Below are 46,321 nucleotides of genomic sequence, written 5' to 3'. Positions count from 1 at the left end.
AAGATTTCTTCAACAACTTCAACCACTTGCGCTTCCGATCTCTCGTTAGCGGGAGGCGAATTCTACAGCGTTACACGCTGCTGTCAACACCTCTTTTTCTCCGCTTTCGACCGAGAAGATCGAAACGCTAATAGAGCCAAACAACACCGCTCTACCAACTCCTTCTGGGCTTGGATGAACTCAAGCAACTCGCTGTCGAATCTCGCATAACTCTTTGTTTACCAAGGAGTTTTCCGTTTCGACTGCGCCGGAAGTGGGGCGAATTATAGACTTCCAGAATCTGCCGTCAACACCTTTTTTCACATTTCTGTCATATCGGTCAAAAAGCCCCCGAAAACACAAAAGCCGGCCCCAGGGGGCCGGCTTTCAATCACCCGTCGTTACAAACTGGGAAAGGCAAACTGCGATGCTTCGTGGCTGGCCCGCTGTGGCCAACGCTGGGTAATCGCCTTGCGCCGGGTATAGAACCGCACCCCATCCGGGCCATAGGCATGCAAGTCGCCAAACAACGAACGCTTCCAGCCGCCGAAGCTGTGGTACGCCACCGGCACCGGCAATGGAACGTTCACCCCCACCATGCCCACTTCAATCTCGTCACAGAACAGCCGCGCCGCTTCACCGTCGCGGGTAAAGATGCAGGTACCGTTGCCATACTCGTGATCGTTGATCAGCTGCATTGCCGCTTCCAGGCTATCCACCCGAACCACGCACAACACCGGCCCGAAGATCTCTTCTTTGTAGATACGCATTTCAGGCGTCACATGATCAAACAGACTGCCCCCCAGGAAGAACCCCTCCTCGTGGCCAGCAACGCTCAGCCCGCGACCATCCACGACCAACTTGGCACCCGAAGAAACACCGTCTTCTATATAGCCACTGACCTTGTCCCGTGCCTGCCCTGTCACCAACGGCCCCATGTCCAGGCCGCAGGACGTGCCTGCACCAATCTTCAGCGCCTTGACCTGCGGCACCAGCTTGGCGATCAATGCGTCCGCCACTTGGTCACCCACGCACACGGCCACCGAGATCGCCATGCAACGCTCACCGCAGGAACCATAAGCCGCGCCCATCAGCGCACTCACCGCGTTATCCAGGTCCGCGTCCGGCATCAGCACCGCATGGTTTTTCGCCCCACCCAGCGCCTGCACACGCTTACCGCGCTTGGTCGCCTCGGAATAGATGTATTCGGCAATCGGCGTTGACCCCACAAAGCTCAGCGCTTTGACCTCCGGCGCTTCGATCAGCGCATCCACCGCACCCTTGTCACCGTGCACCACGCTCAGCACACCTTTAGGCAGACCGGCTTCCTGCAACAGTTGTGCAATCAGCAACGTCGAGCTTGGGTCACGCTCCGAGGGTTTGAGGATGAAACAGTTACCGCAGACGATGGCCAATGGGTACATCCACAGCGGCACCATCGCCGGGAAGTTGAACGGTGTGATACCGGCCACTACACCCAGCGGCTGGAAATCCGACCACGCATCAATGTTCGGTCCTACGTTACGGCTGTACTCGCCCTTCAGAATCTCCGGTGCCGAGCACGCGTATTCCACGTTCTCGATCCCGCGCTTCAATTCGCCAGCGGCGTCTTCCAGCGTCTTGCCGTGTTCCTCGCTGATCAGTTGCGAGATACGCGCCTCGTTCTGCTCCAGCAGTTGCTTGAAACGAAACATCACCTGGGCGCGTTTTGCCGGCGGGGTATTACGCCACGCCGGGAACGCCGCCTTGGCCGCGTCGATTGCCTGTTGAATGGTTTCACGGCTGGCCAACGGCACCTGGTGGATCACCTGGCCGGTGGACGGGTTGTACACGTCGGCACTGCGACCGCTGTCGTTGACCAACTCACCGTTGATCAAATGCTGGATAAGGCTCATGCAGGGCTCCTGAAAAGTTGTTCTATATAGAAGGAGAGAAATCAGTCGATCTTGTTCAGCACTTCGCCGACCGCGTCGAACAGACGATCCAGGTCCTGCGGCTTGCTGTTGAAGGTTGGCCCGAACTGCAGGGTGTCGCCGCCGAAGCGCACGTAGAAACCGGCTTTCCACAAGGCCATGCCGGCCTCGAATGGACGCACGATCGCATCACCATCACGCGGGGCAATCTGGATTGCGCCGGCCAGGCCATAGTTACGGATGTCGATTACGTTCTTGCTGCCCTTCAACCCGTGCAGCGCATTCTCAAAGTGCGGTGCGACTTCGGCTACGCTCTGCACCAGGTTTTCCTTCTGCAACAGGTCCAATGCCGCCAGGCCAGCCGCGCAAGCGACCGGGTGCGCCGAGTAGGTGTAGCCGTGGGGGAATTCCACCGCGTACTCCGGCGTCGCCTGGTTCATGAAGGTCTGGTAGATCTCGCTGCTGGCAATCACCGCGCCCATCGGGATCGCGCCGTTAGTGACTTGCTTGGCAATGCACATCAAGTCCGGGGTCACGCCAAAGCTGTCGGCACCGAACATCGAACCGGTACGGCCGAAACCGGTGATGACTTCGTCGAACACCAACAGAATGTTGTGCTGGTCACAGATCTCGCGCAGGCGCTTGAGGTAACCCTGTGGCGGTACCAGGACGCCGGCCGAACCGGCCATCGGCTCGACGAACACCGCTGCGATGTTCGACGCATCGTGCAACTCGATCAGCTTGAGCAACTCATCGGCCAGGGCGATACCGCCCTGCTCCGGCATGCCACGGGAAAAGGCATTGCTTGCCAGCAGGGTGTGGGGCAAATGGTCAACGTCCATCATTGCCTGGCCGAACATTTTACGGTTGCCATTGACGCCGCCCAGGCTAGTACCGGCGATGTTCACACCGTGGTAGCCACGGGCGCGGCCGATCATCTTGGTCTTGGTGGCCTGGCCTTTCAGGCGCCAGTACGCGCGCACCATCTTCACCGCCGTGTCGGCACACTCGGAACCGGAATCGGTGAAGAACACGTGGTTCAGGTTACCCGGGGTCAGATCGGTGATCTTTTCCGCCAGTTGGAAGGACAACGGATGACCGTATTGGAAGCCCGGGGAGTAGTCCAGGGTGCCCAGTTGCTTGGCGACTGCTTCCTGGATTTCCTTGCGGGTATGCCCGGCGCCGCACGTCCACAGGCCCGACAACGAGTCGTACACCTTGCGCCCCTTGTCATCCGTCAACCAGCTGCCTTCGGCGGCCACGATCAGGCGCGGGTCACGCTGGAAGTTACGGTTGGCGGTGTAGGGCATCCAGTGCGCATCCAACTTGAGTTGGCTGGCCAGGGACGAAGGGGCGTTTTCGGGCATGTTCATCAGCAAAACCTCGCAGGGCAAAAGGCAGCGTCGGGATTGAAAAGCGTTCTTGCAGCTAAATTGCCACGGGGATAAAGTCGGTGAAATTCAACTCTTCTAACCTTCAGTCAGGCCTTCACTAAACTATGAGCAGCCGACGACCCGACCCTCTGGCCCAAGTCAGCGACTTCGATATCCGCCTGTTGCGCATCTTTCGCAGCGTGGTTGAATGCGGCGGCTTCTCGGCGGCGGAAACAGTGCTGGGCATTGGCCGCTCGGCCATCAGCCAGCAGATGAGCGACCTGGAGCAACGCCTCGGTTTAAGACTGTGCCAACGCGGGCGCGCGGGTTTCTCGCTGACCGAAGAAGGTCGCGAGGTCTACCAATCGGCGCTGCAACTATTAAGTGCGCTGGAGAGTTTCCGCACCGAGGTCAACGGCCTGCACCAGCACCTGCGCGGTGAGTTGATCATCGGCCTGACCGACAACCTGGTCACTCTGCCCCACATGCGCATCACCCATGCCTTGGCGCAGTTGAAGGAGCGCGGCCCGGACGTACAGATCCAGATCCGCATGATCGCGCCCAATGAAGTCGAACAAGGCGTGCTCGACGGCCGCCTGCATGTCGGCGTAGTGCCCCAGGCCAGCGCGCTCTCGGGCCTGGAGTACCAGCCGCTGTATAGCGAACGCTCGCTGCTTTATTGCGCGGTGGGCCACCCGCTGTTTTATGCCGACGACAAGCAATTGGGCGACGAACGCATCAACAGCCAGGACGCCATCGCCCCAACGTTCCGCCTGCCCGCCGATATCCAGGCTCATTACCAAGCGCTCAACTGCACTGCCAGTGCCTCGGACCGGGAGGGCATGGCGTTCCTGATCCTGACCGGCCGCTACATCGGCTACCTCCCCGACCACTACGCCAGCCTATGGGTACAACAAGGCCGACTGCGCGCGCTGAAATCAGCTACGCGCTTTTACGATTTAAGCCTCGCATCGGTCACGCGCAAAGGGCGTCGCCCCCATTTGGTGCTGGAAAGCTTTCTGGAAAGTCTGGCGGCAACGCGCTAACTCGGGCCTTGAGCAAAAAGCTGAGCAACTGGACAGCTTTTTGCAAGGGTACAAGGACCTTGAACCGTCCGCCTTGAGTTTGCCCGCCATGCCTCCAGAATCCTCCAGCCCCAGCGACCTGATCTACGGCCTCGACGACCGGCCCAAACCCGTGCCTGCATTACTGGCCGCCTTGCAACATGTACTGGCTGCCTTCGTCGGCATCATCACCCCGCCGCTGATTATCGGCTCCACCCTGGGCCTTACCGCTCACCTGCCCTACCTCATCAGCATGGCGCTGATGGTGTCCGGCGTAGGCACCTTCATCCAGGCGCGCAGGCCGTTCGGCATCGGCGCCGGCATGATCTGCCTGCAAGGCACCAGCTTTGCGTTTCTCGGCGCAGTGTTGTCGGCGGGTTTCCTGGTCAAGCAACGCGGCGGCAGTCCGGAAGACATCCTGGCGATGATTTTCGGCGTGTGTTTTTTCGGTGCAGCAGTGCAAATCGTGCTGAGCCGCTTTATCGGCCAGTTGCGCCGCGTGATCACTCCGCTTGTCACCGGGATTGTGATTACGTTGATAGGCATCAGCCTGATCAAAGTCGGCATCACCGATCTGGGTGGCGGCTTCAATGCACCGGACTTCGGTGCGCCGACCAACCTGGCATTGGGCCTGTTCGTGGTGCTGACGATTATTCTGCTCAACCGTTCGAACACCCCATGGGTTCGCTTATCAGCAATCATCATCGGCCTGGCGGTCGGCAGCCTGGCGGCGTGGTTCAGCGGCAAGCTGGTACCCCAAGCCCTGCCCGATCTGCCGCTGGTGAGCGTGCCGATCCCGTTTCGCTTTGGTTTCAGCTTCGACTGGAGCGCTTTCCTACCGATCGCGCTGATTTATCTGATCAGCAGCATCGAAACCGTGGGCGACCTTACCGCCAACTGCATGATCGCCCGCCAGCCCATCAGCGGCCCTTCTTATATAAGCCGGCTCAAGGGTGGCGTGCTCGGCGATGGCGTCAGTTGCATGATCGCCGCCACGTTCAGCGCCTTCCCCAACACCACCTTTGCGCAGAATAACGGCGTGATCCAACTCACGGGCGTCGCTAGCCGCTATGTGGGCTTGTACATCGGCGTGGTGCTGTTTTGCCTGGGTCTGTTTCCAATGGTCGGCGCAGTGCTGCAGCAAATTCCCAAGCCGGTATTGGGCGGCGCAACGTTGGTGATGTTTGGCAGCGTCGCCGCCGCTGGCGTGCGCATCCTCGCCCAGGCACCGCTGGACCGGCGCAGCATGCTGATAATCGCAACCTCGTTTGGCGTTGGCCTGGGCATCGCCGCCCAACCGAATTTGCTGCATTTGATGCCGACGCTGGTGCAGAACCTCTTCGACTCGGCCATCACCAGCGGCGGGCTCACGGCCATTGTGTTGTGCCTGTTATTGCCGGAGGCCAAAGCGACCTCGGCTGCCGCAAACCGCACGTCGGAAAACGACAGCCTGGAACCGCTTTGACGGTTTTATTGCATCGGGACTTGTCTGGGGCTTGAGGGTGGGTTATCTGTGCACACGTCGCCATCATCGATCTGCACGGAAACCTCCATGAGCCTCGAAGTTCCTGCCCACAGCAACCCCGCCGGTAAACCCGCCAGCCGTATCCGGCAAAAGAACGAACAAGCGATTCTCCAGGCGGCTGAGGATGAGTTCGCGCGCCATGGCTACAAAGGCACCAGCATGAACACCATCGCGGCCAGCGCCGGGTTGCCCAAGGCTAACTTGCACTATTACTTCACCAATAAGCTGGGCCTGTATATCGCGGTGCTCAGCAATATTCTGGAACTGTGGGACAGCACCTTCAACGCCCTGACCGCCGATGACGACCCGGCTGTGGCGCTCACCCGCTATATCCGCACCAAGATGGAATTCTCGCGGCGCCAACCCCAGGCTTCGCGGATCTTCGCGATGGAGATCATCAGCGGCGGCGAATGCCTGACCGAATATTTCAGCCAGGACTACCGCGCCTGGTTCAGCGGCCGGGCCGCCGTGTTCCAGGCCTGGATCGATGCCGGCAAGATGGACCCCGTCGACCCGGTGCACCTGATTTTCCTGCTGTGGGGCAGCACGCAGCACTATGCCGACTTTGCCACCCAGATCTGCCGCGTCACCGGTCGCACCAAGCTGACCAAGCAGGATATGGAAGACGCCGGCACCAACCTGATCCACATCATTCTCAAGGGTTGCGGCATCAAGCCGGCCGACTGAAGACGGGACTTATGCCTTTCACGCTCACCGGTCTTTGCGAGTTTCGCGAAGAAATACGCAAAAGCCGCTTTATCACCCTCGCTGCACCGATCACCAGCCCGCAGGAAGCCCAGGCGTTTTTCGAGCAGCACAGCGACTTGAACGCCACGCACAACTGCTGGGCCTGGAAGCTGGCCGATCAATACCGCAGCAATGACGACGGCGAGCCCGGCGGCACCGCTGGGCGGCCGATCCTTGCGGCCATCGAGGCGCAAGGCTTTGATCAGGTCGCCGTGTTGGTGATTCGCTGGTACGGCGGCATCCAGCTGGGCACCGGCGGGCTCGCCCGCGCGTACGGCGGCGGCGCGAATAAATGCCTGCAAACCGCCGAGCGCATCGAGCTGATCAGCCGCGTGCCCCTGCGCTGCGCCTGTGGGTTTTCCGAATTGAACCTGGTCAAGCTGCGTGTCGCAGAACTCGGCGGGCTGGTGGTCGAAGAGACCTTCACCGCCAACGGCGTCGAGCTGCAGCTCGCCTTGGGCGAGGCCCATATCGACACCCTGCAAACTCAACTCGCCGACCTCAGCCGTGGACGTATCCTGCTACAACGCTGAAACTACCAAGGCTGCACTCCCTGAACCGCGACTCCAAAGGAAGCTTTTCATGTCTACGCCAAAAACCGCACTGATCATCGGCGCCTCGCGCGGGCTGGGCCTCGGCCTGGTCAAGCAACTGCTCAAGGATGGCTGGGACGTGACCGCCACCGTCCGCGACCCAGGCAAGGCCGATGCCCTGAAAGCCGTAGGCCCGGTACAGATCGAGAAGCTCGACATGGACGATCAGCAAGCCGTGATCGCCCTGAACCAGCGCCTCAAGGACCGCACCTTCGACCTGCTGTTCGTCAACGCTGGCGTCAAAGGCCCGGTCAATCAGGAGCCTGGCCACGCCACCCTGGCGGAAGTCGGCCAACTGTTCTTCACCAACGCCGTGGCGCCGATCAACCTGGCCCAGCGCTTTGTCGGGCAGATCCGCAAGGACAACGGCGTACTGGCCTTCATGAGTTCGGTACTGGGCAGCGTGACCATCCCCGACGGCTCGGACCTGGCGCTGTACAAGGCCAGCAAGGCTGCGCTCAACTCGATGACCAACAGTTTTATCACCCAACTCGGCGACCACAAACTCACCGTGCTGTCACTGCACCCGGGCTGGGTGAAAACCGATATGGGCGGTGAAAACGCACACATTGATGTCGAGACCAGCGTGCGTGGCCTGGTGGACCAGGTGAACGCCTACACCGGCAAGGGTGGCCATCACTTTATCGATTACAAGGGCGATACCATCGCCTGGTAAATACTGCGCAGGAACCTGTGGGAGGGGGCTTGCTGCCGATGACGGTGTATCAGTAACAGAGGGTGTGGCTGATACACCGTCATCGGCAGCAAGCCCCCTCCCACACTGATCGCGTCAACTTCCCTACAGTAGACTCGCTCTCGGACTACACGTAATCTAACGCCCTCGCCCTTACCGGCGACCCTGGATCAGCAGACAGGGCAACACTGAGCTGGCAAACCTGAACCCATCATTCAGAGGAGCCGGCCCATGCCTGCGACCCGTATCTGGTTAAAAAACCCCCTCGCGATTTTCACTGCCAACGGCCTCGACGCCCGTGGCGGCCTGGTGCTGCAAGACGGTGTGATCACCCAAGTGCTGGGCTGGGGCAAAGAGCCCGCGGTGCCCTGCGCGCAAGTGTTCGACGCCCGCGAGCATGTGATCCTGCCGGGGTTGATCAACACCCACCACCACTTCTACCAAACCCTGACACGCGCGTGGGCGCCGGTGGTCAATCAGCCGCTGTTCCCGTGGCTGAAAACCCTGTACCCGGTGTGGGCGCGGCTGACCCCAGAGAAACTTGCCCTGGCGTCGAAAGTCGCACTCGCCGAATTGCTGCTGTCGGGCTGCACCACGGCAGCTGACCACCATTATCTGTTCCCCGACGGCCTGGAAAATGCCATCGATGTACAGGTGCAAAGCGTGCGCGAACTCGGCATGCGCGCCATGCTCACACGCGGATCCATGAGCCTCGGCGAAGCCGACGGTGGCCTGCCGCCGCAGCAGACGGTGCAGCAAGGCCAAGTGATCCTCGATGACAGCCAGCGCCTGATCCGCGAATACCATGAGCGCGGCGATGGCGCGCAGATCCAGATTGCCCTGGCGCCCTGCTCACCCTTCTCGGTCACCCCGGAAATCATGCGCGCCAGCGCCGATCTGGCCAATCAACTCGATGTGCGCCTGCACACCCACCTGGCGGAAACCCTCGACGAAGAAGACTTCTGCCTGCAACGCTTCGGCCTGCGTACGGTGGATTACCTCGACAGCGTCGGCTGGCTCGGGCCACGCACCTGGCTGGCCCATGGCATTCACTTCAACCCGGATGAAATAGCGCGCCTGGGCGCGGCCGGCACCGGTATCTGCCATTGCCCCAGCTCGAACATGCGCCTGGCCTCGGGTATCTGCCCGACCCTGGACCTGCTCGCCGCCGGCGCGCCGATTGGCCTGGGTGTGGACGGTTCCGCTTCCAACGATGCGTCGAACATGATCCTCGAAGCGCGCCAGGCCCTGTATATCCAGCGCCTGCGTTACGGGGCCGAGAAGATCACCCCCCAAGGCGTGCTGGGCTGGGCGACCAAAGGTTCGGCGCAGTTGCTGGGGCGTACCGACATTGGTGAATTGGCGGTGGGCAAGCAGGCCGACCTGGCGCTGTTCAAACTCGATGAGCTGCGCTTCTCCGGGAGCCACGATCCGATTTCGGCGCTGCTGTTGTGCGGCGCGGACCGTGCGGATCGAGTGATGATCGGCGGTAAATGGCGAGTCATCGACGGCCAGGTCGAGGGGCTGGATTTGAAAGGCTTGATCGCCGATCACAGCCAAGCGGCCAGGCAGTTGATCGCCGGGACTTGAGTCAAACACAAGTCAACATGTGGGAGGGGGCTCGCTCCCGATAACAGTGGGTCAGCCAGTACCTCTTGACTGACACTCCGCCATCGGGGGCAAGCCCCCTCCCACATTGGCCCTGCGGTGTTGTTGAAGTCGGGTTATAACCCCAGCAGCGACAGCATGATAAAGGTCGCGAACAGCACAAAATGGGTCATGCCTTCGATGGCGTTGGTTTCGCCATCGTTGAGGTTGATCGCACTGACAATCAGCGTGATGAACACCATGACGGTCTGCACCGGGGTCATCGCCATCTGGAAAGGCTGGCCGGTATAGAGCGCCATCGCCTCCATCACCGGCACCGTGAGGATGACGGTCGACAGCGACGCACCCAACGCAATATTCACCACCGACTGCATGCGGTTGGCCAGGGCCGCGCGCAACGCGGTCAGAATCTCCGGCGCCGCCGAAATGGCCGCCACCACAATCGCCGTAATCACCGGCGGTGCGCCCGTGCCTTCCAGGCCCAGGTCGAGGGTCTTGGACATCACCTCGGCCAGCGCGCCAATCACAACCACCCCAAACACCAGTGTGCCGATGGAAAAGGCCAGGTTGACCGGCGGCTCCTGCTGCTCTTCCGGCTGTTTCTTGCGGCGTTTTTCCGGGTAGCTGTAGCTGAAGAAATAGCTGTGCGGCCCCACCTGCATACGCAGGAACAAGGTGTAGAGCACCACCATCGCGCCGATGGTGAAGGCCGAGTAAATTTTCCAGTCGGCCTCGGGGATAAATTCCGGCACCACCATCGACACGCCCATGGCGGTAAGGATCATCACGCTGTAGGTGCGCGCCGAATCATCGTTGTAGGACTGTTCACCGTGCTTGATGCCGCCCATCAGCGCGGCCAGGCCGAGGATGCCGTTGATATCGAGCATCACCGCCGAGTAGATGGTGTCGCGCACCAGGGTCGGCGAGGGCTCATTGCTCATCATGATCGCCAGGATCACCACTTCCACCAGCACGGCGGCGAGGGTCAGGATCATGGTGCCGTAGGGATCGCCGACTTTTTCCGCGAGTTGCTCGGCGTGGTGTGCTACGCGCATCGACGCCACCACAATAAAACCGATCAGCGCTACGCCGGCCAGCAGCGCGACAATTTGCCCACTGTGGAGCATCCAGTGCTCCAACGGGTAGGCCGCGATGGCGGCAATCAGCGCCAGCAGCATGAATTTTTCTTGCTTGAGGGATGTGAGCATTCCGGGCCTTTTAGTACGGCAAATCAGTCATTGATGGGGTACAGACTGCGCCAAGCCGCTAACGTTTCGTTACACCTTAGTTCACGCCGCCCTTGCGCGAATAAAACGAATACTCTCCTGCCGGTCAGGTTTTGCCGATTATTTCAGCCATGACCTGTAGAATGCCGCCATTGCACCTGATGAGAATTTAGATATGTACGATTGGCTCAACGCCCTGCCCAAGGCTGAACTGCACCTGCACCTGGAAGGCTCGCTCGAGCCTGAGCTGCTGTTCGCCCTGGCCGAGCGCAACAAGATTGCGCTGCCATGGAACGACGTCGAAACCCTGCGCAAGGCCTATGCCTTCAACAACCTGCAAGAGTTTCTCGACCTGTATTACAAGGGCGCCGATGTGCTGCGCACCTCCCAGGACTTCTACGACCTGACCTGGGCCTACCTGCTGCGCTGCAAAGAGCAGAACGTGATCCACACCGAGCCCTTCTTCGACCCACAAACCCACACCGACCGTGGTATTCCGTTCGAAGTGGTGCTGAACGGCATCGCCGCTGCGCTGAAAGACGGCGAGCAACAACTGGGCATCACCAGCGGTTTGATCTTGAGCTTCCTGCGTCACCTGAGCGAAGCCGAAGCCGAGAAAACCCTCGACCAGGCCCTGCCATTCCGGGATGCGTTCGTGGCCGTGGGCCTGGACAGTTCGGAAATGGGTCACCCGCCGAGCAAGTTCCAGCGCGTGTTCGACCGTGCCCGCCATGAAGGTTTCCTCACCGTGGCCCACGCCGGCGAAGAAGGCCCGCCCGAGTACATCTGGGAAGCCATCGACCTGCTGAAAATCCAGCGCATCGACCATGGCGTGCGCGCCATCGAAGACGAACGCCTGATGCAACGCATCATCGACGAGCAGATCCCGCTGACCGTGTGCCCGCTGTCCAACACCAAACTGTGCGTGTTCGACGACATGGCCCAGCACAACATCCTCGACATGCTCGAGCGTGGCGTGAAGGTGACAGTGAACTCGGATGACCCGGCGTACTTCGGCGGTTATGTCACCGAAAACTTCCACGCGCTGTACACCTCGCTGGGCATGACCCAGGACCAGGCCAAACGCCTGGCCCAGAACAGCCTGGATGCGCGATTGGTAAAACCATAACCCGCGCTCACTGAATGAACGCAGGCTAACAGTGGGAGCGGGCTTGCTCGCGAAGGCGGTGGACCAGTCGATTGATGCATCGACTGACACACGGCCTTCGCGAGCAAGCCCGCTTCCACATTAGTGCTGGGTTGCCAACATCAGGCTCAGAGCGGTTCGAGTGCGGCCAGCCGCGCAATTTCCAACAACCCGGTGTCGCTGACCCGCAGCGCCCGCGACTCGTTGATCACGCTGATCCAGTTGGACTGTAAAAACAGTCGCAACAACCCCGCCCCCAACGCGCCGCCCAGGTGCGGTTGCTGTTGGCTCCAATCGAAACAGTCGCACGCCAGCGGCGACGCCAATGCCTGAGTGAAAATGCCCCGTTCGGCCAGGCGCTGCGTGCCTTTGAGGGTCACATCGGTACGGTGCTCATGGCGCTCGACCCACCCCGCTTGCACCATGCGTTGATACAACTGCGCGGCCAACTCACCCCCGAGATGCCCATGGCACAGCCGCGCACGGCGCAATAACGCCGGAGCGGCCAGGGTTGCGGGTATTGCATCCGGCGCGCTGCGGGCCGCGCTGGCCATGGTGCTGGTGGCCAAGGCATCGACAGCGTTGCTGACATCGGCAGCCGCTACGCGAAACAGGCGCCTGCCGCGACGCGCCTCCACCCGCAGCAGCCCACTGCCGGCCAGCCGGGCCAGGTGCGCATTTGCGGAGGCCGCTGACAACCCGGTGAGGCTCGCCAGCTCTTGCGACGACTTGGCCGAGCCGTCCATCAGCGCCCAGAGCATGGCGGCGCGTTTAGGCTCGGCAAGCAAGCTGGCGATCTGACTGATGCACGGTGCTGCTTCCATGTATTCACTCCCTGTTTGATCATTTTTCTGCGGCGGTTGGCCCCCAAGTATAGGGGCGCAAAGCGCCGGTTCCGCGGCGTCCCACAGCGCAGACAGGGACAGAATCTGAGGGAAATTTCCGGTATTAATGGAGGCTGTTACGCCGTACCCGAACGTTCCGGTAACTGAGCCGTCAAGGTCGCACAGCGCGACACGAGCATTTCGCGCAGCAGGTTGATCGGTTTACTCAATTGCGCGCGGTGAGCACACAACAGATTCAGCGGCGTTCGCTCGCCGCGCAGCTCCGGCAGAATCAAGCGCAGGCGCCCGGCCAGCACATCGGTGCTCACGTCCAGCCAGGACTTGTAGGCAATGCCCACGCCGGCCACCGCCCAGCGCCGCACCACGTCGGCATCGTCGCTGAAGCGGTCGCCACTGACGGTCAGGCTGACGTCGCGTTTGCCGTCATGGAAACTCCAATGGTCGTGGACCCGGCTGCCGAGCATGTACAGCAGGCAATTGTGCTGGGCCAGTTGCTCCAGGTGCCGGGGTTCACCGTGGCGCGCGAGGTAGTCGGGCGAGGCACATAGCACGCGAACATTATGCGGCGCCACCGGCAGCGCGATCAGGCTGGAGTCCTCGGGCTCGCCATAACGCAGGGCGATATCCACCGGTTGCCGGAACAGGTCGGCAATCCGATCGCCCAATAGCAGGCGCACGGTCAGTTGCGGGTACTCGCGCTGGAACTCATCGAGCCAGGGCAACAGTTGGTTACGGCCAAAATCCGAGGGGGCCGAGAGTTGCAGTACGCCGCTGACGTGGTCCTGGCCGCTGGCCAGTAACCGCCGGCCCTCGTCCAACGAACTCAACGCCGCCCGCGCGTATTCGAGGAAGCCCTCGCCTTCCGCCGTGAGGCGCAGGCTGCGCGTGGAACGGGCCAGCAGGCGTGTGCCGAGTAGCTGCTCGATACGCTTCAACGCGGCACTCGCCACCGCCGGCGACAGGTCCATGACCCGCGCGGCGGCCGACAGGCTGCCCAGGTCCGCCGCACGCACAAACAACTGCAGATCATCGAAACGCAGCATCCGCCCTCCATTATCAAAAAATAATTGAAACAGACTGCTGTTTTAGCGGCTTTTATCTTCGCGGGAAATAGCCAATGATCTGCCCATCCCGTTTGTCACGTGTCTGGAGTTGAATATGCCCACTGCCTTTAACGTCATCGCCACGCTGATCGCCAAACCCGGCCAACAGGCCGTCCTGGAACCGCTGCTGCGCGGCCTGCTGGAACCCACCCGCCTGGAACCCGGTTGCGAGCAATACGACCTGCACCAGGACCTGCAACACCCCGAGACTTTCTACATGCTTGAACGCTGGGCCGATGACGCCGCCCTGGCCGACCACGACCAGAGCGCGCATATCCAGAGTTTCCGCGCCAAGGCCGCCGACGTCCTTGAACACTTCGAACTCAAGCGCCTCAAGTTTCTTGCCTGATCATCGCCCATTTTCCGGAGCCCCCATGAAAGCCATTGCCTACTACGCCTCACTGCCGATCAACGATCCGAAATCCCTGCAAGACATCGAATTGCCCGCCCCCGTCGCTGGCCCGCGCGACCTGCTGGTGGAAGTCAAAGCCATTTCGGTCAACCCGGTGGACACCAAGGTCCGCCAGAACGTCGCCCCGGAAAACGGCGCCGCCAAGGTGCTGGGCTGGGACGTGGCCGGGGTGGTCAAGGCCGTCGGCAGCGACGTCACGCTGTTCAAGGCCGGTGACCAGGTGTTCTACGCCGGTTCCCTGGTACGCCCCGGCGGCAACAGCGAATTGCACACGGTGGACGAGCGCATCGTCGGCCACATGCCCAAGAGCCTGGGTTTTGCCGAAGCCGCCGCCCTGCCGTTGACCGCCATCACGGCCTGGGAGCTGCTGTTCGAGCGCCTGCAAGTGCGCGAGAGCAAAGACGACGAAGGCCAGAGCCTGCTGATCGTCGGCGCCGCCGGCGGCGTGGGTTCGATCCTCACCCAATTGGCCAGCCAGCTCACCGCGCTCAACGTCATCGGCACTGCTTCGCGCCCGGAAACCCAGGCGTGGGCCAAGACACTCGGCGCCGATCTGGTGATCGACCATAGCCAACCCTTGAGTGAAGAACTCAAACGCGCCGGTATCGCTCACGTGACTCATGTCGCCAGCCTGACCCAGACCGACGTGCACCTGGACCAACTGGTGGAAGCGCTGCAGCCCCAGGGCAAATTGGCGCTGATCGATGACCCTAAAGCGCTGGACGTCAGCAAGCTCAAGCGCAAGAGCCTGTCTCTGCATTGGGAGTTCATGTACACGCGCTCGATGTTCGAGACCCCGGACATGATCGAACAGCACCACCTGCTCAACCGCGTGGCCGAGTTGATCGATGCCGGCACCTTGAAAACCACGCTGGGCGAGCACTTTGGCGTGATCAACGCCGAAAACCTGCGCCGCGCCCATGCGCTGCTGGAGAGCGGCAAGGCCAAGGGCAAGATCGTGCTGGAAGGGTTCTGAAACAACGTCTGTCAGCGTCGTCTGTTACTCATGTGAGTGATGGACGACGCCGCTAGTCAGAGAGTTGATCTTTGTCATATTTGTAAGCGTATTCGGGTTTATATTGGCCGCCTTTGCCACGATTCTTTTACGTGAGGAAGTCAGCAATGAAGATCCTGATAAAAGCGTTAGCAAAAGCCCCAGGCAACAAATGGCAGGTTCGTCTCAACGGCGATGCGTTCACCTTCCGCACCGAGGCCGAGGCCCGCGCCTTTGCCGACACCCTGCAGGCCCGTATCCAGGCCCCCCATCGCTTCCCGCTCAGCCAGCAACGTTCCGCCGCTGGCTAAGCTGCCTTTCAGACCTGCGCCTGCGCGGCCCTCGCCCGTTGCAGGCGCTGGGTCGACATCGCAATCGTCACCGCCAACACACCGCACAAACAGATGACCATCGCCATCGGCATTGCCGTGCCATCGTGCAGCACCCCCACCAGCGAAGCTGCGCCTGCGGCTACGCCAAACTGGATGCAGCCCAGCAATGCCGAAGCACTGCCGGCCCGCGCGCCCTGCCCGCTCATGGCGCAGGCTGAGGTGTTGGGCAAAATGCAGCCCAGGCTGGCGATGCAGATAAACAGCGGCACCAGCAGTGGCCACAGGGCATCGGTGCGCAATGCCGCAATGCCGAGCAACGTCAACGCCGCCAGCAGGTAGACCCACACACTGCGCGAGAGTAAAAACGCCGGGCCGCGTTTGGACAGCAACCGCGCATTGACCTGCGCCACCAGGATAAACCCGGCGGCGTTGGAGCCGAACAACCAGCCGTAATGCTCGGCGGGCACGCCGTACAGCTTGATAAATACGAAGGGCGAACCGGCAATGTAGGCAAACATCCCGGCAATCGAGATGCCCCCGGTGAGGGCGTAACCGAGGTAGACCCGGTCTGACAGCAGCGCGCCATAGCGACGCAGCGAGCCGGACAACGGTTGACGCGGCTGATGGGCCGGGAAGGTTTCCGGCAGCCCGACCGCCACGGCAATGGCCGCCATCACGCTGAACAACGACAGCGCCAGGAAGATCGACTGCCAGCCCCACAGCCCCACCATCAACCCGCCGGCCAGCGGTGCAAGGATCGGCGCCAGGCCGGTGACCAGCATCAACTGGGAAAACACTTTGGCCGAGCCCACCGCATCGCATTTGTCGCTGACCACCGCGCGCGAAATCACCATGCCCGCGCAACCGCCGAGGGCCTGCACGAAGCGCGCGCCGATCAGCCATTCCAGGGACGGCGCGAAGGCGCACGCGAACGACGCCAGGGTAAACAGCGTGACACCACTGAGCAGCGGGCCGCGCCGACCAAAGCGGTCGGCCAGTGGGCCGTAGATCAGTTGGCCAATGGCCAGGCCAGCGAAATACACCGCCAGGGTCAGCTGGATATGTTTTTCGTCGGTCGCAAAGGCCGTGGCCATGGCCGGAAAGCCCGGCAGGTAGAAATCGATCGCCAGCGGCGCGAAGGCGCTCAAGGCACCCAGAATCAGGATTATGCGAAGGTTCATCAGGCACCCAAGTGTGTCGGCAGCCCGACAGTCTAGCCGTGCTTGGGTGCATTGAACACGATAGCTCGCTAACTATTTAGGCGGGTCAGGCGAGCTTGGCGCTGTAGCCTTCCTCGGTGATCAGGCTGATCACCTGCTCGGCAGACAAACGGCTCTCGACGCCCACCTCCTTCGCCGCCAGGTCGACCTTCACACTGGCCGCCGGGTCCTGGCTCTGCACCGCCTGGGTCACGGCCCGGACGCAATGGCCGCAGGTCATTCCTTCAACACTGAATACTTGCATGACATAACTCCTTGGATGAGGTTGAAGCCAGTCTCGACCTTGCCACGATGGCAAGGTCAAGTTCCGCGATGATCTGCCGGGCTGGTATTCGGGGGCGACGTCGGCCAAGCTTCACCCATCTTTGATTCAAACCACGGAGCATTCGCCATGCGCTGGTCGTTTTTTGGCCTTGTCGGCCTGATGAGCTTGTCTGCCGTTGCGCCCCAGGCCAGCGCCGCAGAAGACTATGCGGTGCTGATCATTTCCCGCGAACGCCTGGAAGTACCGACCAATTGCGAAATCGGCTTGTACCTCAATGACCAGTTGGCGGGCCGGCTGTTCCAGGAACAGGCCACCTCGTTCAACCTGCCGGCGGGCAATCTGTCCCTGCGCCTCAAGCTGTTGCCGGGCCAATCCCCAGGCTGCTTGCCGGGCCTGCTGGCGCCACCGGCGCAGAACATCACACTCCGGGCCGGTGATGTACGCAAGCTGCGTATCGCCCAAGGCCAGGACGGTATGTACTTGAAACCTGCCGCGCTGGAATATTAAACACGCTTGACCTTACCCACAGGTCAAGGTTGATGCTAGGGGCAACGTCTTCAGGAGGACTGCCCCATGAATGGATCCACCACCTTTGACCTGCCCATCAGCGGCATGACCTGCGCCAGTTGTGCCGGGCGTGTCGAGCGCGCGCTGGGCAAGGTGCCGGGGGTGCACAGCGTCAGTGTCAACCTGGCCAACGAGCGCGCCCACGTAGAAGTGCTCGGCCAGATCGACCCCAGCGTATTGATCGCCGCCGTCGACAAGGCCGGTTACACCGCCACCCTGGCGCAAAGCGAAACCGCCACCCAGGCCGATCAGGCCCAACGCCTGCACCACGAGCGCTGGGCGTTGCTGCTGGCCATCGCGCTGGCCTTGCCGTTGGTGCTGCCGATGCTGGTGGAACCCTTTGGTCTGCACTGGATGCTGCCCGCCTGGGTGCAATTCACCCTGGCCACGCCGGTGCAATTCATCCTCGGTGCACGCTTCTATATTGCCGCCTGGAAAGCCGTGCGCGCCGGTGCTGGCAATATGGACCTGCTGGTGGCTATCGGCACCAGCGCCGGTTACGGCCTGAGTCTTTATGAATGGCTCACCGCCCATGCTGGCATGGCGCCCCATTTGTACTTCGAAGCCTCAGCGGTGGTGATCGCTCTGGTGCTGCTGGGTAAATACCTGGAAAGCCGCGCCAAGCGTCAGACTGCCAGCGCCATCCGCGCCCTTGAAGCGCTGCGGCCCGAACGGGCGATCCGGGTGCTGGAGGGGCGTGAGGAAGACGTCGCCATCGCTGCACTCAAGCTCAATGACCTGGTGCTGGTAAAACCTGGCGAGCGCTTCCCGGTGGACGGTGAAGTGGTGGACGGCCAGAGTCATGCCGACGAAGCCCTGATCAGCGGCGAAAGCCTGCCCGTGCCCAAGCAGCCAGGCGACAAGGTCACCGGCGGCGCCATCAATGGCGAAGGTCGCCTGCTGGTGCGCACCCTCGCCCTCGGCGCCGAAAGCGTGCTGGCGCGGATCATCCGCCTGGTGGAAGAGGCCCAGGCCGCCAAGGCGCCGATCCAGAAACTGGTGGATAAAGTCAGCCAGGTGTTCGTGCCCGCCGTGCTGGTGCTGGCCGTGATCACGCTGCTGGGCTGGTGGCTGTACGGCGCGCCCCTGGAGACTGCGATCATCAATGCGGTGGCCGTGCTGGTGATCGCGTGCCCGTGCGCCCTGGGCTTGGCCACGCCAACCGCGATCATGGCCGGCACCGGCGTCGCTGCGCGCTACGGCATCCTGATCAAGGACGCCGAAGCCCTCGAGCGTGCCCATGCCGTGAGTGCGGTGGTGTTCGACAAAACCGGCACGCTCACCTCCGGCGCCCCCAGGATTGCCCATTTGGTCGCGCTGGATGGCAACGAAGCCTTGCTGCTGGCGCAAGCCGGTGCGTTGCAGCGCGGCAGCGAACACCCCTTGGCCAAGGCCGTGCTGGACGCGTGCATTGAAAAAGGCCTGACAGTGGCCGATGTGACGGCCAGCCAAGCCCTGACCGGGCGCGGCATCGCCGGTACGCTCGCGGGCCAGGCCTTGGCCTTGGGCAATCGTCGCCTGTTGGAGGAAAGCGGTTTGAGCATGGGCGACCTGGCCGCCTCCGCCACGGCCTGGGAAGCCGAAGGTCGCACCCTCTCCTGGCTGATCGAGCAAGGTGCGCAGCCACGCGTACTGGGGCTGTTCGCCTTTGGCGACACGCTCAAGCCCGGCGCGCTGGACGCTGTGCAGCAACTCAAGGCGCAGCACATCAGCAGCCATTTGCTCACCGGCGACAATCGCGGCAGTGCGCGTGTGGTCGCGGCAGCGCTGGGTATCGAGGATGTACACGCCGAAGTGCTGCCGGCCGAAAAAGCCGCTACCGTGGCCGCGCTGAAAAAAACCGCGATGGTGGCGATGGTCGGCGACGGCATCAACGACGCCCCGGCCCTGGCCGCTGCCGATATCGGCATCGCCATGGGCGGCGGCACCGACGTGGCGATGCACGCGGCCGGTATCACCCTGATGCGCGGCGACCCACGCCTGGTGCCCGCCGCGTTGGAGATCAGCCGCAAGACCTACGCAAAAATCCGCCAGAACCTGTTCTGGGCCTTTGTGTATAACTTGATCGGCATTCCCCTGGCGGCCTTTGGCCTGCTCAACCCGGTGTTGGCGGGCGCGGCGATGGCCTTGTCCAGTGTCAGCGTGGTGAGCAATGCCTTACTGTTGAAGACGTGGAAGCCCAAGAACTTGGAGGATCAACGCCCATGAACATCGGCCAGGCCGCCCGCCAGAGCGGGCTCAGCGCCAAGATGATTCGTTATTACGAGTCCACCGGCCTGCTCAAGGCCGCCCACCGCACCGACAGCGGCTATCGCGTTTATGGCCAGGACGACTTGCACACGCTGGCGTTTATCAAGCGGTCGCGGGATCTGGGGTTTTCATTGGAAGAGGTCGGCAAGTTGCTGACCCTGTGGCAGGACCGGCAACGGGCCAGCGCCGACGTGAAGGCGTTGGCGCGCCAGCATATTGATGAGCTGAACCAGAAGATTCTGGAGCTGGGCCAACTGCGCGATACCTTGCAGGACCTGGTGGAGCACTGCCAGGGCGATCATCGGCCCGATTGCCCGATTCTCAAGGAGTTGGCGTCCGGTAGCTGCTGCGCCTGAGCGGGTGTACACAGATCAAATGTGGGAGGGGGCTTGCCCCCGATAGCGGTGGGTCAGTCAGCTTATCTGTAGCTGATCCACTGCAATCGGGGGCAAGCCCCCTCCCACATTTTGATCTCCACTGACTTTAGAGCCTTACTTGCCAGAAGATCACTGCATCCAAGGCGGCGGCGGTTCTTCTGCCGTCTTGGTCGGCGGCGCATCATCCGCCGCGCGAATCGCTTGCTTGCGCTCTTCATCCAGCCGCGCCGCTTCGATCTCGCGGATCACACCGCCCACGTCTGCCAACTCTTCCGGCTCGTCGAACTCGCCGGTCAAGACGCTGGCCGGGTGCAACGTGCCCGCTTCGTACAGCGCCCACATTTCCTTGGCGTACTTGGTCTTCTTCAATTCCGGGGCAAAACGCCCGAAATAGGAAGCCATGTTGCCCACATCCCGCTCCAGCATGCTGAACGCGTGGTTGTTGCCCGCCGCATCCACCGCCTGGGGGAGGTCGATGATCACCGGGCCGGTGGGCGTCAGCAAAACGTTGAACTCGGACAGGTCACCGTGCACCAGGCCGGTACACAGCATCAGCACGATCTGGGAAATCAGGAAGGCGTGGTATTCGCGCGCCTGATCCGGCTCCAGCGTCACGTCGTTCAGACGCGGCGCGGCGTCGCCGTACTCGTCGGCCACCAGCTCCATCAGCAGCACGCCTTCAAGGAAGTCATAGGGCTGGGGCACGCGAACGCCCGCGCCAGCCAGACGGAACAATGCCGCCACTTCGGCGTTCTGCCAGGCATCTTCGGTTTCTTTCTTGCCGAACTTGGAGCCCTTGGCCATGGCCCGGGCCTGCCGGCTGTTACGGACCTTACGGCCTTCCTGGTATTCGGATGCCTGACGAAAACTTCGTTTATTCGCCTCCTTGTAAACCTTGGCGCAACGCAATTCATTGCCGCAGCGCACCACATAAACAGCTGCTTCTTTACCACTCATGAGTGGGCGCAGCACTTCGTCGACCAGACCGTCTTCGATCAGGGGTTCAATGCGTTTAGGAGTCTTCATCAGCTTTTATTGTGGGTCCTTTATTACCAAGTACGCGTATGGCACTCGTTATACGGCAATCGGCTCGCCGGTGGGAGAGGCTACCGACCTCTGACCACTCAAGAATGCATCCAATATGCCAATTTTCAGCACAATCAACGCTCGATGATCGCAGTGACACCTTGCCCACCGGCAGCGCAGATCGAAATCAGCCCGCGCCCCTTGCCCGCCGCATCCAGCAACTTGGCCAGGTTGGCGACGATGCGCCCCCCGGTGGCGGCAAACGGGTGCCCGGCCGCCAGGGAGCTGCCCTTGACGTTGAGGCGGCTGCGGTCGATGGCGCCCAGCGGCGCCTCCAGCCCCAGGCGCGTCTTGCAGTAATCCGCATCCTCCCAGGCCTTGAGCGTGCACAACACTTGGGCGGCGAAAGCTTCGTGGATCTCGTAGTAGTCGAAGTCCTGCAACGTCAGACCATTCCTCGCCAGCAAGCGTGGCACGGCATACACCGGCGCCATCAACAGGCCTTCGGCACCGTTGACGAAATCCACCGCCGCCGCCTCACCGTCGCGCAAATACGCAAGGATCGGCAAGCCACGCTCCTTGGCCCAGGCTTCACTGCCCAGCAGCACCAGCGACGCACCATCGGTGAGCGGCGTGGAGTTGCCGGCGGTGAGCGTGCCCTTTTCGCTGCGCTCGAAGGCGGGCTTGAGCGCGGCGAGTTTTTCCAGGGTCAGGTCGGGGCGCAGGTTGTTGTCGCGGGTCAGGCCCAGAAAAGGCGTCAGCAAATCGTTGTGCCAGCCCTCGGCGTAGGCGGCGGCCATTTTCTGGTGGCTCTCGAGGGCCAACTGGTCCTGCTCGGCGCGGGGGATCTGCCAGGTTTGTGCCATCAACTCGCAATGCTGGCCCATGGACAAGCCGGTGCGGGGTTCACCATTGCGCGGTAATTCGGGTTTGAGGTGCTGCGGACGAAGTTGTAACAGGACTTTTAATTTATCCGCCAGGGTTTTGCTGCGGTTGGCTTGCAGCAGGATTTTGCGCAGCCCTTCGTTCACGCCGATGGGGGCGTCGGAGGTGGTGTCCACCCCGCCGGCGATGCCGCATTCGATCTGGCCCAGGGCAATCTTGTTGGCCACCAGCAGGGCCGCCTCCAACCCGGTACCGCAGGCCTGTTGAATGTCATAGGCCGGAGTTTGCGGCGACAGGCGCGAGCCCAGCACGCATTCGCGGGTGAGGTTGAAGTCGCGGGAATGCTTGAGCACCGCGCCGGCGGCCACCTCACCAATGCGCAGGCCGTGCAGGTGATAGCGCTCGATCAGGCCCTCAAGGGCGGCAGTCAGCATGGCCTGGTTGCTCGCCGTGGCGTACGGGCCATTGGAACGGGCGAACGGAATGCGGTTACCGCCAATGATCGCTACACGGCGCAATTGAGTCATGGAATGCTCCCTCTGTCGGTTATGGGCTGGATCACTGAGCCTAGTCGAACGACTGCTACCCTGGGATGGTCAACCCTTTGAACCCCAGCCTAAGGAGAGCGTTCCATGTCTGACCGTTATATCGACTTCGCCAACTCAAGCCTCGGCCATCGCCTGGTCGCCGCCATTGGCCTGCCGTCACCGGTACGCCTGGAACGCTGGCAAGCCGGGCGCCTGCGCCCGGTGGAAGGCGCACTGTTGCTGGGCGGCGGCGCACTGGCGGCCAAGGTGCAGGGGTTCGCCAACAAATTCACCGACGCCATTTATAGCTACGGCGACGAACAATCGACCTGGATTCCCGGCCACGGCCCCAAGCTCAAGGCGGTGGTGTTTGATGCCAGCGACTTGAATCACACCGACCAGCTCAAGCAGCTACGCGAGTTTTTCCAACCGTTGCTGAAAAACCTGGATCACAGCGCCCACCTGGTGATCCTCGGCCGTGCCCCGGAGAGCCTCAGCGAGCCCTTTGCCGCCAGCGCCCAGCGAGCACTGGAAGGCTTCAGTCGCTCGCTGGCCAAGGAACTGCGCAACGGCGGCGTCCTGCAACTGCTGTATGTCGGCGATGGTGCCGAAGACCAGCTGGAAGGCGCGCTGCGGTTTTTCCTGTCGCCGAAAAGCGCCTACATCTCCGGTCAGGTCATCCGCCTGCAGGCCTGCGCCACGCCGGTGGAGGACTGGACCCGCCCACTCGCCGGGCGCAAGGCCCTGGTAACCGGCGCGGCGCGCGGCATCGGCGCGTCCATCGCCGAAACCCTCACGCGCGATGGTGCCGAGCTGATCCTGCTCGACGTGCCCCAGGCCAAGGCCGACCTGGATGCCCTGGCCGCACGCCTGGGCGCGCGTACCGTGGCCCTGGATATCTGCGCCGACGACGCCGCCCGCCAGTTGATCGAACAGCTGCCCGACGGCCTCGACATCCTGGTGCACAACGCTGGCATCACGCGCGACAAAACCCTGGCCAACATGACCCCGGAATACTGGGACGCGGTGCTGGCGGTGAACCTCAATGCACCGCAAGTGCTGACCAAGGCGCTGCTCGACAGCGGCACCCTGCATGACAACGCGCGGGTCATCCTGCTGGCGTCCATCAGCGGGATCGCCGGTAACCGTGGGCAAACCAACTATGCCGCCAGCAAGGCCGGTTTGATCGGCCTGGCCCAAGCGTGGGCGCCGCTGCTGGGCGAACGCGGGATCAGCATCAACGCCGTTGCCCCCGGTTTTATCGAAACCCAGATGACCGCGCATATTCCGTTCGCCCTGCGTGAGGCCGGGCGCCGCATGAGTTCGCTTGGCCAGGGCGGCGTGCCGCAAGACGTCGCCGAAGCCGTGGCCTGGCTGGCCCAACCGGGCTCCGGCGCGGTCAGTGGGCAAGCGCTGCGGGTGTGTGGCCAAAGCTTATTGGGAGCCTGATCATGCAATGGCAGACGTTGGGCAGTACTCCGATGCTTCCGCCGCTGTACTGGCGGGCCGCGCTCAAACGCAAAATCACCGGCAAGACGTTGCCCGCGCAGGGCTTGCGCTGCCGGGTCAACGTCAACCCCAGGGAGGTGGCGGCGTATCGCAAGGTCTGCGGCTTTGCCGACAGCCCGGTACTGCCGGCCACTTACCCGCACATCCTCGCGTTCGCCCTGCAGATGCAGTTGCTCACCGACACGTCGTTCCCCTTCCCGCTGCTGGGGCTGATTCACCTGAGCAATCGCATCCGCGTCCATCGCCCGTTGGGCGGCGTCAGCGAGCTTTTTATCAGCGTGCATGCGCAAAACCTCAAGCCCCACGCCAAGGGCGCAACCTTTGAGGTGGTCACCCGCGTGGAAGACGCCCTCGGCCTGCTATGGGAAGGCGAAAGCCGCATGCTGTGTCGCGGCGTGAAGCTGGAAGGCGAAACCACAGATGATGCGCAGCCCACTAGCCCTCCGCAGATCAGCGAACTGACCCGCTGGAAAGCCCCCGCCGATATCGGTCGGCGTTATGCCAGGGTTTCCGGCGATTACAACCCGATCCACCTCAGCGCGCTCACCGCCAAGCTGTTCGGTTTTCCCCAGGCCATCGCTCATGGGCTGTGGAACAAGGCGCGCACGCTCGCCGCCCTGGCGGAACATTTACCGGCGGCGAATATTGAAATAGAGGTCGAGTTCAGGAAACCAGTGCGTCTGCCCAGTGAGGTGAACTTGTTGGCCAGTGCCCCCGGCTCAAGCGGTGAGTTGCTGTTGAAAGGCGCGGGCGATATAGAACATATGCGCGGCAAGTGGCGGCCTATTGCCTGACCCGCCCTGCTAAATTGTATATATACACTCTAAGTTATAGCGGACTTCATCGAAGTCCGTTTTTTTATTTAAGTAGTTGATTTATAGCGAATATACATCTTGATACATACTCTCCTTACACCCTTGGTGTTAGTTACTTAACCGATACACCGCACCCCGTATATAAATTGTTAATACCAAGTTGAGCATTGTGAGAGCGCCTGCCCGGGTCTGTGATAGAGCCACGGACAAACACATCACCCCCCAAGAAGTAGTGAGTGTTTGAAGACAACTAAGGTTGTACAGGTGCAGGGAACTCAATCATGAAAACTCAACGAGTGTTTTGGAAAGCAAGTACCGCGCTGGCCCTGGCAGTCGCATTGACGCTCGGCGGCTGCAGCAGCGGTGGTGGTGGGCATCACAGTGGCGGCTCTTCCTCTTCGGGCGGTTCCACCGACGGCGGTGGCGGTACCGATCCGGGCACCGATCCAGGCACCACCAGCACCCAACTGGTGACCGCCAGCGTGGCCGACACCGTCGGCGATACCGTGACTGACCTCGGCGGCACCGTCACCAGCCTGGGCACCACCCTCGGCAGCCTGCCGATTGTTGGCGCCACCACCCGCAGCCTGGTGACCTCCCTGGGAACAGCGGTGGGCAGCATCGGCACCGGCGTTTCGGATGGCCTGGGCACCCTGGGAACCGACAGTAATGCCCTGGGCAAAACCGTCGCCGGCGTGGCCAATGGCGTGGCCGACCTGGGCACCGGTGTAAGCAGCACCGGTCAGAATGTGGCGACACTGCTGGGGCACGTGCCCGTAGTCAGCGGTGCCGCCCCTTTGGTAGGTAATGTCGTAGGCAAGGTCGGCAACGCCGTGACCATGCTCGGCGACACCCTGAGCACTGCCAGCACCACCGGCCCGCTGGGCTCGGTCACCAACACCGTCGGCGCCAAAGTACTGGTGCCCGTGGTGTCCCTGGTGGAAAAAACCACCGGCAAAGTCGGCAACTCCACTGGGTTGGATTCGCCGGTTGGCGGCCTGCTGGAGAAAGTCGGCGCGACCGTCGACGGCCTGGGCGATAAAGTGGCCGACACCGGCGGCAGCGGCAACCCTGTGACCGGCGCCCTGGGCAACGTGCTCAATGGCGTAGGCACGGCGGTGGGCAAGGCCAGCGGTTATGTCGACCCCGAAAAAGAAGGCAATGGCAGCGGCAATGGCGGTAGCGGTGGCGGTACTGGCGGCGCCGCAGGCCTGGGCAACCTGGGCGGCCTCTTGGGAGGTGTGATTGCCGGTGCCGGCAGCGGCCTGGACGCGGGCAACACCAACGGCGTAGTCAGTGCCGCCGGCGTCACGGGCGTCAAACTGGGCACCACCGTGGCGGCGCTCGGCGGCGCCACGCCAAGCACCACCACCAGCGTACCGGTGGCCGGGCTCACCGGCCCTATCGGCAGCGCGCTCAACCCGGTCACCAGCGGCGTGCAGAGCCTCACTCAAACCGTCGGCGGCGCTACCGGCCTGGGTACTCCCGTCAACGGCCTGGTCACCCATGTTGGCGGCGCCGTCAGCAGCCTCGGCGGCAAGATCAGCGGCACCAATGCCAACCCCGTCACTAACGCCTTGGGCGGGACCGTGACCGCAGTGGGTGGCACCGTCGCCTCGATCGGTGGCCTGGTCACCGGCGGTACCAACACCGGTGGCGGCGTGCTCGGTGGCGGCCTGAACCTGGGGGCTGGCGCATCGGCCTCCGCCGGGGCGGGTGCGAGTGCCAACGGTGGTTTGCTGGGCGGGCTGCTGGGGGGCCTGGGCGGTAAAAAATAGAATTGCACCTGGCCGTTAGACGGCCCCACCTACAGCGCCTACGCTTGGTTGAGACGAGAAACCCTGAATAGGTTTCTCGTCTTTTTTATGGGCCAATGAATAGCCCTTGAAAGCACCCGAACCGCGCCCCCAGAGCCCGGCGGGAATCTGCGAAACGCTGCTGCAGTTTGACCATGGAGTGTCCTATGCGCGCTTTTACGCCGTTGTTGCTGCTGAGCCTCAGTGCTTACGCCCACGCCGATACGCTGCCCAACTTCCTCAACAGCAACGACACCATCCGCACCTTGCCCCAACCCAACTTGCCCGCCGACGCCTATCGCCCGGTGACCCCGCAGACCCAACTGCCGGTCCCGGCCGCAACGGCCGCACAGCCCTTGCTGATGGACACCAAAGTGACCATCCGCAAACTACAGATCGACGGCGGTACGGTGTACCCGCTCAAGGACGTCGCCCAAGTCTTCGAGCCGCTGATCGGCCATGAAACCAACCTGGCGCAACTGATCGAAGCCACTCGCAGCATCACCCGACGTTATCAGGAGGATGGCTACCTGCTGTCCTACGCATACCTGCCCGAGCAACGTTTCGAGGACGGCCTGGTGCACGTGGTGCTGGTGGAGGGTTATATCCGCGATTACCAGGTGCAAGGGGACATCGGCGCGGTGTCGGCCTACGTCGACAAACTCGCCGAAAAACTCAAGGCCGAACGCCCGCTCACCCGCAAGACCTTCGAGCGCTACACCACCCTGATGAGCGCGATCCCCGGCGTGACCCTGCAAGCCCAGGTCCCGCCGCCCGGCACCACCGATGGCGGCACCGCGATGCAGATCACCGCCAGCCGCAAGCCCTTCACCACCAGCATGAGCCTGAACGAGGCCAGCCGTGGCGGTACGCAAGCACTGCTGACGGCCACCAGCAACGCGTGGACCTCCATGGGCGAACAGCTGAGCGTCAGCGGCCTGTTCCCGCCCGGCGACGATAAAGAGCATTACTACCGCGCGGCCTACAGCCAGTTCATCAATGCCGAGGGCACCCAACTGGCGTTATCCGGCGAACGCTACCGCGCCGATCCACGCACCCACCTGCAACTGGGCAATGGCCTGGAACTCAAGCCGCACCAGGCAATCGACCGTTACTCCATCGGGTTCACCCACCCGGTGATCGCGTCGCCCAACGAGTCGTTGAGCCTCGGCGCCCGTTACTACGCAGTTGACCAGACCACCCGCTACAAACTGGACGGGTTGGCGCAACGCCTGGAGCTGAAAACCGACCTGCGCGCCTTCGCGGTCGAAGGTGACTGGCGCAAGGCCGACACCACCCAACTGCGCATCCTCAGCGCGGGCGTGTACCAGGGCACCAACGGCATGGGCGCCAAGACCCACAGCGACTTCGGTGGCCTCAAGCCGGACCTGGATTTCTTCCGCCTGCGCCTGTCGGGCGTGCAGAGCAACACGCTGTTCGAAAACTGGCAAGGCGTGCTCTCCGGCGCCTTGTACTGGAGCGACGACACCCTGCCCGACAGCGAACGTGCGACCTTTGGCGGGCAGAACTTCGGCCGTGGCTACCCCGATGACCAGGGCACCGGGGACAAGGGCTGGGGCGTGGCGTACGAGATCAACTACAGCTACAGCCGCGCCGGCGACTGGGTGCGCATCCTGCAACCGTATGTGGTGTTCGACCGCGCCAAGACCTGGTTCAACGACTTGCCGGTCAAAGGCAACGACATGTCATCGGCGGCCGTGGGCCTGCGCTTTGGCGACGCCAAGTACTACAACATCGCGCTGGAAGCGGCCAAGCCGATGTCAGACGTAGCGCAGGACAGCTTCGAGCGGCGGCCGCGCTATACGGTGAGCTTCAGTTACCAACTCTGAATCGACTGGGGGGCAGGACGGCTTGTGTGGGAAAGCAGGCTGGTGTGGCAGGAAGGCTTATTTGACAAAGCATGCTGGTGTCGCAGACAGGCTTGTGTGGCGAGCGGGCTTGCCCGCGTTGGGCCGCGAAGCGGCCCCAGATCAGCCAATGCGCAGTGTCTGGCGAAACGCATCTGGCTTTTTGGGGCTGCTGCGCAGCCCAACGCGGGCAAGCCCGCTCGCCACATAAGCGCGCTAGCCATACACACGCGCGCGCTCGTAACACATCACTTACCTGGCTTTGGAGAGGGGAAAAAGGCTGTTCAAGGTATCAATCAACCGGACCAGGTAGATCGGCTTGCGAAACAGGTCCAGCACCTGCAGGCGCAGCATGTCGCTGACGTCATCCATTTCGGCATGACCCGACATCACAATCACCGGCAGGTGTGAGCGTGAGGTGTGTTCGCGCAGGCGCTTGATCAGAGAAATACCGCTTTCCTCAGGCATACGCAGGTCGGTAATGACCAGCGCGATGTCGGGATGAAGTGTCAGTTCTTGCAGGGCGAAGGTGACGGAGTTGGCGGTAAAACAGACAAATCCCTCGTTTCCAAGGGACTCGGCAAGTTCGATCAGGGCGTCCTCTTCGTCGTCCACCAATAGGATTTGCTGGCGGGGAGGCGAAGAGGCGCTCATAGCGGTACCTGAACGATAAGAACTTTAATAAGAAGTTTGCACATGCAGTGGCGCGCGGTTTAAGTCTTCATGGCGTCGCCGACGCTGCTAAAAATGCCCTTGATCTTATCGCCCAGCCCTGCCCCCGCGCCGACAATAACCAGAGCAACCATCGCCACGATAATTGCGTATTCAATCCCTGAAGCGCCCTCTTTGCGTTGAAAAAACAAATGCGTCTGCACGTAAAACTTCAACATCAGGTCAAGGAACATAAGACTTCTCCCTAAAACGCCACTGAAAGCCGGAAGGGCTCTAGTACCAGAGGATCGCGGCGTGCCTTTAGAGCATTGTCAACAAACCTCAGGCTCACAACTGTAATAACGGATTAATCACAAAGTATTAGTCATAACGATGGCGGGCATGAACGCGCGGTCTAACCGGCCGCCTTTGGCGTTCAGATTAATTTTTCCCCAGGTAATGGCATTTCGTCCTAGCTGAGCTACCTTCAAATAGCCAAATCGTTAGATGTTCATCACAGCCAGGGTTGCGAATTAACTCGTTTGGATTAGCGGGTAGGCAGTGCAACGGGAAAGGGAGAGCCGTCATGAACAGTCGTATCAGCATGGTCCTGGCCGGCTTGTTGCTGATCGGGGCACTGATCGCCGGATACTGGGGGCTGGTTTTGAGCCGCCCGTCGGAGCCGGTCGCGGTGCCCGCCGTACCTGTCGTTTCTGTTGAAAAAACCGTCGCCGCCGTCGAAGACCAGACCCGCCAACCGGTGGTGGTCCTGGTGCGTGACGTGCCTGCCTTCGTGGCGCTGACCGCCGCCGACCTCACCGTGGAAAAACTGCTGACCGTGCCTGCCGGCAGCCTGACCCAACTGGACCAGGCCATCGGGCGCACGCCGCTGCGCGACCTCGCCGCCGGTACCTGGCTGAGCGCCGACAGCTTCACCGGTGGCGGCCCGCTCGCCCGCATGATCCGCCCCGAGGAGCGCGCGCTGGCCGTTGCCGTGGATGAGGTGATCGGCGCCGCCGGCCAACTGACCCCCGGCGATTACGTGGACGTGCTGCTGTTCCTGCGCCAGGACGCCAGCAACACCGAGCAGTCCGCACAAGTGGTGCTGCCGGCCATGCGCCTGCTGAGCGTCGGTGACCAATTGGGCCCGACCAACGACGGCGCACCCGCCGTGCCACCACCGACCACACCCGAGGAGCGCGCCCTGGCCGCCCAACGCCGGGCTGCCGCACGCACCGTGGTGCTGGCGGTGCCGCAAGCGTTAGTCAGCCGCCTGATGCTCGCCGCCCAGGCCGGTACCTTGCGCCTGGCCATACGCAGCGCCGATGAGCAACTGCTCAGCCGCTACTGGGCCGGGGAAAGCGATGCGCCGGACACCCTGGCCACTGCCAACCGCGACCTCTACCAATTTACCCAACTGGCCCTGGTCGGCCCGCCAAAAAAACTCGCGCCAACCGGCCGGGAACCGGGAATACGGCGAGGCATTGAAGTGATTCGCGGTGCCCAAGCGGCGCCCCAAACCCCGTGATTGAGCAAGGATGCCTTGAATGAGCCATCGCCACGCCCCTCTGTTCACGCAATTGGCCTGGGCCCTGATGCTGTCGAGCCTGCCGGCCGGCATGGCGTGGGCGGCACCGGCCAATTGCAGTGCGCTGGGCCAGTTACCCGCGGTGATCGAGGTGGGGGAAGGCTTGCAACAAGCGTTGCAAACGCCGGTGGCGATCACGCGCCTGGCGATAGGCGATCCACGGATCGCCGATGTACGCGTCAATGGCGACCGTAATTTCCTGCTGACCGGCGTCGCCAGCGGCGCCACCAGCCTGATGGTATGGACCGCTTGCTCGAGCACACCACGCCAAAGCATGGTGTTCGTCAAGGGCAAGGCCACCTCGGCGCTGACCAGCCTGTCATTGTCGCCCTCGGAGGACCCGTTGCTGCCCAGCCAGGTGCAGACCGATATCCGTTTTGTGGAAGTCAGCCGTACCAAGCTCAAGGAAGCGAGTACCAAGTTCCTCGGCATGGGCACCAATTTCTTCCTCGGCAGCCCGAGCCTGCTCTCGCCCTCGGAGGGGGTGTTCAGGCTGCCGGTGAGCACCGACAGTTTCAACGTCGGCTTTGGCGGCGGACGGGTCAAGACGATGATCAACGCCCTGGAACGCAGCGGCTTTGCCTACACCCTGGCGCGCCCGAGCCTGGTGGCCATGAGTGGCCAGAGCGCGACATTCCTCGCCGGCGGTGAGGTGCCGATCCCGGTGCCCAGCGCCGGCAGCGATACCATCTCCATCGAGTACAAGGAGTTCGGCATCCGCCTGACCCTGACCCCCACGGTGGTCGACCGCAACCGCATCACCCTCAAAGTGGCGCCGGAGGTCAGCGAACTCGACTACAGCAACGCCGTGGTGATCCAGGGCATTCAGGTGCCAGCCCTGACCGTGCGCCGCACCGACACCAGCGTGTCCCTGGCCGATGGCGAAAGCTTCGTGATCAGTGGCCTGATCAGCACCAACAACCGCTCCACCATCAGCAAGTTTCCAGGGCTGGGGGACATTCCGATCCTGGGTGCGTTTTTTCGCGACTCCAACATCAGCCGCGAAGAAAAGGAACTGCTGATGATCGTCACGCCCCACCTGGTCCAACCGTTGGCCGCCAACGCTCCGCTGCCCGCCCTGCCGGGCGAGAAACTGCGCAGTTACGATCCCAATTGGTATCGACTGTTCTTCCTGGAAAACGGCAATTTCGACCGTCGAACCGGACTTTCCCAATGAGCGATAGCCTGAGCCAGACGTTTCTGGCGATTACCCGCAACACCACCGACCTGGAATGGCTACAGGGCGCGCTCGCGCCGCTGGGCCAGGTGGTCAGTGCCGGCGGCGGTAGCCTGGATGAGTTGCTTGCACTGGTCGATGTAACCTTCGCCAGCCTGGTGTTCGTCGGCCTGGACCGCGACAACGTGGTAGCCCAGAGCGCGCTGATCGAGGGAGCCCTGGAGGCCAAGCCGATGCTCGCGGTGGTCGCCCTGGGCGATGGCATGGATAACCAGCTGGTGCTCAATGCCATGCGCGCCGGGGCCCGGGATTTCGTCGCCTACGGCTCACGTTCCAGCGAAGTGGCCGGCCTGGTGCGCCGCCTGAGCAAGCGCCTGCCGACCGTCGCACCGAATGCCCACCTGGGCGGCCTGACCGTGCTGTTCGGCACCCAAAGCAATGCGGACGGGGCGATGCTCGCGACCCATCTGGCCCTGGTGGTGCAAAAAAGCGGGCAGCAAACCCTGCTGCTGGACCTGGGCCTGCCGCGCAGCGACAGCCTGGCCCTGTTGGGCCTGGAGAGCACGTTCAATTTCGGCGACGCGTTGCGCCACTTGCGGCGCCTCGACACGACGTTGATCAACAGCGCCTTCACCACTGCCATCGACGGCCTGCGCATCCTGGCCTACGCCACCGGTGACGAACCGCTCAAACTCACCAGCGCGGCCGAGCTGTACATGTTGCTCAGCGCACTGCGCCAGCACTTCCAGCACATCGTCGTGAACATCACCGGGCAGCCGGACAGCGAAGCGCTGCGGACCTTTGTCAGCCACTGCGACAAATTGCTGTGGTGCACCGACCAGAGTGTCCTGGACTGCCGCCGCAACCTGGCGGTGCTCAATCGTTGGCGCGAAAAAGGCATGAAACTGGAACACGCCAAACTGGTGGTGGATCGCTACATCAAGTCGTGTGCACCCGACACCGAAGCCCTCGAAAAAAGCTTCGGCCTGGAGTGCATCGCCGTGTTGCCGCTGAGCGCCGAGCTGCGCCTGAATGTGAAAAACCAGGGCCAGACCCTGTTTGCGCTGGCCCCACGCGAGCCCTTGACGCAAGCCATACGCACCCTGGGTGAACGCCTGGCGAAACGCTCCGAAGGCCTTGCAAAACCCTCCGTACGCTGGTTTGAACGCCTCCTGGGGTCGGGCCGATGAACGGCGAAAAACTCTTCGGCGGCCCGGCCCGCAGCGCCGGCGGCAACAGCGATCACGATGGCCTGAAACTGGTGCTGCATCGCTACATCATCGACGCCATCGAGGAGTCGGGCAAAAACCTGCTCGAAGGCACGCGCCAGACCCTGGCGCAATTTGTCATCGACAAGGTGTCCGAGTACATCACGCGCATGCGCCTGGCGATTTCGCGCTATGAAATGGAGCGCCTGGCCGAAGAAATCGTCGACGAACTCACCGGTTTCGGCCCCTTGGAAGTGCTGCTGCGTGACCCGTCGGTGACCGAAATCCTGGTCAACGGCCCACACCGGGTGTTTATCGAGCGTGACGGCCTGCTGCACCAGAGTGACCTGCGCTTTATCGACGACCACCATGTGGAACGCGTGATGCAACGCATCCTCGCGCCGCTGGGGCGGCGCCTGGATGAGTCGTCGCCGATGGTGGATGCGCGCTTGCCCGACGGCAGCCGGGTCAATGCGATAATCCCGCCGATTGCCCTGGACGGGCCGTGCCTGTCGATTCGAAAATTTCGCAAGGACATGCTCAAGAGCAGCGACCTGGTCGCCATGCAGACCATCGACCAAAGCATCTTCGAATTCTTCCAGGAGGCCGTCGGCAAGCGTTGCAACATCCTCATCAGCGGCGGTACCGGCACCGGCAAAACCACGCTGCTGAACATCCTCAGCCAGTTGATCAACCCCCACGAGCGCCTGGTGACGATCGAAGATGTCGCCGAACTGCAACTGGGCCACCCCCACGTGGTGCGCCTGGAAACCCGCCCGCCGAATGCCGAGGGCCACGGTGAGGTGAGGTCCAGCGACCTGATCCGCAACGCCCTGCGGATGCGCCCGGACCGCATCATCCTCGGCGAGATCCGTGGCGTGGAAGTGCTCGACGTGATGACGGCCATGAACACCGGCCACGACGGTTCCATGAGCACCGTGCACGCCAACAACGCCCAGGATGCGCTGCTGCGCCTGGAAACCCTGGTGGGCCTGACCGGCCGTGTGATCGCGGAAAAAACCCTGCGCCAGATGATCTGCGCCGCGCTGGACGTGATCATCCAATTGACGCGCATGCCCGATGGCCGCCGCTGCGTCAGCGAGGTGGTGGAAGTGGTCGGTGTGCGTGACGACGTGTATGTCACCAATACCCTGTTCCGGCTGGACCGGCGCACCGGGTTCGGTTTCTTGCGCGAAGCCCTCAACCCCGCCGGCGACAAACTGCGCCGCGAATCGGCCTTGCCGCTATAGGGAGCGCTGGATGACCGGACCGGTGTTGCTGCTTATCTGCCTGGTGCTGATCGGCCTGTCGTTCTGGCTGTTTCACAACGGCGTGCGCAAGGCCCGGACCGACCGCGTACTGCAACGCCTCGGCGACGGCCAGCCGCAGGCCCATGAGCAAGCCACCCACTGGACCGGCCTGGAGCGCATGTTTTTGCGCGCCGGGCTGGGCAAGCCCACGGACCGCCTGGGCCTGTGGCTGAGCGGTTGGGTGATCGGCGTGCTGCTGGGCTACGTGGTCGCCAATGGCCTGGGCCTGGTGCTGATGCTCGTGGGGCCGCCCCTGGTGCTGCGCCTGTATATCGCCTGGCGCTACCAGCGGCGCGTGCAGCGCATGGTCGAACAGTTGCCGCAATTGCTGGACCACAGCGTGCGCAGCCTCAAATCCGGCAGAACCCTGGCCGACGCGGTACTGGGCGGCATCGAGAACGTTGAAGACCCGCTCAAGGAAGCCATGGGCCGCGTGCAGCGCAACGTGCGCATGGGCGTGAGCCTGCCGGACTCGGCCAGCGACTTCGCCGAGTTCTACGAGCAGGACGAATTTCGCCTGTTTGCCCTTGGCCTCAAGGTCAACCATCGCTACGGCGGCAACGCCAGCGAATTGCTCGAAAACCTGATCAAGATGATTCGCGAGCGTGAACAGGGCGCCCGCCAGCTCAAGGCCCTGACCGGCGAAACACGCATGACCGCCTACGTGCTGGGTGGGCTGCCGATTCTGATCGTCGGTTACTTCATGATGGTCAACCCCGGTTACCTGATGACCATGTGGAACGACAACACCGGGCGCAACCTGCTGTTCGGCGCACTGGCCATGGACCTGGCCGGCACCTTTGCCATGTGGCGCATGCTGAGGAGTGTCTGAGATGGCTCTGTGGGTCAGCGCCTTATTGTTCCTTGCCGCACTGGCGCTGGTGGGCGGTCAACTGCTGGAGCAGCGCCGTCGCGAGCGGCGGGTCGCCGAGCGCCTGCAAGGGCGGATGACGGCCGACGACCGCCTCGGCACGCTGATGCGCAAACTCGGCGGCAGTAGCCTGGCGCAGCGCTCCGTCAGCCTGGACAACGAAACCCAGACCCTGCTCAACCGCGTCGGCTGGCGCAAGGCCAGCCAGCGCTCGCTGTTTGCCGCCTTCCAGATCGGTACGCCCATCGTGCTGGCGGGCCTGACCCTGCTCGGCCAGCAAGTGTTTTTCCCGCAAGCAAGCTCAGCGTGGATCGCCCCGCTGATGGGCCTGGGCATCGGTTACCTGCTGCCCAAACGCGTGCTCGCCGCTGCCGCCAAACATCGCCAGCAGCGCATTGCCAAGGAAATCTCAACCTTCATCCCGTTGCTGCGCATCCTGTTCGAGTCGGGCATGGCGGTTGAACAATCCTTGCGCGTGATGGGTAACGAAGCACAACGCCTGCTGCCCCACCTCACGCACGAATTGCGCCTGATCCTGGCGCGGGTCGATTCCGGGCTGGAGCTGGGCGAAGAACTCGGCAAGACCGCCCACGTGCTGGAGGTGGATGAGTTCAGCGACACCTGCATCATCCTTCAGCAATTGATCCTTCAGGGGGGCGGCGCGATGAAGTCGCTGCTGGCCCTCAAGCAATTGCTCGACGACAGGCGCCTGACCGGCCTGCAGGAGTACATCTCGAAGATGTCGGCAAAGATGTCGGTGGTGATGATGCTGTTTCTGTTCCCGGCCTTGCTGATCGTACTCGGCGGCCCGGCCTTTATCGGCATCGCACGTGCGTTGAGCCATTTTTAAGGAGACGTTGATGAAAGCACTGATCGCTGGCCTGGCCCTGCTGATGCTGGGCGGCTGCGCCACCAATGGCCAGTCGCCCTGGGCCGCATTGACCTCACCCGGCAGTTGCACCAAGCCCAGCTCGGAGCAGGAGCTGGCACTCAACCTGGCCGATGACATGGCCAACGAGGGCAAGTTGCACGCCAGCCTGGCCAACCTGCAAAACCTCCCCGACGGCCTGCCCCAGGTGCGTCAACGCAAGGCTCGCGCGTACCGGTTGCTGGGGCGTAGCGAGGCCGAACCGTTGTACCGCAGCCTGCTCGGCACCTGCATGACCGCCCAAGGCGAACACGGCCTCGGGCAACTGGCGGCGGCCAAGGGCGACAACGCGCAGGCGATGGCGCATATGCAGCAGGCCGCGCGGCTGGCCCCTACCGACGAAAAAATCCGCAATGACCTGGGCGTGGTGTATCTCAACCAATTGCGCCTGGAAGACGCCCGTTTTGAATTCATGACCGCCATCGAGCTTAAACAGAACGATCCGTTGGCCGCCGTCAACCTGGTGACCTTGTTGATCTACCAGGGTGATTGGGGCCAGGCGGCCAAAGTGGTCAGCCAGCTGGGCCTGAGCCCGGAGCAGGTGATCGATGCCCAGACCCGCGCGGTAAAACTCAAGGATTCACGCGCAGCCACGCGCAAAGTGGCGGCGGTCAGCGATGCCCTGCCGATGACCATCAAGTAAGGAGTCATGAATGAAAGCCTATTGCCTTGTCTACCTGGCGCTGCTGCCGCTGAGCGCCTTGGCGATCGAACCCGGGCCCTCGTCCCCGCAGCAGGCCGAGACGGAAAACTGGCTGGCGTTGCAGGTCGATGGGCGAGCGGCCTCGCCGACGCCGCAAAATACCACCCCCGCCGAAAAGGAGCTGGCCATGCAGCGTTGGCTGGAAAGCAACAAGCATCCGATCCCGCAGTTCTTTGAGCAGGACGCTGGCGGGAAATCTGCAGGCGGCGGTAAGTGATCGTCAGTGTGCAGTCACGCGCTGACGCATCGCCGAATTGCTCGGCGACAGCGCCAGCGCCAACTGGGTACGGTTGTGCATGTGGGTCAGGCGCAACACCTGCGACACATACAGCTTGACCGTGTTTTCGGTAATCCCCAGTTCGCAGGCGATCTGGTAGTTGGTCTGGCCCTTGCCCACCAACCGTGCAACGTCCAACTGCCGGGGCGACAGCTGGTTGAAGATGGTGGGTATTTCCACAGGCGCGGGCTCTTCGGCCACCAGCTCGCTATCGTCCGCCAGCGCGGTAGCGGGGCTGCGACGCACTTTGTCGAGGTCCTGGTACAGGTCGTTGATGGATTCGGAGAGGTATTGCAGCTTCTGGTTCAGATGGCCCAGTTGCAATTCTTTTTGGCGCTCCTCCAATGCCGCCTCCTGGCGCTGCAGGCCTTCGAGCAGTTCATCGAGGTTGATGGGCTTCTGGTAATAGTCCGAGATGCCGGCACGCAGGGCCTTGATCACGTCCTGCTTATCGGCCTGGCCGGTCAGCATGATCGCCTCGAACGCGCGCTGCTTACCCGCGACCTTTTGCATGGCCTGAACCAGTTCGATGCCGTCCATGTCAGGCATATGCAGGTCGCACAGCACCAGGCCGATCTCGGCGTCGTCAGTGAAGCGTTGCAAGGCGTGACGACTGGATTCGCTCGCAACGCAACGGTAACCGCTGCTTTCGAGGAATTCGCAGAGTTCTTCCACGATCAACGGCTGATCGTCGACCACGAGCACTTTTACTGCCGATGTGAGCTTATTCACGCGCTACTCCATGCCTGGCGAGCCAAAAGATTGACCTATCCCTTTTGACGAAGAATCTACACATCCACGCAATAAACGTAGACCTACTTTCCGACTATGTACATAGCGATAGAGGCCTTGTGCGATTAAAGGATCCACAACCAATGCAGCGCAAACCCTGTCAATAAAAACGGTGCAAAAGGCAGCTTTGTTGACGCGCCATCCGTCGGCACCGCACGACGCCTGCTAAGCCATTGATCAATAAGTGACCAGCTGCCAAGCGCCAGCGCAGCACCGATCAACGACCACAACACCGGGTCCACGCTGGTGGCCAGGCCAAGCGCGGCCAGCAGTTTTACATCGCCCGCACCAAAGCGCCCCAACGCATACCCCGGCAGGCTCAACAGCAGCGCCAGCGCAAACGCCCAGCCGCCCTCGCCCGCCGGCGCGCCCAGCCACGTGCTGCCCATAAACAGCAGGTAGAGCAACGCCAACAGCGCCGCGCCCAGGGTCAGGCCATTGGCGATCTGTCGCTGACGAATATCCTGCACCGCACAGAGCCCCAGCCAGAGCAGTATCACCACGCCATGGATCACGTAAAAAACATCCCTTTTCGCTGAATGAATCTATGCTGATATCAAGTAGTAGTCGTCAGGGTAGACGCAGTCATGAAAACAGGCCTCCCCAAAAAGCAAAAAGGCGCGGCGGCGATTGAGTTCGCCTTGGTCTTTGTGATCTTTTTTGCGGTGTTCTATGGGCTGATCAGCTACAGCCTGCCGCTGCTGTTGATGCAGTCGCTCAACCAGGCAGCAGCCGAAGCCGTGCGCCAGGCCATGGCGATAGACCCGGTAAGCGCGGGCAGCGAATACTCTCAGAGGCTGACCGACCGCGCCAAAGACACCGTGGAAGCACAACTCAAGTGGATGCCCAAGAGCTTCCAGTTTTCTCGCAACCTGGTCACCGCCACCTACACCGGCACCACGCTGACCGTGATCATCAACTACCCCAGCAGCCAGCTCTACGACGTGCTCCCGGCACTCGTGCTGCCGGGCGTGGGCACCGTACCCAAACTGCCGCCGCACCTTTCCGCCCGTTCGAGCCTGCAGTTTTGAGCGCGGGGGATAACCTGCTGGGGCGCCTGCTCGGCCACGCCAGCCCGGCGGTTCTGGCCCCCCCCGGCGTGCCTGCTGCCGGGCTGCACGTGCGGCTGGATGAGCAAGGCCACGTCGTGACCCTCAGCGCCAGCCTGCGCGCGCAGCTGGCCGCGCAGGTGGCGGACAAAGCCAGGCCGTTGCTGCGCGAACTGCTGTGCCCCGGCAGCACCTTGAGCCTTGAAGGCATCCCTGCCGACTGGCAACGCCACAGCCTCGACCTGGATTTCCAGGGCCCCGCCGGGCAGGTCCTGCACACGCGTGGCTGGGTCGAACCCGAGGGCGATGGCTGGCGCCTGCGCCTGTTGGACATTGGCGACTTGCTCAGCGGCAGGCAAGTGGCCCAGCACCACGAGCAGGACCATCAAATCGCCTCGCGGATGAGCGAGCAGTTGCGGATGTGCAGCCTGAGCCGCCTGCCCGAGGTCATCAACGAGCACCTGCGCAGCCTGGCCCAGCACTGGCGAATCCCGTGTGTCGCGCTGGCCGTGCTCGATGACGACGACCAGGGTTGGCGGGTCTACAGCCAATACGCCGCCCCCGATGCTCCGGCGTTGTGGCACACCGGCCAGCACCTGGGCAGCAGCCTGGACAGCGTCAATAGCAACCTGCCCTTGAGCGTTGCCCAAGGGCGCAGCGACTACCCACGCCTGCAGAGCATCCTGGGCAATACCGACGGGTTTCTGGTGCCCTACCGTGACAGCCAGGGCATTACCGCCTGGCTGCTCTGCGGCCTTTACAACGGCCAGCCGCACACCAGCGATCGCGACTGGCTGGACCTCACCGCCGCCCTCGCCGCCCCGCTGCTGAGCCGCTTGCGCGAACAGCGCTACCAGCAACAGCTCGAACGCACGGAAGCCCTGCAAGGCCTGCTCGGCACCGGTTGGTGGGAACTGTTGCCCGCCACCCAGGAGATCCACCTCGCGCCACAGTTGCTCGCCAGCCTCGGCCTGGCGCCTGGTGCCACCCACCAGGCGCTGGGCACCTGGCTGGAATTGATCCACCCCGCCGACCGCCAGGAGCTCAACAGCCGTCTGCACGACCTGCAAGGGCTGGGCAAACCCCTGCTCACCAGCGTACGCCTGCACGGCACCGACCCCGAGCACCCTGCCGTCTGGTATCGCGTGCAGGGCCAGGTGCTGGGCGTCGGCGACGATCGTCGCTGGGTTGGCTTCATGCTCGACATCAGCGACATCAAGAACCAGCAACTGCAAGCCGCCGCTGCCCATGCGCGCCTGGACAACCTGATCGCCAGCGCACCGGCGGTGATCTACGTGCAACGCTATGTCAGCGGCGCCCTGCACCCGGCGTTTTTCAGCGACAGCCTGCTGCCACTGCTCGGCTGGACCCTGGCCGACTGCAACCACGACGGCCTGGCGGCCCTGATCCACGCCGACGACCGTGACCTCTACTTCGAACGCACGCGCCACCTGCTGCGCGAAGGCAACGTGCGCAGCCGCTACCGGGTGCGCGATAAGCAAGGCCATTACCATTGGCTGCTCGATGAAGCCAAACTGCTGCGCGATGACCTCGGCCTGCCGGTGGAAGCCGTCGGGTTGTGGCTGGATGTCACCGATGCGACCCTGGCCGCCGAGCAGATCAAACAGAGCGAGGAGCGCTACCGCATCCTGGTGGAAGACTCTCCGGCGATGATCTGCCGCTACCTCCCCGACCTGACCCTGACCTTCGGCAACACGCCGCTGGCCAACTACCTGGAATGCCGCCCGGCGCAACTGCCGGGACAGAACCTGGGGCATTGGCTGTCGGATGAACAACGCGAGGCCTTTGTGCAACGCATCCGCCGACTGACCCCGGAATTTCCGGTCAGCACTGCCGAAATCAGCCTGCAACTGCCGGGCCGCGAACACGCCTGGTGGGTGTGGTCCGATCGTGGCGTGTTTGACCCCTTGGGAGCCCTGGTGGAAGTGCAGGCCGTGGGCCGCGACAACACCGAAGTACGCCGCTCCCAGCAGCAACTGACGCAAAGCGCCAAGATGGCCACCCTCGGCGAAATGGCCACCGGCCTGGCCCATGAGATCAACCAGCCGTTGAACGTGATGCGCATGGCCATCGTCAACGTGCTCAAGCGCCTGAGCAACGGCGATGCACAGGTCGACTACCTCACCGAAAAGCTCCAGCGCATCGACGCCCAGGTGCAACGCGCGGCGCGGGTGGTGGACCATATGCGGGTGTTTGGGCGCCGCTCGGAGGTCGAACAGCAGCCCTTCGACCCGTCGCAGGCGGTTGAAGGCACCTTGTCGTTGCTCAGCGAGGGCCTGCGCGGCAAGGGCGTGGAGCTGCGCATCACCCCGGCGGACTTCGCGGTGCAGGTCAAAGGCCATGTCGACCAGCTGGAGCAAGTGCTGATCAACCTGCTGGTGAATGCCCGGGACGCGCTGCTGAGCAAGCAGGAAAAAAACCCGCAGTTGCGCCCCTGGATCGCGCTGCATTGCGAACACGACAGCCGGCACGTGCGGATCTGGGTCGAGGACAACGCCGGCGGGATCGACCCACGCTTGCTGGAGCGGATTTTCGAGCCGTTTTTTACCACCAAACCCATCGGCGTGGGGACGGGCTTGGGGCTGTCGGTGAGCTATGGCATCGTGGAAAACATGGGCGGACGTTTAAGCGTCGCCAATGGCGAGCACGGCGCGCGGTTTTGCGTGGAGCTGCCGGTCGTTTAGATCACCAGGTAGGCGCGGCCCATATGGCAGCTGAGGTTGGCACCGACCTCGGCGTTGCCCGCAGTGATGCCCAGAGCACTCAGCAAGCTGTTCACAATGGGGTCCAGTACCGGTGACAAAATACTTTTGATCGCGGTGATCAGCGTGTTGGTAATCGTCGCGAGCAACCCGGAGACGCCCGCCAGCGCGCCACCCGATACGTTGCCGCTGGGTGGCGGCACGTACGACACCTGAATGGCCCCCAGCGTGCCGACCAGGCTCCCGACGATATTTGACGCGGGCTTGGCGAACAGATAAGTCGGCGCCAGTTTCATTTCATTGACCGGCGAAAACAACAGCAGTGTATCCGCTGCTCCGACCTTCGCATGGACCACCGACAACGACAAACTACCGCCCACGCCCGCCTTGCGCGCAGCACAGCCCAAAATTCCTTTACACGTCTGTACGCCTATATCCAGCAGCGCTACAGGCTGAACGTCAGTCGCCTGTTTCGAGCTGAACGCTTTCACCGGGTCCACAGTGCCGACCGAAACATCCACCATTGCGGAATTGGCCTGAACGGTCAGGGACTTGGTTGCACTGCTGGCACAACTGAAATCCTTGACGTAGGCCATCGCGCTGGCCACTTCGATATTGATGTCCAGACCGGTCAGCAACTGAATATCGGTGTGGTCACAGGGTTTCAGTACCAGGCATAAAAGCGGGTCCAACAGGCCCACGAGGTTGAGGTGCAAAAGGTTGTTAACGACGCTGGTCACCGGCGTCGTCAAGGCCGAAACCGCAGACACCAACTCACTGACGCCCTTGAGCACCGGCAGTTGAATGGAGACCACCGTACGCACTTGCGCCGTACGCACAACAATCTGGTCCGTCGGCGGCGTCTTGCGTAATCCCTCCTTGGCCTTTTCAGGATTGCCGATGGCCGATAACTGCGGCGGCTCAATCACTTTGACCTGCACCGAAACACTTCCAATCAACGGCACATTCAACTGCGCGGCAGTGCTCACTGCGCTCTTGCTGCTGGACAGTTGCGCCACCGTTTGCAGCAACTGAAACAACTGAACACTGGTGTCCAACGCGGCAGCCGGTGTACCCGTCGCAACTTTCAACAGGTCACCGACCGTCAGCAGTTTGGTATTGGGGGCGATTGCCTGGATCTTGAGCGTGTCCCTGATGACCGCCGTGGCCAATGGGCTGCCCTTTTGCAGCACCTTCACGGCCGCGTCGATCAGGTCGTTGGCAGACACTGCGGTTGCCAGCAATGCATCGTAGTCGCCCGCCTTTACATTCAGTTTGAGCGCCAACTGGTCCAGGTAGCCGAGCAGATTCACGTTGGTGTCCGCCAGGCCTTTCCAGCTCAGCGCATCGAGTGAAAGAGTGCCCCCCAGCAGGCGACCAATCACCAGGCTCAGTACGTCGGACTTGGCGGAATCGATAGTGCCCAATGTGCTGCGAATCGTCAGCTGCGCCACCGGCGGCGCATACGCGGCAACGGCGGTGGCACTCAGCATCATCTGGGCCGAGGGGGTCGCCCCACCGAACAGGCCCCAGACACCGCTGGCGATGCTGGTCATCACGCGGCGCGTCGCCACCACGCGGACCGCTTCGTTTTTTGTCGGGTCTGGCGCGAACACACGGACGTTGCCAGCATTGGTCACCAGGCCGCCGCAGGTCACGGCCAGGCCGCGGCTGTCGTCGCCGGCGACCACGGTGAAGCCATTGCGCGCGGCGTTTTGCCTGGCATAGTCGTTGGCGGAGGTCGTAGGTGTGCACACGCCGCCACGGCCGGCGGCTTCCAGCGCCGCAGTGTCGGCGATCGACTGCAATTTGCGTTTGTCGAGGTACAAGCGACCGCTGTCTACCGTCAGCAGCAGAAACACCAGGGCCACAGCCAAGGTGCCCGCTGCCATCAAGCCAATCGCACCACGCTGCCGGGAACGAAGTCGGGGAGACATCAGGCACTCCTTAGCGCTTACTCTCCGTAGGTGCTGTGGAGTGTAGACAAGGCTTGGAATGCGCGCTGGCCACTCGCCACACGGCTGACTAACGGGCGTTCATGGCGGGAAGACACGTGTGGGAGCGGCGGCGCGACGTGCTAGCTCCCACAGCGCAGGTGGGGTGGCTTCAGTGTGGCGGGTAGCTGGAAAGCACGCGGGTGACAGTGGCGCGGATGGCCTTGTCGCGGTCCTGCGGGTTCGGCGAGCTGGCCATTATTTGCTCGTCACTGCCTCGCCACACCAGTTTGCCGTCCTTGCTGTCGAGCAGGTCGATCTGGATGGTCGCCACTTTGTAAGTGATGTTGCGGGTTTCGTTGTACATCGGCGCGCCCCAATAGCCGTTCCACGGGCCACCCCACGCGCCACCGTAGTTGGTGGTGACTTGTTGCTGGCGGTCCTCGACGATCAGGTAGGCCTGCACATTCAGGTCAGCCTTGCTACCGGCGGCTGCCGGGCGCAGGCCGCGCTGGTCAAGTTGCTCGCCCACGGCCTGGCGAATGCGTTGCTCGGTGAGGTCGCTCTTGATACGCGGGTCATCCGGGCGGTATTGCAGCGCTGGGTCTTTCCAGGCCCAACTGCGGTAGGCGCCGAAGTCTCGGCTGGCGTCAAAGTCATGGTTGACCTGAGCGCTCTGGCAACCGCCCAGCAGCACGACAAAAGCGAGCGTAGCGATACGAAGAAACATGGTTTTTCTCCAATGAACGACCTGAGCGTGAACGTGAGAATAGCGGTTAACTCGGCGGATAGGCGGTCATTGCCTTTTGCACCGCCTGGCGCAAGGCATCTCCCCGCTCACTGAGGCTTCCCTGGCTGCCGGTTTCGGCACTGGCACTCCACACCGGCTGGCCGCTGCGAGCATCGAACAGGTTGACGCGAACCACCACCACCTGCACTTCATAGGTGCGCACGATCGGCACCGAGTTGTACATGCCATAGCCATTGCCATAGCGGTTATAACCGCCGTAACCGTAGCCGTAGTCGTCCTGGACCTGCTTGAGGCGCTTCTCCGTGCGCACATCGGCGCTCACGAACAGGTCCGCCGGGCGCTTGTCATGCAAGGGCCGCAGGCCGCGCTGATCGAGTGCGCCGCTGACCGCCTCGGCGATCTGCGCCGAATCGGCCCAGGCCGTGCCCGCCGGAAGCTGGCCGTTGCGCCAGGCCCAACTGCGGTAGGCGCCGTAGTCACGCACCGGCGCCGGGTACGAACTGGCGTCGAAGGTGTTGGCCGCCTGGGGCGGCGCCGGCGGGATCGGCGCCGAAGCGGCCACATAAGGGTTGGGGCTGGAGCACGCGCCCAGCCCAAGGGACATCAGGATCAAACAGAGACGACGCATTTCGACCTCCGCAGACTGGGCCGCTTATACCGGACGGCAGATCCAGTGCAAATAACGCCCAAGTCCGGCAAAGCTTGGGTGACGACGGTGAGCGAGTTCCATCTCTAAAAGGTCCTGCAGATCAGCACGGGCCTGGAATTCCACGGGCATATAGTCGTGGAAAACCCGCACACCACTTTGGCTTTCGACCTGCCAAAGCCCTGCGAGTTGCGCCGCCAGTTCCCGCGGGTCGAGCGGCTGTTGCGGGGTGAGGCTCTGCTTTTCGCCGGCCATGTCATTCTTGCGCATTTTGCGGAAGTGGCCTTTGAGCAGGTTGCGATAAATCAGCGCGTCGCGGTTATAGAACGCCAGCGACAACCAGCCACCGGGCACCGTCAGTTGGTGCAGCACCGGCAGGATCGCGTGGGGCTCGGCCAGCCACTCCAGCACGGCGTGACACAGCACCAGATCGTAGGGCTCGGTGAGCTGGCCGAGCAGGTCTTGCCAGGGCGCATGGATAAACGTCGCGCTCTGCCCGGCGTCGGCAAAGCGTTGGCGCGCGCCGTCGAGCATCGGTGCGGCGGGTTCGGCCAGGGTCACCTGATGGCCTTGCTCGGCCAACCACAGCGACATGTGGCCCAGGCCCGCGCCGATATCCAGCACGCGCAATGGGCGGTTTGGCAGGGCTTCGCTCAGGTCCGCCTGGAGCACCGCCAGGCGGATGGCCCCTTTGGCGCCACCGTAGATTTTTTCTGCGAAGCGCGTGGCCAGTTGGTCGAAATGCCGGTCACTCATGGGCAAACCGCCGTTCGCTGTCAGCCAGTTTGGCCCGCACCACCTCGTTCATGTCCAGGCCCAGCTCACTGCACAGCAACAGCAGGTACAGCACGATATCGCCGACTTCCTGCCCGGCGTGGGCGAGTTTGTCGGCGGGTAACTGGCGGGACTGGTCTTCGCTCCGCCCCTGGGAGAGTTTTACCAGCGCGGCCCTTTTCACGCTGGCGGCCCCGGGCCGGGTTTTTTGGCTGTGAGACGGCTGCCCGGGGGTGTGTTCGCGGGGGGGGGGGGTGCGGTCGGGGGGGGGGTGGAGGG

General features: G+C 62.6%; 45 protein-coding genes. 27 read left to right on the top strand and 18 right to left on the bottom strand.

Features of this window, described 5'->3' with window-relative positions:
* Positions 1-380 precede the first annotated feature (380 nt).
* Together GIW02_RS17800 and GIW02_RS17795 are read right to left on the bottom strand one after the other, a co-directional pair.
* Complete coding sequence (locus GIW02_RS17800; RefSeq protein WP_236413703.1) at positions 381-1,874, bottom strand: CoA-acylating methylmalonate-semialdehyde dehydrogenase; 1,494 nt, start codon at positions 1,872-1,874, stop codon at positions 381-383.
* A gap of 41 nt (positions 1,875-1,915) precedes the next feature.
* Positions 1,916-3,265, bottom strand: a complete 1,350-nt coding sequence (locus tag GIW02_RS17795) for an aspartate aminotransferase family protein (RefSeq protein WP_027607942.1) — start codon at positions 3,263-3,265, stop codon at positions 1,916-1,918.
* Between the two features lie 125 nt (positions 3,266-3,390).
* Between GIW02_RS17795 and GIW02_RS17790 the strand changes: the two genes are divergently transcribed.
* The 6 genes from GIW02_RS17790 to GIW02_RS17765 all read left to right on the top strand — a co-directional run bounded on the left by GIW02_RS17790 (position 3,391) and on the right by GIW02_RS17765 (position 9,478).
* The gene (locus tag GIW02_RS17790; RefSeq protein ID WP_236413701.1) at positions 3,391-4,311 is read left to right on the top strand and encodes a LysR family transcriptional regulator; all 921 of its coding nucleotides are present in this window, start codon (positions 3,391-3,393) and stop codon (positions 4,309-4,311) included.
* 88 nt (positions 4,312-4,399) lie between these two features.
* Positions 4,400-5,794 (top strand): nucleobase:cation symporter-2 family protein, encoded by a 1,395-nt coding sequence (locus GIW02_RS17785; RefSeq protein WP_236413699.1) that lies wholly within the window; start codon positions 4,400-4,402, stop codon positions 5,792-5,794.
* Between the two features lie 87 nt (positions 5,795-5,881).
* On the top strand, positions 5,882-6,541 hold the full coding sequence (locus GIW02_RS17780; protein ID WP_236413697.1) for a TetR/AcrR family transcriptional regulator: 660 nt from the start codon (positions 5,882-5,884) through the stop codon (positions 6,539-6,541).
* Positions 6,542-6,552: 11 nt separating this feature from the next.
* Entirely contained in the window at positions 6,553-7,134 is a 582-nt protein-coding gene (locus tag GIW02_RS17775; RefSeq protein WP_236413695.1) for an IMPACT family protein, read from the top strand.
* Positions 7,135-7,183: 49 nt separating this feature from the next.
* Positions 7,184-7,870 (top strand): SDR family oxidoreductase, encoded by a 687-nt coding sequence (locus GIW02_RS17770; RefSeq protein WP_236413693.1) that lies wholly within the window; start codon positions 7,184-7,186, stop codon positions 7,868-7,870.
* A 249-nt stretch (positions 7,871-8,119) separates the two neighbouring features.
* Complete coding sequence (locus GIW02_RS17765; protein WP_236413691.1) at positions 8,120-9,478, top strand: 8-oxoguanine deaminase; 1,359 nt, start codon at positions 8,120-8,122, stop codon at positions 9,476-9,478.
* A gap of 134 nt (positions 9,479-9,612) precedes the next feature.
* Here the strand turns inward: GIW02_RS17765 and GIW02_RS17760 are convergent, their stop codons facing one another.
* On the bottom strand, positions 9,613-10,704 hold the full coding sequence (locus GIW02_RS17760) for a calcium:proton antiporter (RefSeq protein WP_236413682.1): 1,092 nt from the start codon (positions 10,702-10,704) through the stop codon (positions 9,613-9,615).
* Positions 10,705-10,897: 193 nt separating this feature from the next.
* Here GIW02_RS17760 and GIW02_RS17755 point away from each other — a divergent pair, with 193 nt between their 5' ends.
* The gene (locus GIW02_RS17755; RefSeq protein ID WP_012722045.1) at positions 10,898-11,851 is read left to right on the top strand and encodes an adenosine deaminase; all 954 of its coding nucleotides are present in this window, start codon (positions 10,898-10,900) and stop codon (positions 11,849-11,851) included.
* Between the two features lie 146 nt (positions 11,852-11,997).
* Here GIW02_RS17755 and GIW02_RS17750 read toward each other — a convergent pair whose 3' ends face one another.
* Both GIW02_RS17750 and GIW02_RS17745 read right to left on the bottom strand, forming a co-directional pair.
* Positions 11,998-12,693 (bottom strand): ArsR/SmtB family transcription factor, encoded by a 696-nt coding sequence (locus tag GIW02_RS17750; protein ID WP_236413680.1) that lies wholly within the window; start codon positions 12,691-12,693, stop codon positions 11,998-12,000.
* Between the two features lie 137 nt (positions 12,694-12,830).
* Positions 12,831-13,757: a LysR family transcriptional regulator gene (locus GIW02_RS17745; protein WP_236413678.1), complete on the bottom strand. Its 927-nt coding sequence runs from the start codon at positions 13,755-13,757 to the stop codon at positions 12,831-12,833.
* A gap of 115 nt (positions 13,758-13,872) precedes the next feature.
* Between GIW02_RS17745 and GIW02_RS17740 the strand changes: the two genes are divergently transcribed.
* The 3 genes from GIW02_RS17740 (at position 13,873) to GIW02_RS17730 (ending at position 15,534) form a co-directional block, all read left to right on the top strand.
* A complete protein-coding gene (locus tag GIW02_RS17740) occupies positions 13,873-14,166 on the top strand; it encodes a putative quinol monooxygenase (RefSeq protein WP_236413676.1) in 294 nt (97 codons plus the stop codon).
* A gap of 25 nt (positions 14,167-14,191) precedes the next feature.
* On the top strand, positions 14,192-15,205 hold the full coding sequence (locus tag GIW02_RS17735) for a zinc-binding alcohol dehydrogenase family protein (protein WP_236413673.1): 1,014 nt from the start codon (positions 14,192-14,194) through the stop codon (positions 15,203-15,205).
* A gap of 146 nt (positions 15,206-15,351) precedes the next feature.
* Complete coding sequence (locus tag GIW02_RS17730) at positions 15,352-15,534, top strand: hypothetical protein (protein WP_236413669.1); 183 nt, start codon at positions 15,352-15,354, stop codon at positions 15,532-15,534.
* Between the two features lie 8 nt (positions 15,535-15,542).
* Here the strand turns inward: GIW02_RS17730 and GIW02_RS17725 are convergent, their stop codons facing one another.
* Entirely contained in the window at positions 15,543-16,736 is a 1,194-nt protein-coding gene (locus GIW02_RS17725; RefSeq protein WP_236413667.1) for a multidrug effflux MFS transporter, read from the bottom strand.
* Positions 16,737-16,821: 85 nt separating this feature from the next.
* Positions 16,822-17,019, bottom strand: coding sequence for a heavy-metal-associated domain-containing protein (locus GIW02_RS17720; protein ID WP_049710182.1), 198 nt, complete (start codon positions 17,017-17,019; stop codon positions 16,822-16,824).
* Between the two features lie 147 nt (positions 17,020-17,166).
* Here GIW02_RS17720 and GIW02_RS17715 point away from each other — a divergent pair, with 147 nt between their 5' ends.
* The 3 genes from GIW02_RS17715 (at position 17,167) to cueR (ending at position 20,213) form a co-directional block, all read left to right on the top strand.
* Positions 17,167-17,547 carry a hypothetical protein gene (locus tag GIW02_RS17715; RefSeq protein WP_236413665.1) on the top strand — a complete coding sequence of 127 codons (381 nt, stop codon included), beginning with the start codon at positions 17,167-17,169 and terminating at the stop codon, positions 17,545-17,547.
* A gap of 66 nt (positions 17,548-17,613) precedes the next feature.
* Positions 17,614-19,815, top strand: coding sequence for a heavy metal translocating P-type ATPase (locus GIW02_RS17710; protein WP_236413664.1), 2,202 nt, complete (start codon positions 17,614-17,616; stop codon positions 19,813-19,815).
* Positions 19,812-20,213, top strand: coding sequence for a Cu(I)-responsive transcriptional regulator (gene cueR / locus GIW02_RS17705; RefSeq protein ID WP_236413662.1), 402 nt, complete (start codon positions 19,812-19,814; stop codon positions 20,211-20,213). The genes GIW02_RS17710 and cueR overlap by 4 nt, the downstream gene beginning before the upstream one ends.
* A 150-nt stretch (positions 20,214-20,363) precedes the next feature.
* On the opposite strand, the gene GIW02_RS17700 is transcribed toward cueR, so the two are convergent.
* The gene (locus tag GIW02_RS17700; protein WP_236413657.1) at positions 20,364-21,260 is read right to left on the bottom strand and encodes a PA4780 family RIO1-like protein kinase; all 897 of its coding nucleotides are present in this window, start codon (positions 21,258-21,260) and stop codon (positions 20,364-20,366) included.
* 134 nt (positions 21,261-21,394) lie between these two features.
* Positions 21,395-22,672 (bottom strand): acetyl-CoA C-acetyltransferase, encoded by a 1,278-nt coding sequence (locus tag GIW02_RS17695; protein WP_236413655.1) that lies wholly within the window; start codon positions 22,670-22,672, stop codon positions 21,395-21,397.
* A 105-nt stretch (positions 22,673-22,777) separates the two neighbouring features.
* Between GIW02_RS17695 and GIW02_RS17690 the strand changes: the two genes are divergently transcribed.
* The 4 genes from GIW02_RS17690 to GIW02_RS17675 all read left to right on the top strand — a co-directional run bounded on the left by GIW02_RS17690 (position 22,778) and on the right by GIW02_RS17675 (position 28,642).
* Complete coding sequence (locus tag GIW02_RS17690) at positions 22,778-24,121, top strand: 3-oxoacyl-ACP reductase (RefSeq protein ID WP_236413645.1); 1,344 nt, start codon at positions 22,778-22,780, stop codon at positions 24,119-24,121.
* Between the two features lie 2 nt (positions 24,122-24,123).
* Positions 24,124-24,975, top strand: coding sequence for a MaoC/PaaZ C-terminal domain-containing protein (locus GIW02_RS17685; protein ID WP_236413643.1), 852 nt, complete (start codon positions 24,124-24,126; stop codon positions 24,973-24,975).
* A 302-nt stretch (positions 24,976-25,277) separates the two neighbouring features.
* Positions 25,278-26,774: a collagen-like triple helix repeat-containing protein gene (locus tag GIW02_RS17680; RefSeq protein WP_236413641.1), complete on the top strand. Its 1,497-nt coding sequence runs from the start codon at positions 25,278-25,280 to the stop codon at positions 26,772-26,774.
* A 185-nt stretch (positions 26,775-26,959) separates the two neighbouring features.
* Positions 26,960-28,642 (top strand): POTRA domain-containing protein, encoded by a 1,683-nt coding sequence (locus GIW02_RS17675; RefSeq protein ID WP_236413639.1) that lies wholly within the window; start codon positions 26,960-26,962, stop codon positions 28,640-28,642.
* 270 nt (positions 28,643-28,912) lie between these two features.
* Here GIW02_RS17675 and GIW02_RS17670 read toward each other — a convergent pair whose 3' ends face one another.
* Positions 28,913-29,314 (bottom strand): response regulator, encoded by a 402-nt coding sequence (locus GIW02_RS17670; RefSeq protein WP_236412078.1) that lies wholly within the window; start codon positions 29,312-29,314, stop codon positions 28,913-28,915.
* A 59-nt stretch (positions 29,315-29,373) separates the two neighbouring features.
* On the bottom strand, positions 29,374-29,565 hold the full coding sequence (locus tag GIW02_RS17665; protein ID WP_236412079.1) for a Flp family type IVb pilin: 192 nt from the start codon (positions 29,563-29,565) through the stop codon (positions 29,374-29,376).
* 332 nt (positions 29,566-29,897) lie between these two features.
* Between GIW02_RS17665 and cpaB the strand changes: the two genes are divergently transcribed.
* From cpaB to GIW02_RS17625, 8 genes are read left to right on the top strand one after another with little or no spacing between them, the layout of a single operon-like run.
* Positions 29,898-30,839 (top strand): Flp pilus assembly protein CpaB, encoded by a 942-nt coding sequence (gene cpaB / locus GIW02_RS17660; RefSeq protein WP_236412081.1) that lies wholly within the window; start codon positions 29,898-29,900, stop codon positions 30,837-30,839.
* A 19-nt stretch (positions 30,840-30,858) separates the two neighbouring features.
* Positions 30,859-32,076, top strand: a complete 1,218-nt coding sequence (locus GIW02_RS17655; protein ID WP_456361630.1) for a type II and III secretion system protein family protein — start codon at positions 30,859-30,861, stop codon at positions 32,074-32,076.
* Positions 32,073-33,266 (top strand): pilus assembly protein, encoded by a 1,194-nt coding sequence (locus GIW02_RS17650; protein WP_236412083.1) that lies wholly within the window; start codon positions 32,073-32,075, stop codon positions 33,264-33,266. Before GIW02_RS17655 ends, GIW02_RS17650 begins: the two co-directional genes overlap by 4 nt.
* The gene (locus tag GIW02_RS17645; RefSeq protein WP_236412084.1) at positions 33,263-34,534 is read left to right on the top strand and encodes a CpaF family protein; all 1,272 of its coding nucleotides are present in this window, start codon (positions 33,263-33,265) and stop codon (positions 34,532-34,534) included. The genes GIW02_RS17650 and GIW02_RS17645 overlap by 4 nt, the downstream gene beginning before the upstream one ends.
* Before the next feature lie 10 nt (positions 34,535-34,544).
* On the top strand, positions 34,545-35,426 hold the full coding sequence (locus tag GIW02_RS17640; protein ID WP_236412085.1) for a type II secretion system F family protein: 882 nt from the start codon (positions 34,545-34,547) through the stop codon (positions 35,424-35,426).
* 1 nt (position 35,427) lies between these two features.
* A complete protein-coding gene (locus tag GIW02_RS17635; RefSeq protein WP_236412086.1) occupies positions 35,428-36,315 on the top strand; it encodes a type II secretion system F family protein in 888 nt (295 codons plus the stop codon).
* A gap of 10 nt (positions 36,316-36,325) precedes the next feature.
* A complete protein-coding gene (locus GIW02_RS17630) occupies positions 36,326-37,036 on the top strand; it encodes a tetratricopeptide repeat protein (RefSeq protein ID WP_236412087.1) in 711 nt (236 codons plus the stop codon).
* A 10-nt stretch (positions 37,037-37,046) separates the two neighbouring features.
* A complete protein-coding gene (locus GIW02_RS17625; RefSeq protein ID WP_236412088.1) occupies positions 37,047-37,313 on the top strand; it encodes a DUF3613 domain-containing protein in 267 nt (88 codons plus the stop codon).
* Between the two features lie 3 nt (positions 37,314-37,316).
* Here GIW02_RS17625 and GIW02_RS17620 read toward each other — a convergent pair whose 3' ends face one another.
* Positions 37,317-38,105, bottom strand: coding sequence for a response regulator transcription factor (locus GIW02_RS17620; RefSeq protein WP_236412089.1), 789 nt, complete (start codon positions 38,103-38,105; stop codon positions 37,317-37,319).
* 125 nt (positions 38,106-38,230) lie between these two features.
* Entirely contained in the window at positions 38,231-38,680 is a 450-nt protein-coding gene (locus GIW02_RS17615) for a prepilin peptidase (protein WP_236412091.1), read from the bottom strand.
* A gap of 72 nt (positions 38,681-38,752) precedes the next feature.
* Here GIW02_RS17615 and GIW02_RS17610 point away from each other — a divergent pair, with 72 nt between their 5' ends.
* Positions 38,753-39,196, top strand: a complete 444-nt coding sequence (locus GIW02_RS17610) for a TadE/TadG family type IV pilus assembly protein (RefSeq protein ID WP_236412093.1) — start codon at positions 38,753-38,755, stop codon at positions 39,194-39,196.
* Positions 39,193-41,919, top strand: a complete 2,727-nt coding sequence (locus tag GIW02_RS17605; protein ID WP_236412095.1) for a PAS domain-containing sensor histidine kinase — start codon at positions 39,193-39,195, stop codon at positions 41,917-41,919. Before GIW02_RS17610 ends, GIW02_RS17605 begins: the two co-directional genes overlap by 4 nt.
* Here GIW02_RS17605 and GIW02_RS17600 read toward each other — a convergent pair.
* The 5 genes from GIW02_RS17600 to GIW02_RS17580 form a co-directional block, all read right to left on the bottom strand.
* On the bottom strand, positions 41,916-43,874 hold the full coding sequence (locus tag GIW02_RS17600; protein WP_236412105.1) for a pilus assembly protein TadG-related protein: 1,959 nt from the start codon (positions 43,872-43,874) through the stop codon (positions 41,916-41,918). The genes GIW02_RS17605 and GIW02_RS17600 overlap by 4 nt on opposite strands.
* A gap of 169 nt (positions 43,875-44,043) precedes the next feature.
* The gene (locus tag GIW02_RS17595; RefSeq protein WP_236412106.1) at positions 44,044-44,601 is read right to left on the bottom strand and encodes a DUF4136 domain-containing protein; all 558 of its coding nucleotides are present in this window, start codon (positions 44,599-44,601) and stop codon (positions 44,044-44,046) included.
* A 46-nt stretch (positions 44,602-44,647) separates the two neighbouring features.
* Complete coding sequence (locus GIW02_RS17590; protein WP_236412107.1) at positions 44,648-45,250, bottom strand: DUF4136 domain-containing protein; 603 nt, start codon at positions 45,248-45,250, stop codon at positions 44,648-44,650.
* Positions 45,251-45,274: 24 nt separating this feature from the next.
* On the bottom strand, positions 45,275-46,024 hold the full coding sequence (locus GIW02_RS17585; protein ID WP_236412108.1) for a methyltransferase: 750 nt from the start codon (positions 46,022-46,024) through the stop codon (positions 45,275-45,277).
* A partial coding sequence (locus tag GIW02_RS17580) for a hypothetical protein (RefSeq protein WP_456362087.1) occupies positions 46,017-46,321 on the bottom strand: 305 nt, incomplete at its 5' end. The genes GIW02_RS17585 and GIW02_RS17580, both read right to left, overlap by 8 nt.

It is taken from the genome of Pseudomonas syringae, assembly GCF_021606685.1.
Taxonomy (GTDB): Bacteria; Pseudomonadota; Gammaproteobacteria; order Pseudomonadales; family Pseudomonadaceae; genus Aquipseudomonas; species Aquipseudomonas syringae_R.
This window is presented reverse-complemented; position numbering and strand designations above follow the sequence as displayed.

Coding starts and splice junctions, on each gene's coding strand:
- GIW02_RS17800 (WP_236413703.1), bottom strand. CDS start 1,874: ATGAGCCTTATCCAGCATTTGATCAACGGTGAGTTGGTCAACGACAGC.
- GIW02_RS17795 (WP_027607942.1), bottom strand. CDS start 3,265: ATGAACATGCCCGAAAACGCCCCTTCGTCCCTGGCCAGCCAACTCAAG.
- GIW02_RS17790 (WP_236413701.1), top strand. CDS start 3,391: ATGAGCAGCCGACGACCCGACCCTCTGGCCCAAGTCAGCGACTTCGAT.
- GIW02_RS17785 (WP_236413699.1), top strand. CDS start 4,400: ATGCCTCCAGAATCCTCCAGCCCCAGCGACCTGATCTACGGCCTCGAC.
- GIW02_RS17780 (WP_236413697.1), top strand. CDS start 5,882: ATGAGCCTCGAAGTTCCTGCCCACAGCAACCCCGCCGGTAAACCCGCC.
- GIW02_RS17775 (WP_236413695.1), top strand. CDS start 6,553: ATGCCTTTCACGCTCACCGGTCTTTGCGAGTTTCGCGAAGAAATACGC.
- GIW02_RS17770 (WP_236413693.1), top strand. CDS start 7,184: ATGTCTACGCCAAAAACCGCACTGATCATCGGCGCCTCGCGCGGGCTG.
- GIW02_RS17765 (WP_236413691.1), top strand. CDS start 8,120: ATGCCTGCGACCCGTATCTGGTTAAAAAACCCCCTCGCGATTTTCACT.
- GIW02_RS17760 (WP_236413682.1), bottom strand. CDS start 10,704: ATGCTCACATCCCTCAAGCAAGAAAAATTCATGCTGCTGGCGCTGATT.
- GIW02_RS17755 (WP_012722045.1), top strand. CDS start 10,898: ATGTACGATTGGCTCAACGCCCTGCCCAAGGCTGAACTGCACCTGCAC.
- GIW02_RS17750 (WP_236413680.1), bottom strand. CDS start 12,693: ATGGAAGCAGCACCGTGCATCAGTCAGATCGCCAGCTTGCTTGCCGAG.
- GIW02_RS17745 (WP_236413678.1), bottom strand. CDS start 13,757: ATGCTGCGTTTCGATGATCTGCAGTTGTTTGTGCGTGCGGCGGACCTG.
- GIW02_RS17740 (WP_236413676.1), top strand. CDS start 13,873: ATGCCCACTGCCTTTAACGTCATCGCCACGCTGATCGCCAAACCCGGC.
- GIW02_RS17735 (WP_236413673.1), top strand. CDS start 14,192: ATGAAAGCCATTGCCTACTACGCCTCACTGCCGATCAACGATCCGAAA.
- GIW02_RS17730 (WP_236413669.1), top strand. CDS start 15,352: ATGAAGATCCTGATAAAAGCGTTAGCAAAAGCCCCAGGCAACAAATGG.
- GIW02_RS17725 (WP_236413667.1), bottom strand. CDS start 16,736: ATGAACCTTCGCATAATCCTGATTCTGGGTGCCTTGAGCGCCTTCGCG.
- GIW02_RS17720 (WP_049710182.1), bottom strand. CDS start 17,019: ATGCAAGTATTCAGTGTTGAAGGAATGACCTGCGGCCATTGCGTCCGG.
- GIW02_RS17715 (WP_236413665.1), top strand. CDS start 17,167: ATGCGCTGGTCGTTTTTTGGCCTTGTCGGCCTGATGAGCTTGTCTGCC.
- GIW02_RS17710 (WP_236413664.1), top strand. CDS start 17,614: ATGAATGGATCCACCACCTTTGACCTGCCCATCAGCGGCATGACCTGC.
- cueR (WP_236413662.1), top strand. CDS start 19,812: ATGAACATCGGCCAGGCCGCCCGCCAGAGCGGGCTCAGCGCCAAGATG.
- GIW02_RS17700 (WP_236413657.1), bottom strand. CDS start 21,260: ATGAAGACTCCTAAACGCATTGAACCCCTGATCGAAGACGGTCTGGTC.
- GIW02_RS17695 (WP_236413655.1), bottom strand. CDS start 22,672: ATGACTCAATTGCGCCGTGTAGCGATCATTGGCGGTAACCGCATTCCG.
- GIW02_RS17690 (WP_236413645.1), top strand. CDS start 22,778: ATGTCTGACCGTTATATCGACTTCGCCAACTCAAGCCTCGGCCATCGC.
- GIW02_RS17685 (WP_236413643.1), top strand. CDS start 24,124: ATGCAATGGCAGACGTTGGGCAGTACTCCGATGCTTCCGCCGCTGTAC.
- GIW02_RS17680 (WP_236413641.1), top strand. CDS start 25,278: ATGAAAACTCAACGAGTGTTTTGGAAAGCAAGTACCGCGCTGGCCCTG.
- GIW02_RS17675 (WP_236413639.1), top strand. CDS start 26,960: ATGCGCGCTTTTACGCCGTTGTTGCTGCTGAGCCTCAGTGCTTACGCC.
- GIW02_RS17670 (WP_236412078.1), bottom strand. CDS start 29,314: ATGAGCGCCTCTTCGCCTCCCCGCCAGCAAATCCTATTGGTGGACGAC.
- GIW02_RS17665 (WP_236412079.1), bottom strand. CDS start 29,565: ATGTTCCTTGACCTGATGTTGAAGTTTTACGTGCAGACGCATTTGTTT.
- cpaB (WP_236412081.1), top strand. CDS start 29,898: ATGAACAGTCGTATCAGCATGGTCCTGGCCGGCTTGTTGCTGATCGGG.
- GIW02_RS17655 (WP_456361630.1), top strand. CDS start 30,859: ATGAGCCATCGCCACGCCCCTCTGTTCACGCAATTGGCCTGGGCCCTG.
- GIW02_RS17650 (WP_236412083.1), top strand. CDS start 32,073: ATGAGCGATAGCCTGAGCCAGACGTTTCTGGCGATTACCCGCAACACC.
- GIW02_RS17645 (WP_236412084.1), top strand. CDS start 33,263: ATGAACGGCGAAAAACTCTTCGGCGGCCCGGCCCGCAGCGCCGGCGGC.
- GIW02_RS17640 (WP_236412085.1), top strand. CDS start 34,545: ATGACCGGACCGGTGTTGCTGCTTATCTGCCTGGTGCTGATCGGCCTG.
- GIW02_RS17635 (WP_236412086.1), top strand. CDS start 35,428: ATGGCTCTGTGGGTCAGCGCCTTATTGTTCCTTGCCGCACTGGCGCTG.
- GIW02_RS17630 (WP_236412087.1), top strand. CDS start 36,326: ATGAAAGCACTGATCGCTGGCCTGGCCCTGCTGATGCTGGGCGGCTGC.
- GIW02_RS17625 (WP_236412088.1), top strand. CDS start 37,047: ATGAAAGCCTATTGCCTTGTCTACCTGGCGCTGCTGCCGCTGAGCGCC.
- GIW02_RS17610 (WP_236412093.1), top strand. CDS start 38,753: ATGAAAACAGGCCTCCCCAAAAAGCAAAAAGGCGCGGCGGCGATTGAG.
- GIW02_RS17600 (WP_236412105.1), bottom strand. CDS start 43,874: ATGTCTCCCCGACTTCGTTCCCGGCAGCGTGGTGCGATTGGCTTGATG.
- GIW02_RS17595 (WP_236412106.1), bottom strand. CDS start 44,601: ATGTTTCTTCGTATCGCTACGCTCGCTTTTGTCGTGCTGCTGGGCGGT.
- GIW02_RS17590 (WP_236412107.1), bottom strand. CDS start 45,250: ATGCGTCGTCTCTGTTTGATCCTGATGTCCCTTGGGCTGGGCGCGTGC.
- GIW02_RS17585 (WP_236412108.1), bottom strand. CDS start 46,024: ATGAGTGACCGGCATTTCGACCAACTGGCCACGCGCTTCGCAGAAAAA.